The following is a 54,497-nucleotide window of genomic DNA, read 5'->3' on the forward strand; positions in this document are numbered from 1 at the left end:
GGGCTTGTGGATGGCGGGCGTGGACCCGTGGACTTTTCCATGGCCGGGCTGGGTCACCGCTTTCATTTTTTTCCGCGTGTTCGATATCTGGAAGCCCGGCCCTGTGGGTTGGGCCGACCGGCGTCATGACGCCTTGGGCGTGATGATGGATGACGTGATCGCAGGGGCAATGGCAGCCTGCGTCGTGGCGGGTGCTGCGGCGATTGCGCATATGGGGTTGGGTCTATGAGCGTAGCAGAGCGCATCGTCCAACGGGCGACGGAGTTGGGGTTGAAAGTGACCACGGGAGAGAGCTGCACTGGAGGCCTTGTGGCCGCAGCGATCACGGATGTCGCGGGATCCTCGGCCATCTTCGGGCGCGGCGTGATCACCTATTCCAACGCGGCAAAGATTGCGCTGTTGGGGGTCTCGGCGGCAACGTTGGAGACCCATGGCGCCGTCAGCGAAGAGGTCGCGGGCGAGATGGCCCAAGGTGCGCGGGCCACGGCGGCGGCGGATATCGCGGTCTCGATCACCGGGATCGCGGGACCTGGCGGGTCGGAGTTCAAACCAGAAGGTCGGGTCTGTTTCGGCATCGCGGATGCGGCAGGCGTGCATACCGAGACGGTAGAGTTCGGGGCTTTGGGGCGGGCCAATGTCCGTGCCGCGGCACGGGATCATGCGCTGGCGCTGGTGGCGGCGCGCCTCTAAAGTGCTACATTATCTGGCTTAATCGCGTAAATAGCGCCTAATAATTAGTCATTATATGAATTGCCTATGAAATAGGCGCTCAATCTATCGCTCTGCTCTTTTTTCAGCAGCTCATTTACCGTCTAGCACATCGCATTGATGAATGACTGCGAAGGACACCCCCCATGAACGGAGCTGATACAGCCTGGATCATCGTCGCAACGGCGCTGGTCCTCTTGATGACCTTGCCGGGGCTTGCCCTGTTCTACGGAGGCCTTGTGCGTGCGCGCAATGTCCTGAGCGTGTTTATGCAATGTTACGCCATCGCCTGTCTGATGAGCGTACTGTGGCTGGTCATCGGGTACTCGATTGCCTTTGGCGGTGGCACAAGCGGGCTTTGGGGCGGACTGGACAAGATGTTTTTAAGCGGGGTCACCGCAGACAGCCTGTCCGGCACTTTGCCCGAGGTTCTGTTCTTTGCGTTCCAGATGACCTTTGCGATCATCACGCCGGCGCTTATTGTGGGCGCCTATGTGGAGCGGATCAATTTCGGCTTCGTGATGCTGTTTTCGGGGCTGTGGATGCTGATCTGCTATGCGCCCGTGGTGCATTGGATCTGGGGCGGCGGGATGCTGGCCGATGGCGGCATTTTCGGCGAAACAGGAGTGCGCGATTTTGCGGGGGGTATTGTGGTGCACGAAACCGCAGGGCTTGCGGCGCTGATCCTTGCGGTGATGCTGGGCGCGCGCAAAGACCCCAGCAAACCGCCCCATAATCCGGGCATGGTGATGATCGGCGCGGCGCTGCTTTGGGTTGGCTGGTTCGGCTTCAATGGCGGCTCGCAATTGGCCGCCGATGGTGGGGCTGCGATGGCGCTGACGGTGACGCATATCTCGGCAGCGACGGCGTCGCTATCCTGGGCTCTATGGGAGCGGATCAAGTTCGGCAAAGCCTCGCTCGTGGGCATGGTGACGGGCACGATTGCGGGTCTGGCCTCGATCACGCCAGCGTCCGGGTTTGTGGGCCCGGTGGAGGCGCTGGTGATCGGCGCGGTTGCAGGGATCCTATGTCAGGAAGCGGTTGTGCTGATCCGTAACGTATTGAAAATAGATGATACCTTGGATGTTTTCGCCGTGCATGGTGTCGGCGGCATTTTCGGCACGATCATGATTGCGGTCTTTGGCCAGGGCAGCTGGGCTGCACAATTGGGCGGGCTGGCAATTGTTGGGATTTACACAATCGTGGTGACGACCGTCTTGATTTTTGTGATCAAGCTGATCGTGCCGCTGCGGGTCAGCGCAGAGGACGAGACGACCGGTCTCGATCTGACTTCTCATGGCGAACGGGCCTACGATCTGACGTCCTAGACGCCGCGCAAGACGGCTCCGATCTGTGACGGGTCGGAGCCCTTCTCGATCATGTGCCAAAGAGCTTTGGCTTGCGGCTCTCCTAAAAGTGCGGCGGATTTTTTGGCAAGCTTATCGGAGAGCGCTGTGAGCGAGATCGGATGAGCAAGATCGTAAGAGACCTCGACCCGGTCTGATGCAGTTGTCACGAGCACGGTCGCGGCAGTTTCCGCCATTTCCGCGTCTGACGTGACGGTGACGCGCTTGGCCAGAGCCTGCAATGCTGGATCTGTGGCCACCTCGTCAGAAAAGCTCTCAAGCGCTGCTGTGGAGACGCCCGACAGCGCCATCGCGGCGGTGTGGGCGTAGCTGAATTTTACCTCAAGCCCACTGCGTGGGGATTTGATATCACAAACGCTGAGCCAGCGCGGATGTGTGGTGATTTCGATTTTCTGAATTTCACCGGTGATCTGCGGGGCGATCTGGGAGAGTGCCTCAAGCGCTGCATGGGTGCCATGGCAACAGGCGTGAAATTTGTGACTGATGCGGTCGAAATGCCAGATGCCGTCAGCCGCGAATGGCGCGGTTTCCAGGGTGCCATGATGGGTGGGGCCGAAACCTTGGCCGCTGGCCATGCCGTCCGCGGCAGCGGTCATGCCAAGGCGGGCCAGCTGGGCGCATTCGACCCCGTTGGAGGCTGCGATGCCTGCGTTATAGGGCTTACCCATCGCGCCAAACTGCGACTTGAGGCCAGAGGAGCGGGTTGCCACGAGGTTGAGCGCGGTTTCGATTTGCTCTTCCGTCAGGTTCATCAGCTTCGCAGCGGCCAGCGTTGCGCCGAATGCACCCGCGGTCGCGGTTTGGTGAAAGCCCACCTGATAGTGGCTGCGCCCCAGCCAGAGGCCCACGCGGATGGAGGCTTCGACACCGATCAGGGCTGCCGTCAGGAAATCAGCGCCTGACGCATTTTCGGTTTCGGCAACGGCAAGTGCTGCGGGCAGCACGGCGACACTGGGATGGCCGATATGGGCAAAATGCGTGTCGTCATAATCGAGCGCATGGCTGATCGTGCCGTTTGCCAACGCGGCGGCGCGCGGAGGCTGTGGCGTGGGGTCGCCAAAAAGGCTGGCGCGCCCCTGCCCGCCTTCTGCCAGCACCATCTGGCGGATGATCTTTGCGACGGGCTCCGATCGGCCTGCGCGGCCAACCGTCACCCAGTCTGCAAGCGATAGCTGCATGATTTGCAGGCTCGCCTCGGGCGGTGTTGCGGTTTGCGCGAACTGCGCGAGTTGGGCGGCAGGCGTCACGCGGAGGTGCCATACAAGGCGGCGGCGCGGCGTTCAAAGGCGCGCACGATGCGTTGCATCGCCTCATTGAACACCATGCCGATGATGCCCTGCAGGACGGCGTTCTTGAACTCGAAATCGACGAAGAACTTCACTTCGCAGCCGCCCTCTGCCTCGGCAAAATCCCAGGTGGATTTCATATAGCGGAACGGGCCGTCGATATATTCCGTGTCGATGCTTTTGCGGTCTGGATGTAGCGTGACGCGGCTGCCGAAGCGTTCGCGGAACACCTTGAAGGAGATCACCAGATCCGCCTCCATCACCTCGGAGGGGCCGTGCTGGGTGCGCGAGCGGATGCGCGCTGCGGCGCACCAGGGCAGAAATTCGGGGTATGAGGCCACGTCAGCCACCAGATCGTACATCTGTTGTGCGGTGTATGGCAGGTGGCGTGTTTCCGAATGGGTCGGCATCCGACGTCCTTTTCTCCCCGTGACAGTGGGGGGCCATATCGGTAAATCGGGGGCAGAAATCAAGGGGAAGCGCATGGAACAGCGGCCATATGTCATTGACGAGATGATCTCAGCCCAGCAGATCGCAGAGCGGATCGGGGATCTGGCTCGCGAGATCGAGGCCGAGTTTGCCGATACCGACAAGCTGGTTGTTGTGGGGCTGCTGCGCGGATCTTTCGTGTTCATCGCGGATATGGTGCGGGCGCTGGATTTGCCGATCGAGGTCGATTTTATCGAGGCATCGTCTTATGGCGACGGAATGGAGAGCACGCGCGAGGTCCGGATCTTGAAGGACTTGCGCGGCGCGATTGAAGGGCGCGATGTGCTGGTGGTCGAAGATCTGATCGATACCGGGTTTACCTTGCGCCACGTGCTGGGACTTTTGGGCGCGCGCAAGCCTGCGCGGTTGCGGTCCATTGTACTGCTGGACAAGCCGTCGCGCCGGGAAGTGAAGGTGGATGTGGATTGGGTTGGGTTCGAGATTCCGGATGCGTTTGTCGTGGGCTACGGGATTGATTACGCGCAGCGCAATCGCAACCTGCCTTATATTGGCGCGGTGCGGTTCACATGAACTTGCGCTGGTTCGTCCGGGCGTCGAAATGGGCGCGAAACCCGCCATCTGAGAAGATGGTGAAGCTGGTCTTTGGGATTATTCTGGCCGGGTTGGTGCTGGTCGGGATCGAGTATTTCATCGGCTGGCCGGACTGGCTGACAGTGAATGAGCCGGGGCGCATGTTGCGCTAGTGTTTTGCGAAGCAAAACACGTTGCCCGATAGGTGATTTGAAAAATCACCGAAAGGGTTATGGTTGCGTCGCGCCTTCGGCGCGTCGCGACGCTGGGGGTTTCACCCCCAGACCCCCAAGGTATTTAAGGACAAAAGACGTCTCAGGCGTTTTCGAGCTTGGCCATGCGTGCGTTGCGAAGTTTCGCGAAGTCATCTCCGGCATGGTAGCTGGAGCGCGTGAGCGGCGTGGCGGAGACCATCAGGAAGCCTTTGCCGAAGGCGGCTTTTTCGTAGGATTTGAATTCATCCGGTGTCACGAAGCGATCGACCGCGTGGTGTTTCGGGGTTGGCTGAAGGTATTGGCCGATGGTCAGGAAGTCGATATCGGCGGCGCGCATGTCGTCCATCACTTGCAGCACGCCTTGGCGGTCCTCGCCCAGGCCGACCATGATGCCGGATTTGGTGAACATGGACGGGTCCAGTTCCTTGACGCGCTGAAGCAGGCGCAGCGAGTGGAAATAGCGCGCGCCGGGACGCACCTCAGGGTAGAGGCCGGGCACCGTTTCGAGGTTGTGGTTGAAGACGTCCGGGCGGGCTTCAACCACCGTTTCGAGCACGCTGTCGGCGCATTTCAGAAAATCGGGTGTCAGGATTTCGATGGTCGTGTCCGGCGCGCGGTGGCGGATGGCGCGGATGGTCTGGGCGAAGTGATCGGCCCCGCCATCTTCCAGATCGTCGCGGTCCACTGAGGTGATGACCACGTGGTTCAGGTCCAGTTTTTGGACCGCATGGGCGACGCGCCCCGGCTCGAACGCATCAAGCGTATCGGGGCGACCCGTGGCGATGTTGCAGAACGAGCAGCCGCGCGTGCAGATGTCGCCCATAATCATCATCGTGGCGTGACCCTGGCTCCAGCATTCGCCAGCGTTGGGGCAGCCTGCTTCCTCGCAAACAGTGACCAGCTTATGCTCGCGCATGATGGCGTGGGTTTTCTTGTAGCCTTCGGAGGTCGGCGCTTTAACCCGGATCCAGTCGGGTTTGCTGGGCTGGGCCTTGTCCGCCTTATGGGCTTTTTCCGGGTGGCGTTGGGCCGGGATTTTCAGATCGCGCGTGCTCATGTGCTGCCTCTTGGGACCAGATCAAAAAGTTGTTTAACACTTAACTATCTGGGACGGAAATGTCCAAAGGCCACCACGTCGCAGGTTATCCGATCAGTTTCCCATAGTCCTGACGCTGGCCCAGATAGTGCTGAGAGAGGCGTTGCAACGCGATCCGCAAAACGATCTTGCCCGAGCGCGCGGACCAGCCCATTTGCTTTTCGGTCACCTCGAGCCCTTCGAGAAAGCAGCAACAGCGCAAGGCGATATCGGCAAGGCTAGGGCCAAGCTCGGTCAAGGCGGCGTGGACACGGGCGCGGGCGGCATCGGGGCCGACGCCTGCGCCTTTTGACGGGTCGGTTTCGGGCGCTTGGTTGAGAAACGCTTCCCAGTCGGCGGGAGCGTAGGGGCCAAGCTGGCCCAACTCGAAATCTTCGCGCAGACGTTCACCGGCCGTGACGAGATCTTCTGACAGAAAGACATTTCCATCCTTGTCGCGGCGGCGCGAGAGGCTGATGAGCGGGGATTCGACCGCACCGTAGCGGGCGCGGCGGTTGGAGGTGTCTTCGGTGGCTGCAGCCGGTGCAACGTCGTCTGCCTCTACCGCCAGCTCGCGCGCTGCTGCGCGGCCTGTTGGCGTGACTTCATAGCGCGAAATGCGGCCCGGTGCGTCGCAGGCGATCCAGTCTTTCAAGGCCATGGCTTCGGCGACCGAGCGGTCAATGACGGCTGTGCGCGTGCTGCTGCCGTCGGGACCATTGCGCACGACGACGGCCTTTTCCATATCCGCGGCAATCGCCAGAATCGCACCGGTTTCGCACAAGCGACGCAACGCACGGTGGGCATCGTTCAGCAACGGATCGGGTGCGGTGGTGGTTTCGGCAATCGGAGATTGTGTGGGCAACATTTGGCGACACTCCTTCTTGGGGGAAAGGGAAATCGCGCGCACGGTTTTAGATGCCAGACGCCGCAGCGCCTTGTCGACCAACGGATCATCCCTGCGCTGCTCGAAGCGGCGCACTTGTCGCATGATGGTGGATGCGTGAACGCCCCGCGAGCGGGCAAGCCCACGGATCGTTACCCCACCCTCAACATGTGTGAGATACAGTCTGGCCCCGTCCGGCACCCAAGCCGGCATTGGCGACAGAGCCTCCACGCTCTGATCGTCTGGCATTCTTAATCGTCCTTCCCTGCGAGCGACGTTCAAGCGCCACCCGATTTATAGGCACAACCTAAACGGGCATTTATTACCCAGAAGTTAAAATCGAGCAGCAAAACGATGATTGTTGCCAAAAGATAAACAAAGGCGGAAGCCGCCGAACGGTGCTTCTGGGGAAGACGCAACACCCGTTCAGGTTGTGTCATGGTGACCTCGCCAAAACCGAAGGGAACCTGCCATGACCGATATTCTTGCTCGTCTGGAATGCCTGCGCCGCCCGCGCCTTTTGATGTCTGCTGCGCGATTCGGGGTGCTGGAGTATCGCCGCACCCGTGATCTTGCGCGCATTCTGCAAAGCGAGCGGATGATCGGCCCGGTGGAGGCGTTAACCCATCTGATCGACATCGAAGGCACGCTGGAAGAGCAACGCGTGACCGATGACGGGCGCTATAACCTGACCCAGCATGTGCTGGTGATGATCGCGATCATGGGAGAGGCGCGGATGGTTCAAGCGGCCCGCGCGCCCCTGCCCTAAGCCCGGCCTTTAGACAAACGCGTCAGGCATGGAGGCTTTTTTGCTTTCGACATATTCGACGAGTTTGGCGTGGATGCCGGGGTCAAGCTGAGGTTGCTGATAGTCGTTCAGCAGCTTCTGGACCCGGAGCGTGGCCAGCGCCTGGGTGTCGCGCGCGCCTTCTTCATCCCATGTCTCGAACGGCTTGTAATCCAGCAAATCGGTGCGCCAGAAGGCCTCTTTGAAGTTGGCTTGGGTATGGGCGCAGCCAAGGTAATGCCCGCCTGGGCCGACCTCGCGGATCGCGTCCATCGCTTGCGCCTCTTCTGAGGTGTCCACGCCCGCGGCCATCTTCTGAAGCGTGCCAAGCTGGTCCGCGTCCATCACGAATTTCTCGTAAGAGGACACGAGGCCCCCTTCGAGCCAGCCACAGCTGTGCAGCATGAAGTTCACACCGCCCATGAGCGCTGCGTTATGGGTATGCGCGGTCTCATAGGCCGCTTGCGCATCAGGCAGTTTGGAGCCGCACAGCCCCCCGCCCGAGCGGAACGGCAGACCCATCCGGCGGGCCAATTGCCCTGCCCCGTAAAGGATCTGGCTGGCCTCGGGTGTGCCGAATGTAGGCGCGCCGGAGTTCATGTCGATCGAGGTCACGAAGGTGCCGAAGATGACAGGCGCGCCGGGGCGGATGATCTGGGAATAGGCAATGCCTGCCATTACCTCGGCCAGCACTTGAGTGAGCGTGCCCATGACGGACACAGGCGCCATGGCCCCGCCGACGATAAAGGGCGAAATGATGCAGGCCTGATTGTTGGCGGCGTAAACCTCCAACGCGCCCATCATCGTGGCGTCAAAGGTCATCGGCGAGTTGATGTTGATGAGTGAGGTCATCACGGTATTCTCTTGGACGAACTCTTTGCCGAAAAGAATCTCGCACATCTCAACACTGTCTTGGGCGCGCGATGGTTCGGTTACTGATCCCATGAAGGGCTTGTCGGACAGCGTCATATGGGCCAGCAGCATATCCAGATGGCGCTTGTTGACCGGCACATCCGTGGGCTCGCACACGGTGCCGCCGGAATGGTGAAGGTATTTCGACATGTAGCCGAGCTTCACGAAATTCTTGAAGTCATCCATCGTGGCGTAGCGACGACCGCCATCAGCATCGCGCACGAAAGGCGGGCCATAGACGGGGGCGGTCACAAGGGTGTTGCCGCCGATCTCCACGTTCCGCTCGGGGTTGCGGGCGTGTTGGGTGAATTTTGAAGGCGCGGTTTCGCACAGCTTGCGGGCAAGGCCTTTGGGGATGCGCACCCGCTCGCCGTTGACATGAGCGCCTGCGGCTTTCCAGCGCTCCAACGCTTCGGGGTTTTCGACGAAAGCGACGCCGACCTCTTCCAGCAGCACCTCGGCATTGGCTTCGATAATGCTCAGCGCCTCCTCCGAGAGAAGCTCGGTCAGGGGGATGTTGCGTTCGATGTATTTGGCCGTCTCGATCTTGACCGCCGTGCGTTCGGCCCGCCGGGCCGCCCCACCGCCCCCACGCGCGCGCCGTTTTGTCTGTGCTTCCGCCATGAGACCACCCTTTACTTCTCGCAAAGTCCGAAGATGTCTTCTTTGATACGCGGTTTGCACCGGCCCTCGCACCGCGATAACGGCGGTTCGGGGGGAAAAGCGACATCTGCCAGCGCGATCAGCGCTGAAAATGCATCCCAGTCATTGCGTGTCGGTGCGCACGAGGCTACCAGATGAGCCATGTCTGATACATCCCATGACCGCCTTCTGATTATCGACTTTGGCAGCCAGGTGACGCAGCTGATCGCGCGCCGCCTGCGCGAGCTGAATGTCTATTGCGAAATCCATCCCTACCAGAACGTCACCGACGCGTTTTTAGCCGAATTTGCCCCGAAAGCGGTCATTTTCTCGGGCGGTCCGGCGTCGGTTTTTGACGAAGGCGCGCCGCAGCCGCCCGCAAGCGTCTTCGACATGGGCGTGCCGATCCTGGGGATTTGTTATGGCCAGCAGGTGATGATGCATATGCTGGGCGGCAAGGTCGAACAGGGCCACGGCACCGCCGAGTTTGGCCGCGCCTATGTGACCCCGTCGGACGACCGGATCGATCTTCTGAACGGCTGGTTTTTGGAGGCAAAAGAACAGGTCTGGATGAGCCATGGCGACCATGTCAGCCAGATCGCGCCGGGGTTTGAGGTGTATGGCACCTCTCCCAACGCGCCGTTTGCGATCACGGCGGATGTCGCGAGGAATTTCTTTGCTGTGCAGTTCCACCCCGAAGTGCACCACACGCCCAACGGCAAGACGCTTTACGAAAATTTCGTGAAGCTGGCAGGCTTTACCGGCGACTGGACGATGGGTGCGTATCGCGAGGAAGCCATTCGCAAGATCCGCGAACAGGTGGGCGATGCGAAGGTCATCTGCGGGTTGTCGGGGGGTGTCGATAGCTCGGTCGCCGCCGTGCTGATCCATGAGGCGATTGGCGATCAGCTGACCTGCGTCTTTGTCGATCACGGTCTGCTGCGCCAGAACGAGGCCGACGAGGTCGTGACCATGTTCCGCGATCATTATAATATGCCGCTGATCCACGCAGATGAAAGCGATCTGTTTCTGGGTGAGTTGGAAGGCCAGTCCGATCCGGAGACCAAGCGCAAGATCATCGGCAAGCTCTTCATCGACGTGTTCCAGAAGCACGCAAACGAGGTGGGCGGCGCGAAATTTCTCGCTCAAGGGACGCTGTATCCAGACGTGATCGAAAGCGTCAGCTTTTCGGGTGGGCCGTCGGTCACGATCAAGAGCCACCATAATGTGGGCGGTTTGCCCGAGAAGATGGGTCTCAAGCTGGTGGAGCCGCTGCGCGAGCTTTTCAAAGACGAGGTGCGCGCCTTGGGTCGCGAGTTGGGCCTGCCGGACAGCTTTATTGGCCGCCACCCCTTCCCCGGCCCCGGTCTTGCGATCCGCTGCCCCGGGGATATCACGCGCGAGAAGCTGGATATTCTGCGCAAGGCGGACGCCGTCTATATCGACCAGATCCGCAAACACGGTCTTTATGATGATATTTGGCAGGCTTTCGTGGCGATCCTGCCGGTGCGCACGGTCGGCGTGATGGGCGATTTCCGCACCTATGATTATGCCTGCGCGCTGCGCGCTGTGACCTCTGTTGATGGGATGACGGCGGATTACTATCCGTTCAGCCATGAATTTCTGGGCGAAACCGCGACGCGGATCATCAATGAGGTCAAGGGCATCAACCGCGTGACCTATGACATCACCAGCAAACCGCCCGGCACCATCGAATGGGAGTAAGACGCGGTCACGCTCCGGTCCGACTTGCGGACCAGAGCGCCTTCGCTTCTACGGCCATCGGCTTCCCAGCCTGTTCCGCCATTCCGGGATATACGGCAATCCTTTCGCTTTTCTTAAATATCCTCGGCGAAGCCTCCGACCTTGGGATATTTTGCCTGCGGCGCGGATATTTTGAAAAAGCGAACTGGCCCGGCGCAATTTTAGATAAATCTGATCGAGGGCTGCATGTCTGACGTCATCAAGGCCGCGTTGTGGATGAGTGGCGCGATAGGGTCTTTTTCGGCAATGGCGATTGCAGGGCGCGCGGTCAGCTTTGAGCTCGATACGTTTGAGATCATGATGTTCCGGTCGTTCGTGGGCATCGTATTGGTCCTGAGCATTGCCGGGGCTGCAGGCACTCTGTGGCAGATCACACGGCGCAATCTGGGGCTGCAGGCGATCCGCAACCTGTGTCATTTTACCGGGCAGAACCTTTGGTTCTTTGCGCTCACCATGATCCCGTTGGCACAGCTTTTCGCGCTTGAATTCACCTCACCGCTTTGGGTGTTGTTGTTGTCGCCGCTCTTTCTGGGAGAGCGTCTGACCCGACCCAAGGTGCTGGCCGCTTTGGTCGGCTTTACCGGTGTTCTGATCGTTGTGCGCCCGGACTTCAACGCGCTCAATATCGGGGTGATCTGTGCGGCGGCCTCGGCGATTTTCTTTGCAGGCACAGCCATTGCGACGCGCAAGCTGACGCGGACCGAAACGATCACCTGCATCCTGTTTTATCTGACAGTGATGCAGGCGGTATTTGGTATCATCGCGGCGGGCTATGACGGTGATATCGCCCTGCCCTCTGCGGTATCTGTGCCATGGCTGATCCTGATTGGCTGCGCGGGGCTGCTGGCGCATTTTTGCCTGACGACCGCCTTGAGCCTTGCGCCCGCGAGTGTGGTTATGCCGATTGATTTCATCCGGTTGCCGGTTATCGCGGTAATCGGTGCGGCGTTCTATAGTGAGGCGATTGATCTTTGGATCTTCATCGGTGCAGCGCTCATTTTTGGGGCAAATTATGCCAATATCCGCCTCGAAAACCGGCGCGTAACAAGAATGTGACGCCGCGTCCCTGCTGATCTCATAACGTTGGGTAAGAATTGACCGGGCGAGTTTCCGCCGCCTAACGTCGAGACACCAATAAAGAAACGTGTCCAGGGATGAGGGATTCCGAAATGAAATATATTGCAAGCACGTCCGCCGCGCTGTTGCTGAGCACATCGCTCGCCTCTGCCGCCGGGCTTGACCGATCTGGTCAAAGCGTTGCTGCGATCTTTGCTGATGATAGCACTGTGTCGCTGAGCTTTGGCGTCGTTGAACCGAATGTTGTCGGCAAAGATGATGCGGGCAACTCGTATAATGTTGGCGAAAGCTATACACAGCTGGGGTTCAGCTACACTCAGGTTTTGAGCGAACAGGCGAGCGTTTCGTTGATCTTCGATCAGCCCTATGGGGCCAATGTGAATTACGAGGTTGATCCGTCGACATCCGCACTGGGCGGCACGCGCGCGGACCTGTCGAGTGAATCTCTTGGCATCGTGGGCAAGTTTCAGTTCAACGAGCGCTTCAGCGTCTTTGGTGGTGTCAAGGCCGAGCGTGTGCGCGCAGAGGTGGATCTGAACGGTACGGCCTACGCAGACTCGTTCATTACGGCAAACCGTGTTGCACCGACTGCCGCTTCCAATTTTAACGGGCGGCTCGGTGGCACCGGCCTTCCAAATCTGAGCACGGCAGATGCCGAAGCCATCATCGAGGGCGATGATGACGCGATCAGCAATTTCATCTCGACCTATGGTGCAGCGCTTGGCATCCAGGGCGCAGGTATCACGCCGGCGACCTTTGCAGCTCTGCCCGCCGCACAACAGCAGGCGATTATCCAGCAAGGTGGTCAAGGCGGTGTTGATGCGCTGCAAGGGGCCATCGGTACGGGTAAGAACAACTTCTTCAATGCGAGCGGTTACCAGTTTGAAATGGAAGACAGCACCAAGCCGGTCTTCCTTATCGGTGCCGCTTATGAAATCCCCGACATTGCCCTGCGCGTGGCTCTGACCTACCACTTTGAGACCGAACACACGGCAGATACCAAAGAGCAGGTGCTTGGACAGACGATCAAAGGTGAGGTTGACTATGTGACGCCTCAATCCGTCAATTTGGATTTCCAGACCGGGATCGCCGAAGACACGCTTCTGACCGCATCTTACCGCTGGACCGAGTTTTCGGCCGTGGATGTTGTGCCGGACTTTCTGCAGGCCGACCTTGTGAACCTTGAGGATGGTGAGCGCTATACAATCGGGATTGCGCGCCGTTTCAGCGACAGCTTCGCGGGTTCCGCGACATTCCTTTATGAGCCCGAGGGCGACGATCTCGTCTCTCCGCTTGGTCCCACAAATGGTCTGATGGGTCTCACGCTGGGGGGGCGCTACACCAAGGATAACGTAACATTGTCGGGTGGTATCAACTACTCGGTTCTGGGCGATGCGTCGGCGAATGTCGGTGGTGATGGCGTCGCCGATTTCGAGGGCAGCACCTCCTACGGTTTCGGGTTCAACGCAGCCTTTACGTTCTGATCCAAGCGATCAGTCGAGATTTGAAGCCTCGCCGTTTTCGGCGGGGCTTTTTCTTATGCGCAAGAAACAGATCGCCGGGGTGCCGGTGCTCCCCTAGAACGGCTCCATGACTGTGCAAAAATCCTTGTCCGCCCGTGCATGGGCGGAGCTGTTGCTTCTTTCTGCCATTTGGGGCGGGTCGTTCCTGTCGATCCGCATCGCGCTGGATGAGATCGGGTTTGTCACCAGCGTGGCGCACCGCGTCGGCTGGGCGGCGCTGTTGCTGTGGGTTGTGATCGCGCTGCGCGGCATTGCGGTGCCAAGGGATGCGAAGGTGTGGGGCGCGTTTCTGGTGATGGGGACGCTGAACAACGTCATTCCTTTTTCGCTGATGGCTTGGGGCCAGTTGCATATCGAGACCGGGCTGACCTCGATCTTCAACGCGGGGACAGCGATTTTCGGAGTTCTGGCCGCGGCGATCTTCTTTGCGGATGAACGGCTGACCCGTCGGCGCATGATGGGCGTCATGCTTGGGTTTTTCGGTGTGGCGACGGCGATCGGGCTGAACTCATTCACCAATTTCGACATTAGGTCCGTCGCGCAACTGGCTGTTATTGCGGGAACTATATCCTATGCCTTGGCGGGTGTCTGGGCGCGCAAACGGCTTTCGCATCTGCCACCACAATTGGCGGCGGCGGGGATGTTGACGGGCTCTGCTGTGATAATGATCCCGGCAGCCATGTGGATCGAAGGGCCGATCCGCTTTGATCTTGAGCTGCGGACGTGGGGCGCGATCGGGTATTATGCGATCTTCGCGACAGCGGGCGCTTATCTGCTCTATTACCGCGTGCTGGCAATGGCGGGCAGCGGCAATCTGATGCTGTGCACGCTGCTGATTGTGCCGTTCGCGATCACTCTTGGCGCGGTGGTGCGCCATGAGGCGTTGCCGGGGAATGCGTACATCGGGTTTGCGATCCTCGCGCTGGGGCTGAGTGTGCTTGACGGGCGACTGTGGCGCTGGCTTTTCAACAAACCCCTACCTCTTGATGGGTCTGCGCGCTAAACCCGTCTGAACAGGACGGTGAAAGACAGCGCGATGATTTACGAGACGGCTCAGGACTGGCAATCGGCCAAGCGAAAGAAGGTGCTTCTTTTCGCAATGTCCGGCCTTGGGAAAACCCATGTTTCCAATATGTTGCGCGACAGCGGTGATTGGTTTCACTACTCGGTCGATTATCGGATCGGCACGCGCTACATGGGCGAATACATCGTCGATAACTTCAAGCGCGAAGCGATGCGTCAGCCGCTTCTGCGCGAGCTCTTGATGAGCGACAGCCTTTATATCGCCTCCAACATTACCTTCGATAATCTTGCACCGCTGTCGACCTATCTGGGCAAGCCGGGTGATCCGGCCAAAGGCGGGCTGAGCTTTGCCGAATACACGCGCCGCCAGGCCCAGCATCTGGAGGCAGAGCGCGCCGCGATGATGGACACGGTGCGGTTCATTGACCGTGCCGAGGATCTTTATGGCTATGGGAATTTCGTGTGTGACACGAGCGGGTCGATCTGCGAGGTGGTTGATCCGAGCAATCCGAACGACCCTATCCTAAAAGCGCTGTCAGAAAATTTGCTGCTGGTCTGGATCAAAGGCACAGAAGATCATCGCGCCGAATTGGTGCGCCGCTTTGACAAAGCGCCCAAGCCGATCTATTACCGGCCCGAGTTTCTGGACGAGATATGGAACGCATATCTCAGCGATAACAATCTGGTAGAAGGCGAAGTTGATCCTGATGCCTTCATCCGCCACACCTATGCCGAAGTGATCGCGCACCGCCAGCCGCGCTATGCGGCGATGGCAGAATGGGGTGTCACCGTCACGGCCGAGGATGTCGCGAAAGCCACAACGCCCGAGGCCTTTGACGCCATGATCGCCGCCGCCCTTGAGGCGCGCTGATCCGCGGCCTATCTAAAGCCTCCCGCAAGCAACCGGACCTGATCCCATGCCCATCAAACTGCCCGCCACCCTACCCGCCTATGACGTGCTGACGCGCGAAGGTGTGATGGTGATGGACGAGGATGCCGCGGGCCGGCAGGATATCCGGCCTTTGCGTATCGGGCTCTTGAACCTGATGCCCAAGAAAATCCAGACGGAGAACCAGTTTGCCCGTCTGATTGGGGCCACGCCTTTGCAGATCGAACTGACGCTGATCCGCATGTCTGAGCATCAGACGAAGACCACCGCCGCCGAGCATATGGCCGAGTTCTACCGCCCCTTTCAGGAGGTGAAGGACCAGAAATTCGACGGGCTCATCATCACAGGTGCGCCCATTGAGCATCTCGACTTTGACAAGGTCACCTATTGGGAAGAGCTGCGGGAGGTTTTCGCCTGGACTCAAAGCAACGTGCATTCCACCTTCGGCGTCTGCTGGGGAGGCATGGCGATGATTAACCATTTCCACGGTGTGAAGAAGCACATGCTGGACGCCAAGGCGTTTGGTTGCTTCCGGCACCGCAATATTGATCCTGCCTCGCCTTATCTGCGTGGGTTCTCGGATGATTGCGTGATCCCGGTGAGCCGCTGGACCGAGATGAAGCAGGACGAGATTGACGCAGCCGACGGTTTGAAAACGCTGCTCAGCAGTGACGAGGTGGGCCCCGCGCTGGTGGAAGACCCCGCCCATCGCGCGCTCTATATCTTCAACCATTTTGAGTATGACAGCGACACGCTCAAGCAGGAATATGACCGCGACGTGGCCGACGGCACACCGATCAACGTACCGCTGAACTACTATCCGGACAACGATCCCGCGCGCAGTCCCCAGAACCGCTGGAGAAGTCACGCGCATCTTCTATATGGCAACTGGATCAACGAGATTTACCAGACGACCAACTATGACCTTTCGAAAATTGGCCACTAACCTTCTGACCCTCGCCGCTGTCACGGCTGTTCTGGCGGGCTGCGGTGCCATCGTCGGCAACCGGGCGGAGACGCGTGCCGCGCAGGCAGAGGCGGCCTACCCGCCCACTGGTCAGCTTCTGGACGTGAACGGCACCACCGTGCACGCCCATGTTGAAGGCACCGGCCCCGATTTGATCCTGATCCACGGCGCCAGCGGCAACACCCGCGACTGGACGTTTGAGTTTGTGGACCGCGTCAAGGATCGCTACCGCGTCATCGCCTTTGATCGCCCCGGTCTGGGGTGGACCGAACGCCTGCCCGGCTTTGAAGGCGCGACCAACACCAAGGCAGAGAGCCCGTCTGAGCAGGCTGCTTTGCTGAAAGCTGCCGCCGATCAGCTGGACGTGGAAAATCCGATCATCGTCGGTCACTCATTCGGCGGGGCTGTCACGCTGGCCTGGGCGATGGACTATCCTGATCACCCTGCCGGGCTTGTGTTGCTGGGCGCGGCATCCAACCCGTGGCCTGGTGATCTGGGCGCGCTTTACGGCATCAACTCCTCTCGTGTGGGCGGGGCAACGGTGGTTCCGCTCATCTCGGCCTTTGTGCCGACGTCACGGATTGACGATGTGCTGACCAGCATTTTCGAGCCGCAGACCGCGCCCGAAGGCTATGCCGAATATGTGGGGGCTGGCCTGACCTTGCGGCGCGAGTCCCTTAGGGCCAATGCGCAGCAGGTGAACTCCTTGCGTCCCCATATTGTCGAGATGTCGAAGCGCTATAACGAGATCGCAGTGCCCACAGAGATTGTGCATGGCACCGCCGACACGATTGTGCCTCTGAAGATCCACTCAGAGCCGCTTTCGCAGCAGATACCAGGCGCTGTGCTGACCCGGCTTGACGGGATCGGCCATATGCCCCAGCACGTCGCCGCCGCTGAAACCATTGCAGCGATTGACCGCGCGGCAGCCCGTGCCGGATTGCGCTAAGCGCCCGCACCCTCCATATATAGGAAAAGGGAGGAGCCTATGGAGCTTCCATTCGACGGGGCCATCAGCAGTTTTTATCGCGATACCGCGCCGGATGACGTGCGCGAGGCGATTGAAACCCGCAAGAAGGACAAGATCCTGAACCCGGACTTCCCTTATGGCCAGCGCATGGACAAGGACGCCTACGAGGATCATCTGGACGCGCTCCAGATCGAGCTCGTCAAGCTGCAACGCTGGGCGCGCGACACTGGTGCGCGGATCGCGATTGTTTTTGAAGGCCGGGACGCTGCGGGCAAAGGCGGCATGATCAAGCGGTTCCGCGAGCATCTGAACCCGCGCGGCGCGCGCGTTGTGGCGCTGTCAAAGCCCACCGACCGCGAGGCCACGCAATGGTATTTTCAGCGTTATATCGATCACCTGCCCGCGGGCGGTGAAATCGTTTTCTACGACCGCTCTTGGTATAATCGCGGGGTCGTCGAGAAGGTGTTTGGCTTTTGCACAGACCCTCAGCGCGAGGCTTTTTTTCGTCAGGTGATCCCCTTCGAAGAGATGCTGGCCCATGAAGGCATTCTTGTCTTCAAGCTCTGGCTCAACGTGGGTCGCGCAGAGCAACTGCGCCGGTTTCTGGACCGCGAGAGCGATCCGTTGAAGCAGTGGAAGCTGAGCTGGATCGACGTGGAAGGGCTTAAAAAGTGGGACGCGTATTCCTCGGCTATTGTCGAGACCTTCACCCGCACCCATAGCGATGCGGGCCCTTGGACGATCATCCGCTCTGACGACAAACGCCGCGCGCGGCTGGCCGCGATCCAGTCGGTGCTGTGCCAGATCGACTATGCGGGCAAGAACGCAAAAGCGCTTGGCGACCCCGATCCGAAAATTGCCGGTGGCCCCGATATCTGGGATGCCTAAGCGCGGCTACCATCACGGCAACCTGCGGGAAGCTCTGGTCGAGGCAGCGCTGCTGCTGATCGAGGAAAAAGGCCCCACGGGTTTTACCTTGTCAGAGGCCGCCAAGCGCGCGGGCGTGACCCCTGCGGCAGTCTACCGGCACTTTGAAGGCCGCGAAGACCTGATCGCCGAGGCCGCGCGGCAAGGCTATGAGATTTTCGCGGACCTGATGGAGTATGCCTATGAGAAAGGCCAGCCCTCGGCCCTGGCATCCTTTGAGGCGACTGGGCGGGCCTATCTGGCTTTTGCGAAGAAGTATCCGGGCCATTACGTGGCGATGTTTGAGAGCGGCATTTCGATCCAGCGGACGCCTGAGTTGAACGCGGTGGCGACACGCGCGCGGGCGGTGCTGGAAAAAGCGGCGACAGAATTGTCCATGCATATCCCGCCGGAAAAGCGCCCCCCACCACAGATGTTCTCGGCCCATATCTGGGCGTTGAGCCACGGCGTGGTTGAACTGTTCGCGCGCGGATCGCCGGGGACAAAAGCGCCGTTTCCGCCAGAGGATTTGCTGGAAAGCGGAATCGGGGTCTATTTGCGCGGCTTGGGATTGGTGCCGCCGGACAAGTGATTTGGGTATCTAGACCAAAGTGAAACTCAGGCAGAGAATAGCACCAAGGAGCGGGCGTCCCAGCTGACGCGGGCGGTATCCCCGACCTCTAGAACGGGGCGTCCGATCATGTTTTTCATAGAAATTGTAATGGGTTTCGGCGCGTCTTCAATGTCGACATCGTAATAGGTCATGTCCCCGTAATAGGCGCGGTCTTTGATCGTGGCTTGCGTGATCTGGCCGCGATCCGGCTCGCCCTCGAACAGGATCGACATCATTTCGGGGCGGATGCCGACCTCGGCCGCACCGGGCGTGATGCCGGACGGGGCCTGATCCTCGGCGATTGTCACTGCGCCAAGCCCGGCGACGTCCAGATCAATTGCTGCGGCATCCTTTACCGTGGCTGGCAGGAAGTTCATCACACCGATGAAGTCGCCTACTTTGCGGGTGACGGGGCGCTTGTAGAGCGTTTGCGGGTCGGCCAGTTGGGCGATTTCGCCTTCAAACATCACAGCGACGCGGTCCGACATGATCAGCGCTTCTTCCTGATCGTGGGTGACGAGGATGAAGGTGATGCCGACCTGCCGCTGCAGGCGGCGCAGTTCCGATTGCATCTGCTCGCGCAGTTTCTTGTCGAGGGCGGAGAGCGGCTCATCCAGCAACAAAACTTTGGGTTTGAGGATCAGCGCGCGGGCCAAAGCGACGCGCTGGCGCTGTCCGCCGGAAAGCGCGTGGGCCGCCCTGCCCCTAAAGCCTTTTAAGCCAACCATATCAAGTGCTTCTTCGACGCTCTTCATCTTCTCTTGTTTCGACATTTGCGCCTTGCGGAGACCGAAGCCGACGTTTTCAGCCACACTCAGATGCGGGAAGATCGCGTAGCTTTGAAACACCATATTCGTGGGGCGCGCGTTGGCGGGCACACCGTTCATATCGGCACCTGCGATATGAAGCGTGCCGTCTGAGGGGGCTTCAAACCCCGCAATGGTGCGCAAGAGCGTGGTCTTGCCGCAGCCGGAGGGCCCCAGGAGTGAGAAGAACTCGCCCTGGGCAATCTCCAGGTTGATGCCCCGCAGCGCGTGGTAGTCGCCATAGTATTTGTTGACGTTTTTTAGGTCGATCAGAGCGGTCACAGGAACCCTCCTTTGTCTTGCAGGCCTGCGCGGCGCAGACCCCGTCGGCGCATCATTTCGGCGAGGATCAGCAGCAGGATCGAGCCTGCGACGAGGATGGTTCCAAGGGCCATGACCACGGGGATGCGGGCGGGAAAACGCAGCTGACTCCATAGATAGACCGGCAGCGTGGGCTCAGTCCCGGTGAGGAAGAAGGCGATGATGAACTCGTCCAGCGAGATGGTGAAGGAGATCAGCAGGGCTGAGATGATCGCGGGGCTGACCAGCGGGAGCGTGACGAGGCGGAACGTGCTCCATGGGGTCTCGCCAAGGTCAATCGCGGCTTCTTCCATTGCGGGATCAAGGTTCTGGAAGGCGGAATTTAGGATTGCGATGCAGAACGGCGTGCAGATCAGGACGTGGCCCATGATGACTGTCCAAGCGCCAAGGCTCAGACCCAGTTGCAGCAAGATGACGAGGAGTGAGACGGCGACGATAATCTCGGGCAGGACCAGCGGCACCATGATGAAGCCCATGATCGGGCGCTTGAAGCGGAAGCTGTATTTGGCGGCGGCGCGGGCGGCACAGATGCCAAGCAGTGTCGACAGAATGGCTGTGATAACAGCGATGTAGAGGCTGTTCTTCACGCTGTCGATTAATGCCGGGATTTGAGGCAATTCGGTGAACCACTGGGTCGTGAAACCGGTCAGCGGAAACGCGATGATCGTGGCGTCGTTGAACGCGAAGATCGGCAGTAGCGCGATCGGGGCGTAAAGAAAGATCAAATACAGGATCGCGTATGTGCGCAGGGATTTCATCGCGACCCTCGCAGATAGCGGCGGTTCAGGGCGACGAAGAGAAGCGCGATGAGCGAGACTGAGAGCATGGCGATGACCGCCAGCGTCGCCCCCATCGGCGCGTTGTTCAGGCGCAGGAACTGCACTTGGATCATGTTGGCGATCATCAGCCCGTCGGGGCCGCCCACAAGGCGGGGCGTCACGTAGTCCCCGATGGTCGGGATGAAGACGATCAGGACGGCGGCGACGACGCCGGGCATAGCGAGTGGCAAGGTCACGCGGAAGAAGGTGGAGAGCTTGCTTTCGCCAAGGTCTTGCGAGGCCTCTAGCAGCGAGCGGTCGATTTTTTCCAATGCGACAAAGATTGGCAGGATCGCGAACGGGGCGAAGGCGTGGGCCAGCGTGATAACGACGGCATTGGCATTGTAGAGGATGAAAGTGAGCGGTTCGTCAATGATTCCAACGGTTTGCAGGCCGGAGTTCAACACGCCGTTGAAGCCCAGGATCACCTTCCACAGGAACACGCGGATCAGGTAGCTGGTCCAGAACGGGATCGTGATGAGAAACAGCCACAGCGACTTGCGCGATGGCGCGACATGGAACGAGATGAAATAGGCGATCGGGAACGCCAGCAGGACGGTGACAAGCGTCACCAGCCCCGCGATGCGGATCGAGCGAAACAGAAGCTCGCGGTAAAGCGGATCTGTCACCGCCTCGCGGTAATTGTTCAGGGTTGGCGTTGTGTCGAAGGTCTGGAAGTCCTGCGTCCAAAAGCTGATCAGAAGGATCGCGGCCAAGGGGACGGCGAGCATCGCGATGACATAGCCCAAAGGTGCGCTAATCAGCGCCAGTCCCTTTTTGTTTTCGGTATTCAGTATCGCCAACGGCGCGCCCATCCCCAACAATCACGCCAGCATGGGGCAAAAGCGGGGGCAATCTCAAGAGAGACCGCACCGGAGCGGCGCAAAAAACATCCCCCTGCCAAAGAAAAAGGCCGCACCCGAAAGTGCGGCCCTTTCCAAATTCGCATGTCGCCAGCTTAACGCTTGGAGAACTGGAAGCTCTTACGGGCTTTCGCCTTACCGTATTTCTTCCGCTCGACCACACGGCTGTCGCGGGTCAGGAAGCCGGCGGCTTTCAGAGCGCCACGCAAGCTGGGATCGTACAGTTGCAGCGCTTTGGAGATTCCGTGCTTGACCGCACCGGCCTGACCGGACAGACCGCCGCCTTTGACGGTGGCCATCACGTCGAACTGGTCCTCGACACCGGCGACGGTGAAGGGCTGGCGCAGGATCATCTGCAGCACGGGACGTGCAAAATAGACCTTCATCTCTTTGCCGTTCACAGTGACCTTGCCAGAGCCTGGCTTGATCCAGACACGGGCGACCGCATCCTTCCGCTTGCCAGTGGCGTAAGAGCGGCCCAGGTCGTCACGGACGGGCTCACGGTTGATGGAAACCTCTGCCACGGGGGCTTCGGTCCCTTCGGCGACGGCGTTCAGCTCGTCCAGCGATTTGATTTCGTCAGCCATCATGCGCTCCGGGTGTTTTTCTTGTTCATGGATTTGACGTCCACGGTTTCAGGGGACTGGGCTTCATGCGGGTGCTCGGCACCGGCATAGACGCGCAGGTTGGTCATGAGCTGGCGGCTTAGACGGTTGCCGGGCAGCATGCGCTGAACGGCCTTCATCACCACGCGCTCGGGGTGATCGCCTTCAAGGATCTGCTCGGCCGTGCGGGACTTGATACCGCCGGGGTGGCCGGTATGACGCCAGTAGGTTTTTTCGGAACGTTTCTTGCCAGTCAGCTGGATCTTGTCAGCATTGATGACAATCACGTTGTCGCCCATGTCCATGTTGGGCGTGAACGAGGCTTTGTGCTTGCCACGCAAGCGCATGGCGATAATCGAGGCGAGACGGCCCAGAACGATGCCTTCAGCGTCGATCAGGATCCATTTCTTGTCGATATCTGCCGGAGTTGCAGAAAAGGTTTTCATTTGGTTCACCTGAGTTGGGTGTGAGGAGGCGCAAACGCTGCGCCCCGCAAATTCGATTGCGCGGTTATATAGGGGCTGGATGTGCAGTCAAGCGGCGGTTCCTGTTTTTATATTAGCAAAAACAGTGTGTTATAAATAAGGTATATAAATACCCCAGTTTTATACTGTGATCTGGTCCGTCGGATTATCGAGCAAGCGGCGCAGGATCGCCATCGCCTCGTCAAAGCGTTCTATGGGCATTTGCGCGTTCACGGAAATGCGTACCGCGTGTGGGGCGGCTGTATCGCGCATGGCAAACTCATCTGCGGCCCGGATCAAGACACCTTGAGCCTCAGCAGCACGTAGGAAGGCAGGCGCGCGCCAACCGGGCGGCAAGGTCAGCCATAAAAACGGCACATCCGCGTGCCAGACGACATTGAACCGGCCCAGATGATTGATCGCGCGTTTGACATAGCGGCCAAGCTCTTCGCGGATCGCTTCGGTTACGGAACGGGTGCGCGGATCCTCCAGAAGGGAGTGCATCGCCTCAGCCATGGGCCGCGCGAGGGAAAAGAAGCCGTAATTGCCCACCCGGCGCAGATCGAGATTGCGGGTCTTCGGGGCAATCGCATAGCCGATCCGCAAGGCGGGTGTCATGGTTTTCGAGATCGACGAGATATACCAGCCCTGATCGGGCAATAGCGCGCGATAGCCCGGCCCTGTGGCCGCGCCCAGCCGGTAGCAATCGTCCTCCAGCACATCGATGCCGGTTTCGCGAATGACGGCGGCCAGCTCATGGCGCCGTTCAATCGGGGTGGTGATGCCGGTGGGATTATGCACTTCAAGCGTCGTGCACAGAAGTTGCGCATCATGCTGGCGGATCGCGTCGCGCAGCGCGTCCGGGCGCAGGCCGTGCTCATCCATCGGGACGCCCACGACCTCGGCGCGCAGAAGTTCTGCCGCGCGCCGGAACCCCGCGTAAGAGATATCCTCGACCAGAATCACAGGGCGCGGGCCGCGCAGCACGCATTGCATGACCATGCCGATGGCGTTTTGGCCGCCGTGGCTCCAGACGATATCCTCGTGGTGCACGGGGCCGACCTGCATGGGGTCAAACCAGTTCAAGAGCGCCCTGCGCGCAGGCTCGAAGTCTTCGCGTCGCGGATAGTTCAGTAGGGCGTTTGCGTCGATCTCGGTGGCGCGGTGCAGATGTTCGCGGATCAGACCCACCTGCCCCATATCGGGCAGTCTGGGAGAGAACAGGGTATAGGTGCCGTCGTTCTGCTGGGGTTGTACTTGCCGCGCCCAGTTCTGGTCGGCCTCGTGTGCCACAACTTGATCGGCCACGAAGGTGCCGCGGCCTACGACAGCCTGCAGCAGGCCTTCATCGGTCAGCATCGTATAGGCGCGCGCAACGGTGCCCGGTGTGATCTTGAGATCCCATGCCAGATCGCGGACGGGTGGCAGTTTTGCCCCGGTTTCCAGCGTGCCATCTGAGATCTGCGACCGGAGCGCTTCTGCCACCGCTTTATACTTCGGCAATTCAGCAAGATCCGGGCTGCTTATCGAAATTGTATCCATTACAATATATCCATAGACTGACACAAAGACTCTTTGTATCCATACATCATAGCAATTGTGCTAATATTGTGTCAATACAATTCGAGGAGACTTCCCATGACACATCTGACAACGCCGCACCTGAATGCCCGTCTGGCCTATCTGGCCGACAAGCCGCTCCCTGCCCCTGCGCAGTTTGCGCTCGCGATTGCCGTTGTCTTGGTGAAATGGGAAGAGCGCCGCCGTTCGCGCATTGCACTGAGCCAACTGGACGACCACCTTCTGGCCGATATCGGCCTGAAGCGGGAGGCCGCTATTCATGAAGCAGGTCTTCCGTTCTGGCGCCATTGATCCCTGAGGCCGCCAGAACCTCTTCCTGGCCGGGGGCAACCCCGGCCTTTTTTGTGCTCTGCGGATCGCATTAATGCGCGCCTTCTGACTATTTATTCGACACGATATGTTTCAAAAAGTGCTGCTTTTTTGAACAACCAGCTGCTCAAGCCGTGTTGAGATGCGTTTGGCTGTACTGTAACAGCCACGTAACACCGCATTCCAAATAATTCTTTTTATGACTGAAATACCCCTCCCCCCCAAATCGAAACGCGCCATCTGGCCAGCTCTTGTTGTTGCGGCTCTGGTGATTGGGCTGGCGTTTCTGGCGCTCGCGCTGGCTGAAAATGTGGGCACCAACGGCACGCGGGTGCTTAAAGATCCGGCGACGGCCTACAAATACCCGATCTTCGCGGGCTTCGTGTCGCATCTGGGGGTCTTTGTGTTGATCGCGGCCTCTGCGGCAACGGGGTTTGCGTCAAGCCTGCGCCCGGCGCATGCCAAGCGATTGGCGGCGGTGGCGATCCTGTCGCTGCTGCTGGCCTTTGACGATATGTATCTGTTCCACGAACGCGTGGGCCCGTGGCTTTTGGGGACTTCGGAAGAGGTTGTGATGCTGGTCTATGCCATCTTCGCGCTGACCATCGCCTTTCAGTTCCGCAAAAGCCTGTTCGCACGCGAGCAGATCCCTCTTGTGCTGGCTGGCGTGGCGCTTGTGATCTCAATGGTGATCGACATGGATGGCGGTTCAGGTCGGTCGATTGTGTTGGTTGAGGATTTGAGCAAACTGACAGGATATGGCCTCTGGTCCGGGTTCTGGCTGACCTTTGCACGCGCCGATCTGCAAGCGTCCTAACGCTCTGGCGGGATCGAATAGGTGAGCGACGCGCGCGCCACCAGGTTATCGCTGCCTTCGCTGTAAATTCGTACATCGGTGACAGCCAAGGCACGGCCCAATTTCAGCAGCTCGGCTTTGGCGATCAGGTCCACGCCCGCTTCTGGCTTGCGCATGAAATCAATCGCACAGTTTGTCGTCACCGCCAGGGCTTTAGGACCGATCATCGCGAGGATGGCCAGATACGCGCTGACATCGGCCAACGCAAACATCGAAGGGCCAGAGACCGTGCCGCCCGGGCGCAAGTGACGCTCGGCTGTGACAAGGCGCACCGTGATGGTGTTCTCGGCAACCTCCTCTATCGCGAAGTCGCCAGAGACCTGTGGAAAGGCCTCGATCAGAAATGCGTCCAGCGCGGCTTTGTCCATCTTCACGCCCATCTCTTCCCTCCCCGCGTTTTGCCGCCTAGGATTGGCGCGAAACGCTGGGGAGGACAAGATGGCGATTTTGGAACGCGAGGACCGCGGGGCGGTGGCGCATCTGTTGATGAACACGCCTGAAACGCTGAACGCGCTATCGGATGATATGATTTCAGCCCTCGACAGCGCATTTGAGGCGCTTGAGGGCGACAGAACTATTCGTGCTGTGACATTGTCAGGCGCGGGCAAGGCGTTCTGCGCGGGCCATAACCTGCGGGAGATGTCGGCAGCGCGACAAGCCGAGGATAAAGGAGCCGCGGCGTTCGGTGATCTTTTCGACCGGTGTTCCGCGATGATGCTGCGCATTCAGCGCATGCCGCAGCCGGTGATTGCGCAGGTGCACGGTATTGCTGCGGCGGCGGGGTGTCAGTTGGTGGCGGCGTGTGATCTGGCCGTGGCGGCGGAAGATACGCGCTTTGGGGTCAACGGGGTCAATATCGGGCTGTTTTGTTCAACGCCGATGGTGGCGCTGTCGCGCAACATCCCGCGCAAACAGGCGTTCGAGATGCTGACCACGGGCGATTTCATCAATGCCGCGCGCGCGGTTGATTTGGGGCTGATCAACCGCGCCGTGCCCCATGATACTCTGGCGCTTGAGGCCGAGGGGTTGGCCGACCAGATCGCAGGCAAGCTGGGGGTGGCTGTCCGCATCGGCAAGCGCGCGTTTTACGATCAGCTGCAGATGCCGATAGATCAGGCCTATGCGTTCACCCGCGATGTGATGGTTGAAAACCTCGCCGATGAGGACACCGCCGAGGGGATCGAAGCCTTTATCGCCAAACGCGCTCCGAACTGGGATCAGAGCTGATAAAGCGCGCCGAACTTCGCGTCGAGATAGCTGAGCAGCGGATCTTCCGACGGCGCGCTGCCTGTCGCATGGGCAATCGTCTCGCGCGGGGTGCGCAGACCGCCATGCTGTTGCAGGTTCTCGCGCAGCCAAGCGGTGGCGGTGGATGTATCGCCTCGCGCCAGATCGGCATCAAGCGTCGGCACAGCGGTCCGAAGGCTTTCATAGAGACAGCCCGCATAGACATTGCCCAAGGTGTAGGTCGCGAAATACCCAAAGAGGCCGACAGACCAATGCACATCCTGCAGACAGCCGTTGGAAGGCTTGTCGACCGCGTAACCAAAGTCGGTTCTGAAACGGGTATTCCACGCCTCTTCGAGATCAGGGATTTTTAGATCTCCCGAGATCAGTTGACGCTCCAGATCGAAGCGCAGCAGGACGTGCAGGTTATATTGCACCTCATCCGCTTCGGTCCGGATATAGCCCGCATGGATGCGGTTGACGGCGGCATAGAAAGCCTCCTCATCCTTGATGCCGAAATCACCGAAAGCGTCGCGCATTTTATTGTAAAGATATCCGGTGAACGCACGGCTACGGCCCAACTGGTTCTCGTAAATACGGCTTTGGCTTTCATGCACACCCATCGATGCGCCCTGCCCGATCGGGGTCAGCGCATAGGCATCATCCACGCCTTGCTCATAGGCCGCGTGGCCAACCTCGTGAATCGTGGAATAAAAGCAATTGAACGGGTCCAACGGGTTGGTGCGCGTGGTAATCCGCACATCCTGCCCCGAGCCGCTTGAGAAGGGATGCACCGCCTTGTCGATGCGGCCCGTCGCCAAATCATAGCCGAAATCGAGCGCCAACTGCTGAGAGATCGCAAGCTGTGCGGCCTCGTCAAATTCGCCCTGCACCGGCGCAGGCGCGGGTTTGTCGAGGATCGCTGCGCGCAAGGCGGTCAGACGCGGGCGCAACGCGCCGAACATCTGGTCAAGCTCGGCGGCGGTCGTGCCGGGCTCGTAATCCTGCAAAAGCGCGTCATAGGCATCGCCGCCATCGGCCAGCGCGGCCCCTTCTTCCTGGCGCAGGGCAACAACGCGTTCGAGCGTCGGGACGAAGGCTTTGAAATCCTCGTTCTTGCGCGCTTCCGCCCATTCGCCTTGGGATCTTGAGGTGACACGGGCAATTTCGGCCGCGAGCTTTGCGGGAACCTTGGCGTTGCGCTTAAAACTCCGGGTGATCTCGCGGATCTGTGCGGCGGCCACGGGATCGAGTTTGCCCGTATCAATCGCACCCAGCCAGTCGCCGATCTGCGGATCCGTGCGGCGCGCGTGAAGCACAGCTTCCAATGCGGCCATTTCTTCGCCGCGTTGATGGGCCGCCCCGCGGGGCATCATCGTTTCCTGATCCCAGCCCAAACGGCCAGCGATTTGCCCCAGCGCTTCTGTTTCGCGTTGGAAGGCCATCAGGGTATCATATGCAGTCATTTCAGACGGGTCCTCTCACGGATTGGGCCAGTGGGTAATGGGACAGGAACCGCGCGCGCAGGATCAGCACCCACAGCACAACCGCGCCGAATTGGTGGACAATCGCGATCTGCCAGGGCGCGGAATAGATCACCGTCACGATGCCGATCACCATTTGCACGATCAGCATGGCGAAGACAGCATTGAAGGCAAAGCGCGTCCCGGCATTGGCGGATTTGCGCCCGCGCAGCCAGACGATGATCCCGAAGACAAACAGCAGATACCCCGCCATCCGGTGCATGAATTGCACAAGGCCATCATCCTCGAAGAAGTTGCGCCACAGGGGCTGCAACTCAAACGGCTCCGGCGGCAGGAAGCCACCGGCCATCAGCGGCCAATCCGGGTAGGCGCGGCCCGCGTCGATGCCAGCGACAAGCGCGCCGATGAGTATTTGGACAAAGGTGAAATGCATGAGCCCGGTTGAGAGCGAGAAAAGTTTCGCTTCCTTGCCGCGCCGGGCCTGCATCAGGTCGGCTTCGGTCCGGCCCAGTTGGAACACATACCACGCGAGAAATCCGAGGATGACGAAGGCCAGACCGAGATGGGTGGCCAGACGATAGGAGGCGACATCCAGCATCCCTTCGCGCAGCCCGCTGGAAACCATCCACCAGCCGATGGCCCCTTGTAGCCCGCCCAGACCGCCCAAAAGCAGGAGCTTGCCGGTCCAACCAGTTGGGATGCGTTTGGTGAGCCAGAAAAAGAGGAAGGGCAGCGCCCAGACAAGGCCGATGAAGCGGCCCAATTGGCGATGACCCCATTCCCACCAATAGATCACCTTGAACTCGGACAGGGACATACCGGCGTTTTGCAACTGATATTCGGGGATCGCGCGGTAAAGCTCGAACTCTGCCTGCCAGTCAGCGGCGTTCATGGGGGGTAGCGCCCCGGTCAGCGGTTTCCATTCGGTGATGGACAGCCCTGAATCCGTCAGCCGGGTCAGACCGCCCACGGCGATCATCACGACGACCAGCGCGAAAAGCACCATCAGCCAGATGCGGATCGCCCCGCGCGCGCCTTTATGGGCGCGGTCAATGACGCCTGTCACGGGGGCGGCAGGGGCTGTTTGCGCCTCGCCCACCTCTTCGAAAATATTGCGCTTTTTGCTCATAAACGCCTCATATGCCTTTACTTAGCTACGTAGAGATCGTGCGGGTCCGTTCAAGTCAATCACCCCGCTCCTTCCAGCGCACCATTTGACGCATCACCCCGTGGAGCATCTGAACATCCGCGCGTGTCAGCGCCATGCGGGACCACAGATTGCGCAGGTTGCGCTTCATGCCGTCGGCCTTGATCTCGGGAAAAAAGAAGCCCGCGCGGTCGAGGGCCTTTTCGTAATGCTCCGCCAGTTTTTCGACCTCGATCTGTTCGGCCCAATCGGCCTTGCCCATCTCGACGGTCTCATGGGTGACGGCTTCGGTCTGACGACGCCACTCATAGCCCGTCAGCAACACGCATTGCGCCAGGTTCAGAGACGGGAAATCGGGGTTCACCGGCACCGAAATGATGGCATTCGCTTTGGCGATATCTTCATTCTCCAGCCCTGCGCGTTCCGGGCCAAAGAGCACCGCAACCTTCTCGCCACTGGCGATCTTTTCGGCGGCCAGCTCCATCGCGCGCTCGGGGCTGAAGACGGGCTTGGTCATGCCGCGTTGCCGTGCGGTCGTGGCAAAAACGTAGGAACAATCGGCGACCGCGCCTGCGGTATCCGCAAAGAGCCCTGCCTCGTCCAGAAGACGCCCTGCCCCCGACGCCATCGCCACGGCTTTGCTGTTCGGCCAGCCGTCACGCGGGGCCACGACCCGCATCCGGTCTAGCCCGAAATTCCACATCGCACGCGCCGCGCCGCCGATATTCTCGCCCATCTGTGGGCGTACCAACACAAAAGCGGGTTGCGGTTTGAAAGGATCATTCTCACTCATGGCGGCGGTCTAAGCCGCCGCCGCGCAAAGCACAATCCTTTGCGCGACGCCTCTCTTGTGGTGGCACGGCGCGCGGGGTAAGAGCCTGATCCAACAGCAAGACCCGGAAAGACGCGCATGAGCAGTGAAGACATCCCCCAGATTTACCTCATCACGCCACCAGAGTTCGAGCTGTCGGATTTCCCCAACCAGCTGGCGCGCTGTCTGGATACGGTGCCCGTCGCCTGCTTGCGCCTTGCCATGGCCAGCCGGGACGAGGACCGGATCGCGCGTGCCGCTGATGCGCTGCGTGAGGTGGCCCATGCCCGCGACGTCGCATTGGTGATCGACAGTCATGTGCTGCTGGTGGAGCGGTTGGGGCTGGACGGTGTGCATCTGACCGATGGGGCGCGCTCAGTTCGCAAGACGCGCAAGGATCTGGGTGCGGATGCGATCATTGGTAGTTTCTGTGGCGCGTCGCGTCATGACGGGATGAGCGCAGGCGAAGCCGGGGCCGATTATGTTGCGTTTGGCCCGGTTGGCACAACGCCTTTGGGGGACGGCACCGTAGCAGAGCCTGATCTCTTCCAGTGGTGGTCCGAGATGATTGAAGTGCCGGTGGTGGCCGAAGGCGCATTGACCGACGGGTTGATCCGCACCGTGGCACCTTTCACGGATTTCTTCGGGATCGGGGAAGAGATCTGGCGCCACGACGATCCAGCCGCCGCCCTCAAAGCCTTTGCGACCGAGATGGGTTAAGCAGGAAAGAGGTTTCAGAAAACTCTTTTCAAACCTCTTGAGAAGAGATTTGCGCCAAGCCACCCCGCACGGCGTCCTCCATTGCGCGGGCCAAGGCCTTTCGGTCGTCAAATGCCGCGACGGCCACAGGTGCGTGATAGATAATCTCCACCGCGCCGGGCCGTTTTGCGGCGAGCGTTTTCAGCAAATGCGGCGCGAACCCCATATCGCCCCACCAGCCGTAGAAATCCGCACGCGCGCCATCGGGGGCCGTGTAATTCACCGTTACCGGCTGGATATGCATAGCCTCGCGCAAGCCATCATCAAAGAATGCAGCAAAGAGCGTGGGCTTGAACTGCAGCACGCGCTGCCCGTCGCTGGAGGTGCCCTCGGGGAAGAACAGCAGTTTGTGCCCGGCGCGGAGCCGTGCGGCAAAGATCAGCTTTTGGCGCGCTGCATCCTGTCTTTCGCGGCGAATAAAGACAGTGCCGGTCGCGCGGGCCAGCCAACCGATGCCGATCCATCCCGCCACTTCGGCCTTGGCGACAAAGTAAATTCTTTTGGGCGCGTTCAGCGCAAAGATGTCCAGCCACGAGCCATGGTTGGCCACAATCGCCCCGCGCTGCTGCATGATCTCGCCCTGCACGCGGTGCTGCATCCCCATGATGATAAAGGCACTGCGGCAGACAAACTGGGTGATATAGGGCGTCACCGGGCGCTTTAGGCCAAAGATAGGACGCTCTATCAGGCGGATCAGCAGCAGCAGCGCCAGACAGCCGAATGTCACAATGGCCAAAGGTAAACCGCGTGCGATGATGCGCAGCCAATCCCCTATCGTTGGCTCAAACGGAGGGGGCTCCGTCTCACCTTGCCAAGTGGGTGTCATGCGCGCCGCCCGGTCGAGATGCGCGCTTGTTTGGCATTCATGCGCGCCGTGTCCATCACAAGGCACACATCGGTCGTATTGAACGCATGGTCCACAAACGCCCCCTCGCCCACAAAGCCCCCCAGCCGCAGATAGGCTTTGATCAGCGCAGGCGTCTGCACCATGGCCGCGCGCCGGTCGATATCGCTTTCCGGGATCAGGTCCATGTTTTGGAAATGCGCAGGCTGGGCGCGCACGCGCAGCTCGGGTGGTGCCAGATGACGGTGATGCAGGAAGGCCAGCGCTTGCTTGAGAGGTGCGATATCCGTGCCATGAAACGACGCCACTCCGAAAAGAACGTCGATCCGGTGGCGGTCCACATAATCGGCCAAACCGCCCCAAAGATGCATCATCGCCATACTGCCACGATAGGGTTCCGCAAGGCAGGATCGGCCCAGTTCCAACAGATTGCGACCAGAGGCTTTGAGCACCGACAAATCATACTCATCCTCGGAGTAGAATTGCCCTGCCGCCGTGGCCTGATCGGCCCTCAAAAGCCGGTAGACGCCCACCACACCGCCTTCATCCGGTGCGGCGCGATCAATCAGCAAAAGATGGTCGTAGAACGGATCGAAGCGATCTCTCTCAAGACCCGCGTCGTGATCAACCAGCGCCCCGTCGCCGCCCAGTTCTTCCACGAAAACCCGATAGCGTAAGCGTTGGGCATGGCGCAGATCGGCCTCACTGGCCGCCAGACGCACCTGAAATTCCGGGGTATGAGCACGCATCCAGACCATTCCGACAAACCGTGACCGGGTTCTATGGTGCGGGTGGAGGCTTGGCAATCCCGAGACCCCACCGCCATGTTAACGAAAAGAAAACACACGTTTAGGTTGAATTTTGGCGGTCTATCCGGTAAACACCATCTCAAGGTCGACAACCGTGGCGTCAATCACGACCTTCCCTTCCTCGCGGAAGTTAACCGTAACTTTACCATCTATGTTGGACTGTACCTGACCAAGACCCCATTCAGGCTTTTCAGGATGCTTCACCAACATGCCCGGTTCCAATAGGCTGCTCATGTCCGACATGACGACTTCTCCTGTTTCGCAGACCACTGACACTCTGGCTTTGCTGGGATTGCTTGGCTCTCGTATCTGTCATGACCTTATCAGCCCTTTGGGCGCAATCGGAAACGGAATCGAGCTTTTGGCAATGTCGGGGGCCAGTACGGGTCCTGAAACAGCGCTGATCGAAGACAGTGTGCGCAATGCAAATGCCCGCATCCGCTTTTTTCGGATCGCTTTTGGGGCAGCCCAGCCCGGCCAGTTTCTGTCGCGGCGCGATGTTCTTTCGGTGATCGACGATATTTCGAAGGGCGCGCGGGTCACATTCGACTGGACGGTCGAGGGGGATGTCCCGCGCTGCGAGGCGCGTTTGGCGTTTCTGATTATGCAATGTTTCGAGACGGTAATGCCGTTTGGCGGCACCGTCCGCATCATCAACCATCCCGGTGGATGGAGCGTGATCGGTGCGTCTGACCGGTTCCGCGAAGAACCCCATCTCTGGGCGCTGGCCGAGCACAAGAGCGAAGATCTAAGCGACCTGAAAGCCGCTGATCTGCATTTCGCGCTTGCGCCACTTGTGGCGCAGGAGCTGGAGCGCAGGCTTGAGGTGACCCGCAAGCCCGACGAGATCAGCGTGCGCTTTTAAGCGCGCACCGTTCCGTCACCGACAACGATATATTTGAAGCTTGTCAGTTGCTCGGCCCCGACGGGTCCGCGCGCATGCATCTTGCCGGTGGCGATCCCGATCTCTGCGCCCATGCCGAACTCACCCCCATCGGCGAACTGTGTGGACGCGTTGCGCATCAGGATCGCGCTGTCGAGGCGGGTAAAGAACCGCTCTGCCACCGCGTCATCCTCGGTCAGCACACAATCGGTGTGGCTCGAGCCATAATTGCGGATATGCGCAATCGCTTCGTCAACATTATCAACGACTTTTGCGGCGATCTTCATATCGAGATATTCCGTCCCCCAATCGTCTTCGGTCGCGGGGATCGAGCCGTTCAGCCCTTCCGCGCGCACTTCAACGCCCGCCTCTTTCAGGTCCTCGACAATCTGTTGACCAAGCGTGTCCGCAACATCGCGATGGATCAGCAGACACTCGGCAGAGCCACAAATCCCGGTGCGCCGGGTTTTGGCGTTCAGCACAACCTTGCGCGCCTTTTCAGGGTCAGCCTTCGCATCCACGAAGATATGGCAAATGCCTTCGAGATGCGCAAAAACCGGCACCCGCGCTTCGCGCTGCACGAGGCCCACAAGCCCCTTGCCGCCCCGCGGGACAATCACGTCGATATAGTCCGTCATCCGCAGCATCTCGGCCACGGCCTCCCGGTCGCGTGTCGGCACACGCAGCACCGCATCTTCGGGAAGACCCGCATCGCGCAAACCTTCAACAAGGCAAGCATGGATCGCGCCAGAGCTGTGAAAGCTCTCCGATCCGCCGCGCAGAATGACGGCGTTCCCCGCTTTCAGACAAAGCGCACCTGCATCAGCGGTGACATTCGGACGGCTCTCATAAATCACGCCGATCACGCCAAGGGGGGTGCGGACGCGTTTGATGTGCAGCCCCGTGGGTCGGTCCCATTCGGTCATGGTTTCGCCCACAGGATCGTCTTGCGCAGCCACAGCGCGCAAACTGTCGACGATGCCCTGAATGCGCGCCTCGTCCAGCAGAAGCCGATCAAGCATGGCCGCTGTCAGCCCTTTTTCGCGCCCGTAATCCATGTCCTTGGCATTGGCTTCGATGATCGCATCCCGCTGCGCCCAGACCGCATCGGCGGCGGCAGTCAAAGCGGCCGCTTTCTGCGCGGCTGGGGCAAAGGCCAGCTCTGCGGAGGCCGCTTTCGCGCGCGCGCCCAGATCAGCCATCATGTTGGCGACATTATCCATATCTTTCATCGCTCAGCCTTTCGCTTCAGCCCAAAACCATATCATCGCGGTGGATCAGAACAGCGCGACCTGAATAGCCCAGAATGGCCTCAAAGTCACTTGTGTGCCGCCCTTTGATCAAAGCCGCCTCTTCGGAGGTATAGCGGCTTAGTCCTTGCCCCAAAGGCGCGCCATCGGGGGTCAAGATCGCTACAGGGTCGCCGCGGCCAAAGGCCCCGTCAACAGCGCTGACCCCGGCGGGCAAAAGGCTTTTGCCCCCGCTCAAGGCGGTCACGGCGCCTGCATCCAGCGTGATCCGACCCTTGGGCTTCATTGCCGCAATCCAGTGCTTGCGCGCCTGCGCCGGGTCATCTTTCGCGGTGAACCATGTGGCCGCTGCGCCTTTTTCAAGTGCCTTTAAGGGCCGCATCACGAAGCCATCCGTGATCGCCATCGCGCAGCCCGCTTGAGTGGCCATCTTGGCCGCCAGAAGCTTGGTTTTCATGCCGCCCTTGGACAGGCCCGAGCCTGCATCGCCCGCCATCGCTTCAATCTCTGGCGTGATCTCGGCAATGGTGTCGTAGCGCTTTGCGGCCGCGTCTTCTACCGGGTTTGCGGAGTAAAACCCGTCCACATCAGAGAGCAAAATCAACTGATCCGCACCGATTGTGACGGCGACCTGAGCGGCCAGCCGGTCATTGTCGCCATAGCGGATTTCGTCGGTGGCGATGGTGTCGTTCTCGTTCACGATGGGGACGACGCCAAGGGTTAACAACTGTTCCAACGTCGCGCGGGAGTTGAGATAGCGGCGGCGGTTGGCCGAATCCTCAAGCGTCACCAACACCTGCGCCGTGGTCAGATCATGGGGGGCCAACGCCTCTTCATAGGCGCGTGCGAGGCGGATTTGCCCGACGGCGGCAGCAGCCTGCGATTGTTCCAGGGCAAGTGTATCTGCGGGCAATTCAAGCACCCCACGTCCCAGCGCGATTGAGCCGGATGACACGATCACAACATCCGTGCCGCGCGCCTTGATCGCCTCGACATCCAGCGCCAAGGCATGGAGCCATTCGGCGCGCAAGGCACCGCTATCGCGGTCGACCAGCAAGGCCGAACCGATCTTGATGACCAGTCGTTTTGCGTCGCTCAGGGTTGCCACGGTTCCGGCTCCCCGCCCTCTTCGGCCCGTCGCCGCAGGCGGTCACTGTCAATCTGAGAGCGCAACGCGCGCAGCACATCCGTGGTGCCTTCACGGGCGACGCCGGACATCAAGAGCACCCGTTTCCCAACTGCAGCTTCCAACGCCTCTTTCGCCTCAAGCCGTTCATCTTCGTCCAGCGCGTCGATCTTGTTGAGCACCGTCACACGCGGTTTGTCAGCCAGATCGCCGCCATAGGCTTCCAGTTCCCCAATGATGATGTGGTAATCCTCGGCAATCGTCTCGGACGTCCCATCAACCAGATGCAGCAAGACAGCACATCTTTCCACATGTCCAAGAAAGCGATCGCCAAGGCCGCGCCCTTCGGACGCGCCTGCGATCAGGCCGGGAATGTCGGCAATGACGAACTCCACCTCGTCCACACCGACGATCCCAAGGTTGGGATGCAGTGTGGTAAATGGATAATCCGCGATTTTTGGGCGGGCATTTGATGTGGCGGCCAGAAAGGTGGACTTGCCTGCATTGGGCAATCCCAGAAGGCCCACATCCGCGATCAGTTTCAGGCGCAGCCAGAGCGTGCGTTCGACCCCTTCAAGCCCCGGATTGGCGCGCCGCGGCGCTTGATTGGTGGAGCTTTTGAAATGCAGATTGCCGAAGCCGCCATTGCCGCCCTTGGCAAGCAACACACGCTGACCCACTTCGGTCAGATCAGCGATCACCGTATCCTGGTCCTCGTCGAGGATTTCGGTGCCGACCGGCACGCGCAACACCTTGTCGTCGCCATCCTTGCCCGTGCGCTGGTTGCCCATGCCGGGCTGGCCGTTCTTGGCGAAGAAATGCTGTTGGTACCGGAAGTCGATCAGCGTGTTCAGACCTTCGACCGCTTCGGCCCACACATCACCACCACGGCCACCATCGCCGCCGTTTGGGCCGCCATATTCGATGTATTTCTCGCGCCGGAAGGACACGCAGCCGCCACCACCGCCCCCAGAGCGGATATAGACCTTGCAGAGATCGAGAAACTTCATGTCGTGGCCTTCAAATTAGGATTAGCGAGGCGATAAACGGAAACCGGTGCGGGCTCAAGCCGTGCGGCAGAGGTCGCACTGCCCTCGCCGGTCTTCTCAAAGCCCACCTTGGTGAGCACCCGCATCGAGGCCGGGTTGTCGTGAAACACATCCGCACCCAAAGATGTTGGCTCAAACCGCTGAAAAACCGCTTCAACAAACGCCTGCACCGCCTCGCTTGCAAAGCCCTGCCCGCCTTCGGCCAGATCGAAAAAATAGAAGATATCCGGCTGGCCTTTGACGTGGCCGTAGTCAGGGCGACCAACGCCAATCGTGCCGATCAGCGCGCCGGTGTCTTTGCGACAGACGCCCAGCCGAAAGCCAAGCTGCCCTTGCCAGCGCCAATCGTGCAGAAAGCGCTCCACCACATCGACAGGCCACGGCACCGTGGCGCGAAAGATCATGCGGGCCACGTCCGGATGGCCACCGATTTCGGCAACGCGCGGGGCATCGTCGGCAGACATCGGGCGCAGGATCAGACGCTCTGTCTCCAGATGCGGCAGCAGGAGGGCGCGCTGCGCCATCCAATCGGAGCGCGTCAGTTCCATTGCACGGATGACGACGTCTTTTCCGTGCGATGCCGAGGGCCGCAACTCGTCCTGCGTATAGCGAAAGCCGAGTTTACCCAGCACGCGGCCTGAGCGGGCATTCTCGGGCGCGTGGCCGGACGGCAGCACATCGACATCAGGGGCCGCAAAATAGCGGTCAATGACGGCGCGCGAGGCTTCGCTCGCGATCCCTTGCCCCCAGGCCTTGCGCGCCACCCAATAGCCCAGCTCACCCTTGCAGGCACACATGCCCACGACGTTGCCGTCCATTTCGATCATCCAGACGAGCCCGACGTTGTTCTTGTTGCGGTCAATGAACTCTTCCGCGTCAGACAAGCCATAAGGCCACGGCGCACGGCCCAGCCACCGGGTGACCTCCCAGTCACCGAGAGCCTCGGCGATTGCTTCCGCGTCGCTTTCCCGAGGAAGACGCAGGAGCAGCCGATCTGTTTTTAAAATGGCGAAATCCTGCATCTTTCCAGATCCTTATTTCATCTTCTTCAAGTAAGTCCAGGTATCGACCTTGGCCTGTCGGGCCACACTAAACGCTTCCGCATCGCCCAGATATTCGAACCCGCAATTGGTCAGCACACGGGCAGAACCGGGGTTGTCCTGAAAGACCGACCCGAACATGGTGTCGACGCCCTGCGGGTTCGCCTCCACCATCGCGCGGACAGCGTCCGAGGCCAGCCCCGTGTTCCAGAACGCAGGCGCCACCCAATAGCCAATCTCCGACTGGTTGCGGTCCATCGGCTTCAGACCGATCAGTCCCAGCACCTCGGCAGAGCCTTGCGCCGCACCATCCATGACCCAGACGTCCTCGTCGCGCTCGTCCGTCAACGATGCTGCGATAAACTGTTCCGTCGCACCGGGGGGAAGCGGGTGCGGGATCGTCGTGGTCATCCGCGCAACGCGTTCGTCGCTTGCATACATCTCGATCAGACCTTGATCGCTGCGCCGCAACGGGCGCAGCACAAACCGATCGGATGCGATGATCCCCGTTGTGTCGATCTTTTCCATGTTCATGGTGTCCCTCCTCCGAACAGCACGAATAAAACGCTTGCGACGGTCAGAACCGCCAGTGAAATCATCAAGCCCCGCTCGGCCGACGTGCCGGCGACGGTGCGCGCGATCCGGTCGCCTGCAAAGCTCCAGATCGGGTGCAGCACGACCTGACAGGCCAGAAGACAGATGGCGATGATCGCCGTGGCTTCCAAGGGCGGCGTGCTAGGGGCCGTGAAGCTGGTAAAGCCCGCCGTGATCATCGCCCAAGCCTTGGGGTTGAGCGGATGCACGATCAGCCCTGCGGCAAAGCCCGGCGCATTGTCTGGTCCCGCCCCGGTTTCAAGCCGCATGTTGGCAACGCGCCACGCGAGCCAGATGATGTAAGCGGCAGAAGCCCATTTGAGCGCCTCAAACAGCCAAGGCACCGCCTCGGCCAGTTCCATCAGGCCAAAGCCGATGGGCCAAATAATCAATTGCTTGCCCAACGCCACCCCTGCCACGAAGGGCAAAGCGGCCCGAAAGCCAAACCGCGCGCCTGTGGCCAGCAAGGCCATGTTGGCCGGACCGGGCGTGCCCACCTGAGAGGCGGCAAAGGTCAAAAAGCTGGCGACGGCGACGCTCATGATCGCTCCTGAAAACGAAAAAGGGGACCGGTTTGCACCGATCCCCCAGAATTTTTAGCTCTATACGGTTCGGCTTATTCAGCGGCCTCCGCCACTGGGAGAACCGAAATAAAGGTGCGGCCCTTGAGGCCTTTGTGGAACTTCACAGCGCCATCGACAGTCGCGAAGATCGTGTGATCCTTGCCCATGCCAACGCCTTCGCCCGGCCACATTTTCGTGCCACGCTGACGCATGATGATGTTGCCGGGAACGACAGATTCGCCACCGAATTTCTTCACACCAAGGCGACGACCGGCAGAGTCGCGGCCGTTGCGGGATGAACCACCTGCTTTTTTATGTGCCATTCGTCTCTCTCCTTAGCCTTTTGCCAGCTCTTTGGCCTGTTCGATCCAGCCTTCACGCTCGATCCGGCCCTTGAACGACAGTTTCTCGTCCATGGCTGCGACGTCTTCGTCATTCCACGCAGCGATCTGCGCAAATGTCGTCACACCCGCTGCGTGCAGCTTCTTCTCAAGCGCGGGCCCGACACCGGACAATTGCTTGAGATCGTCGCCACCTTCAGCCTTTGCAGCCGCTTTCTTGGGCGCGGCCTTCTTGGCTTCAGCCTTCGGCGCGGCCTCTTTCTTCGGAGCCGCCTTCTTGGCAGGCTTTTCCGCAACCGCAGCGGCGGCCACAAAACCAGCCCCACCCACAGCCGCTTTCACGCCCGACTTGCCCGCACCCTTTTCAAGGATGTCCGTCACGCGGATCAGCGTCAGCTTCTGACGGTGACCTTTGGTGCGCTTGGAGCTGTGCTTCCGGCGGCGTTTGACGAAGTTGATGACCTTGTCGCCTTTGATCTGGTCGATCACTTCGGCCTGCACGCCTGCATCGTCGACCATCGGCGTGCCGATCGTGCCACCAACCATCAGAATTTCGTTGAACTGGACTTTTTCACCAGCATCGGCTGCAAGTTTCTCAACACGCAGAACGTCACCCGCCTGCACCTTGTATTGCTTGCCACCGGTCTTGAGGACCGCAAACATCGCGTCTTTCCTTCGTCTCTCGCGTCCTGTGGCCCCTTGCGGCGTTCTCGGGGCTTAAGGCCCCACCTCGGACAGCGCGCCCGTGAGGGCGTCATTAAAATAGGTTCCGAACAGGCGGAGGCCTGCCGGAATGCGCGCTTATCGTCACGTCGCGGTTGTAAGTCAAGCCCAAAGAAGGCCTCTTTCGCCCATGAAATGGCCCCTTCTTTCTTTGATAGGCATCTGCGCGCTGACCGCCTGCTCTCTTGAGCCGCGCCACGTCCCAAATCCGCGGCTTTTGCCGGGGCAAGCGCTGCAAACCTCAGCGCAGAATGCCGTCTATAATCGGCGGCGCGGCGCGGTGGAGTTCTTTGTCAAAGACAACCATCCGCGCCTCATGGCCGAGATTGAGCGTGGCGGCGGTCCCTATCTGGACGAAGCGATGGCGATGGCGAAAGTGCCGCCCGCGTCTCGCGAAGCGCTGAAACTCGATCTCCGCGGGGATCGCAGGCTTTACGCCACCAGCCCGGATGCGCTTGTGGTCACGCTGATGGTCTACGGCTCTTAAAGCTCCTGCCCACCCATATAGATTGACGCCGCCAAACCCAGCGCGCGGCTGATTTCGGTGAACATTTCGTTGAACCCCTCGAACAAGGCGCGGTTCAACGCGCTGCCCTCGTCGGTTTCCGACAAGGCGATGTAGGCTTCGATCTGGTCATCGCTCAGCGGCTGATAGGCCATCAGCAGATAGGATTGGATCCATTCCTCCGTCTCGTCGCGAATCTCGGGCTCTTGGTTCCAGACATCCCGGATGATCTGGTCTTGCGTCATCTCGAAGGGAAACGCGCCGCCATCAGCCAACCCGGTATAGAACGCATAGTTCGAGTTGAGCGCGCCCACGACATTTGATTCCACAAGATCATTCGTGTCGATATAGCTGCGGATCAGATCAAGCCGTGGATCACCGGCCTCTTGGGCGGCCTCAAGCTGGGTGATGCTGGCCTCCTCGACGCTCTCATCCAAAAGCGCTTCCCGCGCGCTGATTTCCAGCGCGATGATTTCGGCCCCGGTCTCGGATTCAAAGAACGCGATCAGGGGGGCCGTATCCGTGCCCTCCATCGCCGCATTGAAACCGCGTTTGAGCGTTTCGCTCATCTTGTCGGTGTCATAAATGTCGTTGATGGTCCGTTCCCAATCCGGCCCCCCGGCCCCGTTCAGGAAATCAGTCGACATCTCGGCCCCATAGGACAGCCCCTCTTCGCGCATGATCTCGATGATGCGCTCCATACCCATCGCGTCATAAAGCGCCTCCATATCGGCGCGTGCCGCTCCGGGCAGCAACAGCACCATGGCAAGGCATATCTGGATCAGGCGGGTCATCGGGCTCTCCTTCGTGTCTTTGCAAAGCTAGCGCCGATTGCGCGCCGGGCCAATGCGCAAACAGCGCGGTCGCCAATCTGTGACAGCGTCGCGAGGACGGCGCGCAAAAACCAGTTGCGCCGCGCGGCCATGGGCAGTAAACGGCGCGCCACAGACCCTTCGCGGAGAGGTGCCGGAGTGGTCGAACGGGGCGGTCTCGAAAACCGTTGTGGGTGCAAGCCCACCCAGGGTTCGAATCCCTGTCTCTCCGCCACGGGCCTTTGTGGGCGTCCGGCCCGGCAAAGCGCAGTCATTTCTACATCTTATCATACGCATAACCGCAAGACAGCGCGGGCTCTAAGCCGTTGATACATCAACGCTTTTGACGTGATCTTTTCGGGATCAGCATTTTCTTGCCGCATATAGCGGCACCCTATCGCGCCACCAGCAGTTGTGGTAACGGTTGGCCACGTGGCTTAACCTCGCTTTAAGACAGGTAAGCCAAACTGAACGCATCTAGCAGAGAGGCATGGCGCGCAATCGCCCTGACAGGCGTCCCGGATATCCTCGGCTCTTTAGAGCGCACCCTGGCATGTAAAAGCCATGGGTTCGCCTTCATGATGCCACAGACCTTCAGGACGCTCTCTGCACGACATTGGCTATCGGGAGCTGTCATGCCCACGTTCTTTCGCGCGTTTTGTGTCGCCCTTGTTGCGATGATCTGGAGCGTTCCGCAGATCGCCTCTGCGGAGACATTCCTGACCCCGCGTATGATGACAGCATCCCCGGAAGGATCGGCGGGGCTTTGCACCCGCTATGGCTGGGCCTGCGCAATCGGACAGGTGCAAGGTCAGATCGGCGCGGACGGGCTGCGCATCGCGACGCAAATCAACGCTCAGGTCAATGCAGAGGTGCGCGAAATCTCTGATCAATCGCAATACCGGCAGGCGGAGGTCTGGACGCTGCCCACCGCACGCGGCGGCGATTGCGAAGACTTCGCCCTTCTGAAGAAAAAGCGCCTGATCGAGCGCGGCTTTCCCGCCAATCAGCTTCTGATCGCCACGGTGCTGGATCGCACGCATGCGCCTCACGCGGTGCTTGTGGTGCGCACAACCGGGGGCGACTATGTGCTTGATAACCTGACAGACCGCGTCAAACCGTGGCGCGAGACGGGATATACGTTTTTGAAAATGCAAAGCCCCGATGCCCCCCATCTGTGGCAAGCTGTTCTGGCCGGCGGCATCGCGCAAAGCTAACGCCGCCTGCTCTGTCAGACTTGGTTACCCACTCTTGTCTTGGGTCTGCCTTTTAAGGCGCTTAGTCTTCTGCCTCCTCATTTGACCCGTCATTGCCATCGCCGGAACCTTCGCCGTCAGAGCCGCGGCCTTCGCCACCGGAGCCGCCATCGCCTTCACCGCCGTCTCCATCAGAGCCACGGTCCCCGCCGTCGCCTTCGCTGCCAGAGTCGCCTCCGTCGCCGCCCTCACCCTCAGAACCACCTTCTCCGTCGGAACCGCCGTCACCGTCACCACCGGACTCGCCTTCGCCGCCGCCATCTCCGTCGGAACCGCCGTCACCTTCGCCGCCCTCACCGCCGCCGGTGTCTTCGCCCTCATCATCAGGGCTGTCCTCACCATCAGGTTCGTCATCTTCGCCACCTGAACCACCGGTCCCACCTGGCTCACTTGAGCCGCCGCCTGGAGAACCATCGGTTCCGCCCGATCCCCCTTCGGGACCTGCCGCGGTTTGCACACCACCGGAAGAGAGATTGTCATCGGGTTCTCGAAAGCCGTTCCCGTCATCCGCGGACCCGGTCTGCCCGATTGAGGCAGTCGGTGCGTCGGTCAGGATCAATGCCTGTTGCGGGCAGACCTCCAATACCTTCGCCAGCAAGTCGGGAAAGTCGTCCCGCGCGCGCAGCCGGTTTATGACCGGCCCTGGAATATCCGCTGCAAGGCAGAGGTTATAACTTGCCGCCGCCGCAGAATTTGTTTGAATAAAGCCAGCAGCCACAAATCCGCTGGAGAGTAAAAGTAATTTTCTTGAAAATTTGAGTTTCATATTCGACCCCGTTTTTGGGCGGGGCACTGTCAGGTCGAGACCCGACAAGGCCCACCAGATAAAAACCTGATCTTAGTCTGAAAAGCGCAATATCTCTGCTCAGATGATTGACTAGTTTTTAGGCACTAAACTTTTCGCATCCATTTTGTCGCAGTGCCCAAAGGGACTTCAGAGCCGCTTTTTAGCAAGGCAACAAGATGGGTGTTGCGCACAAAAACGCGCTCAACCCGAGCCTCTGTTTCGGTAAGGGACACCGCATAAATGGCGTGGCGTGTTTCGTGAACGCGGCCTGCCGCAAGCGACAGCGCAGTTGGCACTCCATGGGCCGAAATCGCGTTGTCAGTCGATGCTGCGCGATGGCCCGCAGCACCCGCAGTGCAGCCATCTTCAACCCCAAGAACGCCCCGATGCCGTCCATTCCAAGGGGCATAGTCACGGCCGCCATTGGAGTACCATAGCATCGTGACGGGCAGACAGCGCGGGTCTTTGACGATGACGATGAGGTCACGTTCGGCCCGTCGCGCAATCGCTGTCCAACCGAACGCCGCGCCTGGAGCCTCGATCAGCGTGATGAAGTCTTCGTTAGCCGCCTGTGTCGGATAGCGTGTCAAATCAACCGGTCCTGTGGCGCCGGGAAAATGATGCAAATCCTTGCCCTGCGCAGGATAATTTAGCCAGTTCCGACCCGCCTCCAACGGGGCGTCCGGCGTCATCGCCGCTGCCTTGGGTGAAAAGCTGAGCCGACCACCATCGTCCATGTGGATCATGGGATGATGCGCGACAGGCAGCGCCCCGTTCCCGCCTACGATGCGATGTGTTTGCACCAGCGCGCCGCCGTTGAGCGCCACGCGTTTGTCCACCTGCGCGCCCATAACAGTCTTGCTCAGACGCATCACAACCTCTGTTGCGGAGTGGCGCACCACCTCCCACGCGCTGTTTGCCGTCAGCCCGTGGATCGGTGCCTCTATCAGGTCGCTCTTGCCAAACGGCGCGCAAAAGAAATCGCCTTGCAAACGCCGCTCGACCAAGGGGATCGTTTCATCTGATTGGACGGCTGGTTCATCAAGCCACGGCGCGCGGTGAAGGGGCGCAAGGCCATTCAAGCGCAGATCGCAGATATGGCCAGTGTCCAAAGCGACACCGACACTATCGCTTTGCCCCGCAAGCCTGAGTGTCACCCTCGAAAACCCTGCGCGACTACGAACTTTTCGGAACTGTTGGACCGCGAAGCTGGTGGTTTCACATTAGCTACTTTGGTGAATTTCTGTTTCAGGAGCTTCTGTAAATCGCCCTCTGCCCCACCGGCCAGCACCTTGGCCACAAAGGTTCCGCCTGGATCCAGAACGTCGAAGGCAAAGTAAGCCGCCGCCTCACATAAGGCCATGATCCGCAGGTGATCGGTCTGTTTATGTCCGGAACTGGCCGCCGCCATGTCCGACATCACAACATCCGCCTGCCCGCCCAGCCAGGTTTTTACCTTGTCGTCGGCCTCGTCTTCCAGAAAGTCCAGCACATGCAGTTCGGCGCCAGCGATGGCTTCGACCTCTTGCAGGTCGATGCCCAGCACGGTGCCAACGGCCTTGCCTGACTTCTCGCCCAACGCGTTCACGCGTTTGACGGCCACCTGACACCAGCCCCCCGGTGCGCAGCCCAGATCGACGACCCGCGCCCCCGGCACCAGAAAGCGGAATTTATCGTCCAGTTCCAATATCTTGAACGCCGCCCGCCCGCGATAGCCTTCGGCCTGCGCGCGCTTGACATAGGGGTCGTTCAACTGCCGTTCCAACCACAGGGTCGAGCTTAGCTTGCGCCCCCGCGCTGATTTCACCTTCACGCGCAAATCGCGCTGCCCGCGCCCGCTTGTCTTTTTTGCCATCAGCCCGGCCTTTCTTCCAAAACGCCGTCCGCGCTCATTTGTGCATATAGTAGCCCTTCGCGCAGACCGCGATCCGCGACCGACAGCCGGTCTGTCGGCCAGGATCGCAACAGCGCTTGCAGGATTGCCGCCCCCGACATGATCAGCGCCTGCCGGTCGCGCCCGATGCGCGGGTCATTGCGGCGCCCAACGGGCCCCAGTGCCAGATAGTCGTGAATGACTCGGTGAATTTGATCCGAATCCATCCGCAACCCATCCACCTTGGACCGGTCATAGCGCTTGAGCCCCAGATGTGATGCCGCCACGGTCGTGACCGTCCCGCTGGTGCCGATAATCTGAAACCCCTCGCGCGCCTGCTCTTCCGCGTAAGGCGCGAAATCGGCTAGGTTTTCTTCGAAAAAACAACTCATCAGCGCAAAGCGGCCCGCGTCATCTTCCACATCATGGAACTGATCGCGCAAGGTGGCGACGCCCAAGGGCACAGAAATCCAGTCCACGACTGATGCGTTGCCATCACCCGCATCACCGCGCCGCAACCCTTCGGTGACTTGCATGATTGCCTGCGCCCGGTGCTTCTTCTTGACCCGGCGCAGATCAATCCAGACCAGTTCCGTCGAACCCCCGCCGATGTCCACAACCAGCAATTGTTCGGTCTTTTTCGACACAAGTGGCGCGCAGGAAATCACGGCCAACCGCGCCTCTTCCTCGGGCGCGATTATCTCAAGCTCCAGCCCGGTTTCGCGCCGCACCTGCGCGATGAACTCGCGCGCATTGATCGCCCGGCGACAGGCCTCCGTCGCCACCAGTCGCATCTTCCTGACGCGGTGTTGCTTGAGCTTGTGCTTACAGATCCGCAGCGCCTGAACCGTGCGCTGCATGGACGCCCGCGACAACCGCCCGGACGCCTCAAGCCCCGCCCCCAACTGGACGGTCTTTGAAAAACTATCGACCACTTTGATCTGCTCGCCATCGGGACGCGCGATCAACATGCGGCAACTATTTGTGCCCAGATCAAGCGCTGCATAAAGCGGCGGCCTGTCCGGCGTAGAAGATGCGGTGCCTTCAACCGGTTTCGGGAGAGCGCCCGCACCTAAGGGACGCTTGGGCGCCATCATCACGCCCTCCATTTCGAGTTGCCCTTAACCTATGACGTCCCCGTGATGCGCGCAAGGATGCTCATAAAGACCATGAATCGATTTCCGATGCGGGCCGGTGGCGTGATGTCGCGCAGTGGCTTACATCAAATGCGTCGCTGACAAGACGCGCTTTGTCGAAATTGAGCCGCGCCCATCGTCCGCGACCCCGTAGAAAGGCTCCAACAGGGAGAGTGCAATGCCAGACGTCACCGTTGTCTATTGGCGCGATATTCCGGCGCAGGTTATCGTCGGGAAAGGACGCCGTGGGGCGAAAAAGCCGCTTGAAGAGCGGTTTGAGCAAGCCATTGACCGCGCCGCCATGAAGACCGGCGCGGCTGGCACGGACGACTATCTGGCCGAATGGCGTAAGGCGACCCCCTATTCCGTCGACGGCGACCCCGAGGCGGTTCTGGACGCAGAGGTCGCTCGCCTGCAGACCGAGTATGACCAAGAGCGGATCAAGGCTTTGATCGCAAATAATGGCTGGGCATAAGCTGACAAATCTATGGGAGGCCGCGATGGGTCTGTTGAATTTCAAGCGCAAGGATGACGTCAAAACCGTGAACCCACAGGTCGAGGCGTTCCTGAAAGATTACTCGATCGAGGTGATGCCGCGCACCGCCGAGAAGGTCGAGAATTTCCGCGATCTGCTGCCCGAAGGCACCCGCGTTTACATCGCCCATATCGAAGGCACCCCGATTGACGACATGGTCGCGACCGCCGCGCGGCTGGCCAAAGACGGCTACAAGGTGATGCCCCACTTCCCGGCCCGCATCATCAAGGATCAGACGGTTCTGGCCGACTGGATCGCACGCTATCAAGGCGAGGCAAACGTCGATGAGGCGCTCCTGCTGGCCGGTGGCGTGGCAGAGCCCCACGGCGCTTTCGACAGCTCCATGCAGCTGCTTGAGACCGGCCTTTTCGACAAGGCAGGCTTCAAACGCCTCCATGTCGCCGGACATCCCGAGGGCAACAAGGACATCGACCCCGACGGCTCCATGAAGAACGTGGACGACGCCCTGCGTTGGAAGCAGAAATTTTCCGAGACAACGGATGCCGAAATGGCGCTCGCCACCCAGTTCTGCTTTGAAGCCAAGCCCGTGATTGCCTGGGCCGACGCCCTGCGCGACGCAGGCATCGACCTGCCGATTCATATCGGCGTTGCTGGCCCCGCCAAGCTACAAACGCTCATCAAGTTCTCCATCGCCTGCGGTGTCGGTGCCTCCCTTCGCGTCCTGCAGAAGCGCGCCAAGGATGTGACCAAGCTGGTGCTGCCATTCGAGCCGACCGAGTTCATCGCTGATCTGGCCGCCCACAAGGCCGCCAACCCCGATTTCAACATCACCTATGTGCATTTCTTCCCGCTGGGCGGGATCAAGACGAATGCCAATTGGGCGATTGAACATGGCGGCGCCTCCGCCGTCCCCGCCTCTCAGGTCTAAGGATTAAGAATGACCCGCACCGTACTGGAATCTAAATCGAAAACCGTTGTCATCGGCTTTGATGAGCCGTTCTGCGTGATCGGTGAACGGATCAATCCGACAGGCCGCAAATTGCTGGCCGCTCAGCTTGAGGCTGGCGATTTCTCGACCGTCGAGAAAGACGCGCTGGAACAGGTCGTCTGCGGTGCGCAGGTCCTCGATATCAACGCGGGCGTTGTCTATAACTCGAACCCCAACCCCAACGAGACCGAGCCGCCTTTGATGGGCAAGATCGTCGATCTCGTTCAGGGCCTCGTCGATATCCCGCTTTGCATAGATAGCTCCGTTCCCGGCGCTTTGGAGAAGGGTCTGGAACTGGCCAATGGCCGCCCCCTGCTGAACTCGGTCACGGGCGAGGAAGAGCGGCTGGAAGAAATCCTGCCCCTTGTAAAGAAGTACAACGTCCCCGTCGTCGCGATTTCCAACGATGACACGGGCATTTCCGAAGACCCCGACGTCCGCTTTGCCGTTGCCAAGAAGATCGTCGAACGTGCCGCCGATTTTGGCATCCCCGCCCATGATATCGTCGTCGATCCGCTTGTCATGCCAGTAGGTGCGATGGGCACGGCGGGTGTGCAAGTCTTTGAACTTGTGCGCAAACTCCGCGAAGAGCTGGGCGTAAACACGACCTGCGGCGCGTCCAATATCAGCTTTGGCCTGCCCAATCGACATGGCATCAACAACGCGTTCCTCGCCATGGCTTCCGCGGCCGGCATGACCTCTGCGATCATGAACCCCGTCGCGATGCCCAAGACCAAGAAGATGGTCAGCGACCGGCTGGACGAGCTTAAAGCGCTGGGGGCCACGGCCCCGGATGATATCGACATGACCGCCATCGCACCGCTCCTCGGCATGGCCCCCGCACAAGATATCGTGACAGAGCGCCTTGCCCGCCTCTCCGATCTGGGCATCATTGTCCCCGAGGGCGTCGAGCTGGGCAAGCTCGCCCCGCTCTTGGGTCTGTCACCCAAAGTTGGCGTCGCCTCCGAAGAGGTTATCTCGATCCGCGCCGCCGATTTCCTGCTGGATCACGACCCCTCGGGCGGCAACTGGATCAAACTGAACAAGACCAGCGCACCCGCCGGTGGACGGGGTGGTCGTGAAGGTGGGCGCAGAAGCCGCCGCGCGTAAGCTACAGTAAGAACGCTTTGGAAGGCCATGTAAAACGGTGATAAAATGAAAGCTGACCCTCTCGTTATCTTCACGCCTTCGGGCAAACGGGGTCACTTTCCTGTTGGCACACCGATCCTCACCGCTGCGCGCCAGTTGGGCGTCGATCTTGATAGCGTCTGCGGTGGTCGTGGCATCTGTTCCAAATGCCAGATCACACCCTCCTATGGCGAGTTTCCAAAGCACGGCGTCACTGTTGAAGAGGACGCGCTGTCCGACTGGAACGCGGTCGAGCAGCGCTATGACGACAAACGCGGCCTGAAAAAGGGCCGCCGCCTTGGCTGTCAGGCCACTGTCCAGAACGATATCGTCATCGACGTGCCACCCGAAAGCCAGGTGCACAAACAGGTCGTCCGCAAAGCCGCGACTGCCCGCGCCATCACGATGGAGCCCGCCACGCGCCTCTACTATGTCGAGGTGCCCGAACCCGACATGCATATCCCCACCGGAGATTTCGAGCGACTTCAAGATGCGCTTGCAACTCATTGGGATATAGACGGAATTACCGCTGATCTGACCCTGTTGCGCAAGCTGCAACCCGCCTTGCGCAAAGGCCAATGGGCTATCACTGTTGCGCTGCATAAAGGCCACCAAGACGACAAACATCGCGTCCTAGATGTCTGGCCCGGCTTCTTCGAAGGACCGCTCTACGGTCTCGCGATTGACCTCGGCTCCACCACCGTTGCCGCTCATCTGTGTGACCTAACCGACGGCACCGTGAAGGCGTCCAGCGGCATCATGAACCCGCAAATCCGCTTTGGCGAAGACCTCATGAGCCGCGTCAGCTACGCCATGATGAACCCCGGCGGCGATGTCGAAATGACCTCTGCCGTGCGCGACGCCATCAACGAGCTGACCATGGCCATCGCCGATGAAGCGCAGATCGACGCGGCCCACATCGTTGAAACGGTCTTCGTCTGCAACCCGGTCATGCACCACCTGCTGCTGGGTATCGACCCGGTCGAGCTGGGCCAGGCCCCCTTCGCGCTCGCCACGTCCTCCTCTGTCAGCCTGGACGCCAAGGAACTGGACCTCAGCGCCATGAACGACCGCGCCCGCGTCTTCATAATGCCGTGCATCGCAGGCCATGTAGGGGCTGATGCCGCAGCCGTCGCTCTCAGTGAAGAACCTCAGAATTCCAAAGACTTGGTGCTCATAGTTGATGTTGGTACCAATGCTGAAATCCTGCTCGGCAACACCGACAAGGTTCTCGCTTGCAGCTCGCCCACCGGCCCGGCGTTTGAGGGCGCGCAGATCTCCTCCGGCCAGCGCGCCGCCCCCGGCGCCATTGAAAAAATCGAGATTGACCCCGTCACCAAAGACCCCCGCTTCAGAGTCATTGGTTGCGATCTATGGTCCACCGAAGACGGCTTCACCGAGGCCACAGCGACCACCGGCATCACCGGCATTTGCGGCTCCGGCATCATCGACGCCGTGGCCGAGATGCGCATGGCGGGCCTGCTCGACCCGTCCGGCCTGATCGGTGGCCCCGATCAAACCGGCACTGCCCGTTCGATCCCCGAGGGCCGAACCCATGCCTATGTCGTCCATGACGGCACAACTGATGGCGGCCCTCTGATCACTGTCACCCAAGGCGATATTCGCGCAATTCAGCTCGCGAAATCAGCGCTTTACGCAGGCGCACGCCTGCTCATGGATGAGATGGAGGTCGACACAGTTGATCGTATCGTCCTTGCAGGTGCCTTCGGCGCACATATCTCCAGCAAGCACGCGATGGTCCTCGGCATGATCCCCGACGCGCCGCTGGACAAAGTTTCAAGTGCGGGCAACGCCGCTGGCACCGGGGCGCGCATCGCGCTTTGCAATACGTCCGCGCGCACGCATATCGAAACGCTGGTCAAGCAGATCGACAAGGTCGAAACCGCCATCGAGCCGAAATTCCAAGAGCATTTCGTCGCTGCCAACGCGATCCCTCATGCAACCGATCCATTCCCGGAACTGGCCAAGATCACGTCCCTGCCAGATGTCAGTTTCAACACCAATTCCGGCGATCAAGCTGGGGGTCGCCGCCGCCGCAGACGCGCTTGACGGCCCCGCGCGGGCGGTCTAGTCAAACATTCCGGCGCGGGTATGGTGAAAAGGTATCACGCGAGCTTCCCAAGCTTAAGTTACGGGTTCGATTCCCGTTACCCGCTCCAAAAGTTTCACCCTTGGATTTGGATATTTGAGAAAAGCGAAGCGTTAATGCCGCGCCCTGACTTCGCTTTTTGAAAATATCCCCGCGCGGAGCGCAAAATAATCAAAAAGAATGCGCCGCAGGCGCTCAATATAGTCCGGCTGAGCGGGCGCGAAGCTGGATCAACGCAAGCACCGTATCAATTGTCGGGGTCGGCGTATTTGTCAGATGGCCAAGTTCTTGCACGGATGCCACCAGCGCGTCGATTTCCATCGGGCGACCTTGGTCCAGATCCTGCCACATGGACGTGCGATGTGCGCCAACCGCGGCCCCCCCATCGATCCGGCGATCGACATCGATGGGAAACTTTACGCCCAGTGTCTCGGCAATTTCCTGAGCCTCAACCATCATGCCGCGGGCGACCGCACGTGTGCCTGGATCGGTGCAAAGCACATCAAGCGTTGCATGGGTCAGTGCCGAGATCGGATTGAACGACAGGTTCCCCCACAGCTTTACCCAGATCTCGTCACGGATACGGGGGCGGACCGGCGCTTTCAGTCCCGCCGCCGACAACGCTTTGGACAACGCCATCGCGCGCTCGGATTTCGAGCCGTCAGGCTCGCCCAATGAGAAGCGGTTGCCTTCGATATGTTTGATGACACCGGGTTCGATCACTTCGGCGGCCGGATAAACGACGCAGCCCAGCACATTATCAGGGCCAAAGCCGTTCCATTGTGCATCGCCCGGATCGACCGAGGCCAGACGTGTGGCCTCCAGATCCCCGCCAAGTTTGTGAAAATACCACCACGGCACGCCGTTCACACCGCTGACAATGGTCGTATTCGGCCCGATCAGCGGCTGCATCTTTTCGACGACAGGCGGCACCGAATGGGCCTTGAGCGTCACGATGATATAGTCCTGCGGTCCCAACTCGGACGGGTCATCCGAAGCCGTGACCTGAACCGTGGTCTCGCCGCTCTCTTCTATCAGCCGCAGCCCATTGGCTTGCATCGCTGCCAAATGCGGGCCGCGCGCGACCAGCGACACATCCGCCCCTGCATCCGCCAGTTTCACGCCCATATAACCGCCGATGGCCCCGGCGCCGAATACACAGATTTTCATCGCTCAGCCCTTATGCCGCCTGCACAAGGCCAAGTTTTTCAGCCATGCCAATCCGCTGCATCTTGCCAGTTGCGCCTTTCGGGATTTCATCCAAAATCAGCACCTTACGCGGCACTTTGAAGTCCGCGACACGTTCGGCAGCAAAAGCGCGAATGTCTTTCTCTGTCGCAGCCTGACCATCCCGCAGCACCACCGCTGCTGCGACCTCTTCGCCCAGTTTCGGATGCGGCAAGGCGAACGTCACGCATTGGGCAATTGCCGGGTGATCCATCAGAACCTCATCGACCTCAAGCGGGCTGATCTTTTCGCCACCACGGTTGATGATCTCTTTCAGGCGCCCCGTCAGACGCAGATACCCTTCCTCGTCAAAGGCGCCTTGGTCGCCGGTGCGGAACCAGCGATGGCCGTCAGCCTGAAAGAACGATTTCGCGTTGGCGTCCGGATTGTTCTCGTAACCGGGCGTGACGTTCGGGCCAGAGATCACGATTTCGCCCACGCCGTCGACCAGACGGTCATCGGTCTCATGGGCGGTGCGCACCATCGGCCCTGCCTCGACCCCAACCGATCCGGGCTTTTGCGCGCGCGGTGGCAGCGGGTTTGAGGCCATTTGATGGGCCGCTTCGGTCATCCCGTAGCCTTCGATGACCGGCGCGCCAAAGGTCTCTTGCAGGGCCGTCATCACTTGCGGTGGCAGCGAGGCCGAGGACGAGCGCAAGAAGCGCAGATTCGTCGCCTCAATCACATCCGCGTTGCGACTTGCGCGGCTGAGGATCGCTTGATGCATCGTCGGCACGGCGGTGTACCATGTCGGCTCTGCATCCTTCATCCAGCCGAAAAAGCGCAATGCGTCAAATCCCGGGGCGCACCAGATGGACGCACCTGCCGCGAGCGACGCAGATACCGCCGCCAGCAGCCCGTGGATGTGAAAGAGCGGCATCACATTCAGGCAGCGATCATCCGCGTTCAGCGCCAGCGAGTCGCAGATATGCCCGGCGGAGGCTGCAATGTTGGATTGCAAAAGCGGCACGATCTTGGGGCGCGATGTCGTCCCCGATGTGTGCAGGATCAATGCGACGTCTTCCTCGGTCGGCGCGTCTGTCGCAGCCCTTGCTCCCCCCGGCACATCTGCGGTCAACGTGAACTGCCCCGCAGCCGCGTTTGCCCCCGATTGCGCGCGCAGCACGGCCAGACCTTTGGCATTGGCCGCCGCCAAGGCGGGGCCGTCATAGCCTTCTGCCAGAACAATCGCTTTCGCGCCAAGATCTTCTAGGTAAAATTCATACTCGTCCTGACGGTAAGCCGGGTTCAACGGAGCCGTTGTCGCTGCTTGGGCAATCGTGACAAAGGCAGTCGCCATTTCGGGACCATTGGGAAGCACAATCGCCACCCGGTCCCCGCGCCCGATCCCAAAGCCGTGCAACTGCGCGGCCACATCCTCGGCCAAGATACGTAACGCACCATAAGTCAACCAATCCCGGTTCGGCGCCCCGATGGCGGGGGCCTCTTTCGGATGATCTGCAAGCAAGGTTTTGAGTGTCGTCATGTCGTCTGTTCCTTCCTGCGCACCCTACTGGGCGGGCGCGACCCCGTCTTTAGGTGATTTCCTCAGATACTTAGCCAGCGGCAGCAAGAAGAAAAGCACGGCCAGCGCGATGAATGTCCCCGACAGCGGGCGCTCGACAAAGGCCAGCACGTTACCTTGCTCGGCAATCAGCGTCTGGCGAAAGCTCTTTTCCATCAGCGGTCCCAGCACCAGCGCCAGCACAAGCGGGGCCAGTGGATAATCCGCCTTGCGCAGCAGATAGCCTGCGATGCCGAAGCCAGCGATCAGCCACACGTCATGCATCTTCTGGCTGGGGGCGAACCCGCCGACGATGCACAACACCAGCACGATGGCGCACAAAACCGTAAACGGCATCCGCAGCGCCCAGACGAAAAGCGGGATCAGCGCGAGGTTAATGAGGACCGCCGCGAAGTTCGCCGTGTAAAGCGATGAAATCAGCCCCCACACGAAATCCGGCTGCTCGATGAACAGCATCGGTCCGGGCACCAGTCCCCACATCACCATGCCCCCCAACAGCAGTGCCGTGGTGGGCGATCCGGGGATACCAAGCGTCAGCATGGGCAAGAGAGATCCGGTCGAGGCGGCGTTATTCGCTGTCTCTGGGGCCGCGACCCCTTCGATGTTGCCCTTACCGAAGCTATCGGGCTTTTTCGAGGTCGAGCGCGCGATGCCATAGGCCATCAGCGACGCAGGCGTGGCCCCAGCCGCCGGCAACATTCCCACGAAGAAGCCCAGAAACGAGCCGACGCTCATCGTCCGCCACAGCCGG

Annotated in this window: 60 protein-coding genes, 2 tRNA genes and 1 pseudogene (2 of these 63 running past the window's edge); 28 read left to right on the forward strand and 35 right to left on the reverse strand. The window is 60.1% G+C overall.

Going from position 1 to position 54,497, the window contains the following annotated elements:
* From KUW67_RS02725 to KUW67_RS02735, 3 genes are all read left to right on the forward strand, one after another.
* Positions 1-229, forward strand: partial view of a phosphatidylglycerophosphatase A gene (locus KUW67_RS02725; protein WP_224823725.1) — the end only. Its footprint begins 266 nt before the window's first position; only the last 229 of its 495 coding nucleotides appear in the window; its start codon lies beyond the left edge, outside the window; the stop codon is at positions 227-229.
* Positions 226-690, forward strand: coding sequence for a CinA family protein (locus KUW67_RS02730; protein ID WP_224823726.1), 465 nt, complete (start codon positions 226-228; stop codon positions 688-690). The genes KUW67_RS02725 and KUW67_RS02730 overlap by 4 nt, the downstream gene beginning before the upstream one ends.
* Positions 691-854: 164 nt before the next feature.
* Positions 855-2,036, forward strand: coding sequence for an ammonium transporter (locus KUW67_RS02735; protein ID WP_224823727.1), 1,182 nt, complete (start codon positions 855-857; stop codon positions 2,034-2,036).
* On the opposite strand, the gene KUW67_RS18465 is transcribed toward KUW67_RS02735, so the two are convergent.
* Positions 2,033-3,322 (reverse strand): MmgE/PrpD family protein, encoded by a 1,290-nt coding sequence (locus KUW67_RS18465; protein WP_224823728.1) that lies wholly within the window; start codon positions 3,320-3,322, stop codon positions 2,033-2,035. The genes KUW67_RS02735 and KUW67_RS18465 overlap by 4 nt on opposite strands.
* Positions 3,319-3,771: a type II toxin-antitoxin system RatA family toxin gene (locus KUW67_RS02745; RefSeq protein WP_224823729.1), complete on the reverse strand. Its 453-nt coding sequence runs from the start codon at positions 3,769-3,771 to the stop codon at positions 3,319-3,321. Before KUW67_RS02745 ends, KUW67_RS18465 begins: the two co-directional genes overlap by 4 nt.
* Positions 3,772-3,844: 73 nt before the next feature.
* Here KUW67_RS02745 and hpt point away from each other — a divergent pair, with 73 nt between their 5' ends.
* Both hpt and KUW67_RS02755 read left to right on the forward strand, forming a co-directional pair.
* On the forward strand, positions 3,845-4,381 hold the full coding sequence (gene hpt / locus KUW67_RS02750) for a hypoxanthine phosphoribosyltransferase (protein ID WP_224823730.1): 537 nt from the start codon (positions 3,845-3,847) through the stop codon (positions 4,379-4,381).
* Entirely contained in the window at positions 4,378-4,554 is a 177-nt protein-coding gene (locus KUW67_RS02755) for a hypothetical protein (RefSeq protein ID WP_224823731.1), read from the forward strand. The genes hpt and KUW67_RS02755 overlap by 4 nt, the downstream gene beginning before the upstream one ends.
* Positions 4,555-4,696: 142 nt before the next feature.
* Here the strand turns inward: KUW67_RS02755 and lipA are convergent, their stop codons facing one another.
* The 3 genes from lipA to KUW67_RS02770 form a co-directional block, all read right to left on the reverse strand.
* Positions 4,697-5,653, reverse strand: a complete 957-nt coding sequence (lipA, locus tag KUW67_RS02760) for a lipoyl synthase (protein ID WP_224823732.1) — start codon at positions 5,651-5,653, stop codon at positions 4,697-4,699.
* Positions 5,654-5,738: 85 nt separating this feature from the next.
* Positions 5,739-6,806: a DUF6456 domain-containing protein gene (locus KUW67_RS02765; RefSeq protein WP_224823733.1), complete on the reverse strand. Its 1,068-nt coding sequence runs from the start codon at positions 6,804-6,806 to the stop codon at positions 5,739-5,741.
* Positions 6,807-6,835: 29 nt separating this feature from the next.
* Positions 6,836-6,997 (reverse strand): hypothetical protein, encoded by a 162-nt coding sequence (locus KUW67_RS02770; protein ID WP_224823734.1) that lies wholly within the window; start codon positions 6,995-6,997, stop codon positions 6,836-6,838.
* A gap of 32 nt (positions 6,998-7,029) precedes the next feature.
* Here KUW67_RS02770 and KUW67_RS02775 point away from each other — a divergent pair, with 32 nt between their 5' ends.
* Positions 7,030-7,326 carry a DUF6477 family protein gene (locus tag KUW67_RS02775; RefSeq protein ID WP_224823735.1) on the forward strand — a complete coding sequence of 99 codons (297 nt, stop codon included), beginning with the start codon at positions 7,030-7,032 and terminating at the stop codon, positions 7,324-7,326.
* A gap of 9 nt (positions 7,327-7,335) precedes the next feature.
* On the opposite strand, the gene KUW67_RS02780 is transcribed toward KUW67_RS02775, so the two are convergent.
* On the reverse strand, positions 7,336-8,880 hold the full coding sequence (locus KUW67_RS02780; RefSeq protein ID WP_224823736.1) for a trimethylamine methyltransferase family protein: 1,545 nt from the start codon (positions 8,878-8,880) through the stop codon (positions 7,336-7,338).
* 180 nt (positions 8,881-9,060) lie between these two features.
* On the opposite strand from KUW67_RS02780, the gene guaA reads away from it, so the two are divergent.
* The 9 genes from guaA to KUW67_RS02825 all read left to right on the forward strand — a co-directional run bounded on the left by guaA (position 9,061) and on the right by KUW67_RS02825 (position 18,609).
* Complete coding sequence (guaA, locus tag KUW67_RS02785) at positions 9,061-10,623, forward strand: glutamine-hydrolyzing GMP synthase (protein WP_224823737.1); 1,563 nt, start codon at positions 9,061-9,063, stop codon at positions 10,621-10,623.
* A 225-nt stretch (positions 10,624-10,848) separates the two neighbouring features.
* Complete coding sequence (locus KUW67_RS02790) at positions 10,849-11,718, forward strand: DMT family transporter (RefSeq protein WP_224823738.1); 870 nt, start codon at positions 10,849-10,851, stop codon at positions 11,716-11,718.
* Between the two features lie 113 nt (positions 11,719-11,831).
* On the forward strand, positions 11,832-13,223 hold the full coding sequence (locus tag KUW67_RS02795; protein WP_224823739.1) for a hypothetical protein: 1,392 nt from the start codon (positions 11,832-11,834) through the stop codon (positions 13,221-13,223).
* Positions 13,224-13,329: 106 nt separating this feature from the next.
* Positions 13,330-14,265 (forward strand): DMT family transporter, encoded by a 936-nt coding sequence (locus tag KUW67_RS02800; RefSeq protein ID WP_224823740.1) that lies wholly within the window; start codon positions 13,330-13,332, stop codon positions 14,263-14,265.
* A gap of 33 nt (positions 14,266-14,298) precedes the next feature.
* Complete coding sequence (locus tag KUW67_RS02805; protein WP_224823741.1) at positions 14,299-15,156, forward strand: ATPase; 858 nt, start codon at positions 14,299-14,301, stop codon at positions 15,154-15,156.
* Positions 15,157-15,202: 46 nt separating this feature from the next.
* Complete coding sequence (metA, locus tag KUW67_RS02810; protein ID WP_224823742.1) at positions 15,203-16,120, forward strand: homoserine O-succinyltransferase; 918 nt, start codon at positions 15,203-15,205, stop codon at positions 16,118-16,120.
* Entirely contained in the window at positions 16,095-17,090 is a 996-nt protein-coding gene (locus KUW67_RS02815; protein WP_224823743.1) for an alpha/beta fold hydrolase, read from the forward strand. Before metA ends, KUW67_RS02815 begins: the two co-directional genes overlap by 26 nt.
* A 39-nt stretch (positions 17,091-17,129) precedes the next feature.
* Positions 17,130-17,999 (forward strand): polyphosphate kinase 2, encoded by an 870-nt coding sequence (ppk2, locus tag KUW67_RS02820; protein WP_224823744.1) that lies wholly within the window; start codon positions 17,130-17,132, stop codon positions 17,997-17,999.
* On the forward strand, positions 17,992-18,609 hold the full coding sequence (locus tag KUW67_RS02825) for a TetR/AcrR family transcriptional regulator (RefSeq protein WP_224823745.1): 618 nt from the start codon (positions 17,992-17,994) through the stop codon (positions 18,607-18,609). The genes ppk2 and KUW67_RS02825 overlap by 8 nt, the downstream gene beginning before the upstream one ends.
* Positions 18,610-18,635: 26 nt before the next feature.
* On the opposite strand, the gene KUW67_RS02830 is transcribed toward KUW67_RS02825, so the two are convergent.
* The 6 genes from KUW67_RS02830 to KUW67_RS02855 form a co-directional block, all read right to left on the reverse strand.
* Positions 18,636-19,718: an ABC transporter ATP-binding protein gene (locus tag KUW67_RS02830; RefSeq protein ID WP_224823746.1), complete on the reverse strand. Its 1,083-nt coding sequence runs from the start codon at positions 19,716-19,718 to the stop codon at positions 18,636-18,638.
* Positions 19,715-20,515 carry an ABC transporter permease gene (locus KUW67_RS02835; protein ID WP_224823747.1) on the reverse strand — a complete coding sequence of 267 codons (801 nt, stop codon included), beginning with the start codon at positions 20,513-20,515 and terminating at the stop codon, positions 19,715-19,717. The genes KUW67_RS02830 and KUW67_RS02835 overlap by 4 nt, the downstream gene beginning before the upstream one ends.
* Entirely contained in the window at positions 20,512-21,390 is an 879-nt protein-coding gene (locus KUW67_RS02840; RefSeq protein ID WP_370634874.1) for an ABC transporter permease, read from the reverse strand. The genes KUW67_RS02835 and KUW67_RS02840 overlap by 4 nt, the downstream gene beginning before the upstream one ends.
* A 143-nt stretch (positions 21,391-21,533) precedes the next feature.
* Positions 21,534-22,025, reverse strand: a complete 492-nt coding sequence (gene rpsI / locus KUW67_RS02845) for a 30S ribosomal protein S9 (protein ID WP_224823749.1) — start codon at positions 22,023-22,025, stop codon at positions 21,534-21,536.
* Positions 22,025-22,489, reverse strand: coding sequence for a 50S ribosomal protein L13 (gene rplM, locus KUW67_RS02850; RefSeq protein ID WP_224823750.1), 465 nt, complete (start codon positions 22,487-22,489; stop codon positions 22,025-22,027). Before rplM ends, rpsI begins: the two co-directional genes overlap by 1 nt.
* A gap of 159 nt (positions 22,490-22,648) precedes the next feature.
* Positions 22,649-24,049: a PLP-dependent aminotransferase family protein gene (locus KUW67_RS02855; protein WP_224823751.1), complete on the reverse strand. Its 1,401-nt coding sequence runs from the start codon at positions 24,047-24,049 to the stop codon at positions 22,649-22,651.
* Positions 24,050-24,145: 96 nt separating this feature from the next.
* Between KUW67_RS02855 and KUW67_RS02860 the strand changes: the two genes are divergently transcribed.
* Both KUW67_RS02860 and KUW67_RS02865 read left to right on the forward strand, forming a co-directional pair.
* On the forward strand, positions 24,146-24,379 hold the full coding sequence (locus KUW67_RS02860; RefSeq protein ID WP_224823752.1) for a DUF1127 domain-containing protein: 234 nt from the start codon (positions 24,146-24,148) through the stop codon (positions 24,377-24,379).
* 217 nt (positions 24,380-24,596) lie between these two features.
* Positions 24,597-25,214, forward strand: coding sequence for a hypothetical protein (locus KUW67_RS02865; protein ID WP_224823753.1), 618 nt, complete (start codon positions 24,597-24,599; stop codon positions 25,212-25,214).
* On the opposite strand, the gene KUW67_RS02870 is transcribed toward KUW67_RS02865, so the two are convergent.
* The gene (locus tag KUW67_RS02870; RefSeq protein WP_224823754.1) at positions 25,211-25,633 is read right to left on the reverse strand and encodes a PaaI family thioesterase; all 423 of its coding nucleotides are present in this window, start codon (positions 25,631-25,633) and stop codon (positions 25,211-25,213) included. The genes KUW67_RS02865 and KUW67_RS02870 overlap by 4 nt on opposite strands.
* A gap of 58 nt (positions 25,634-25,691) precedes the next feature.
* On the opposite strand from KUW67_RS02870, the gene KUW67_RS02875 reads away from it, so the two are divergent.
* Complete coding sequence (locus KUW67_RS02875; protein WP_224823755.1) at positions 25,692-26,480, forward strand: enoyl-CoA hydratase; 789 nt, start codon at positions 25,692-25,694, stop codon at positions 26,478-26,480.
* On the opposite strand, the gene KUW67_RS02880 is transcribed toward KUW67_RS02875, so the two are convergent.
* From KUW67_RS02880 to KUW67_RS02890, 3 genes are read right to left on the reverse strand one after another with little or no spacing between them, the layout of a single operon-like run.
* Complete coding sequence (locus KUW67_RS02880; RefSeq protein ID WP_224823756.1) at positions 26,471-27,946, reverse strand: carboxypeptidase M32; 1,476 nt, start codon at positions 27,944-27,946, stop codon at positions 26,471-26,473. The two genes, KUW67_RS02875 and KUW67_RS02880, sit on opposite strands and share 10 nt — an antisense overlap.
* Position 27,947: 1 nt before the next feature.
* On the reverse strand, positions 27,948-29,093 hold the full coding sequence (gene ctaA, locus KUW67_RS02885; RefSeq protein WP_224823757.1) for a heme A synthase: 1,146 nt from the start codon (positions 29,091-29,093) through the stop codon (positions 27,948-27,950).
* A 55-nt stretch (positions 29,094-29,148) separates the two neighbouring features.
* A complete protein-coding gene (locus tag KUW67_RS02890) occupies positions 29,149-29,904 on the reverse strand; it encodes an RNA methyltransferase (RefSeq protein WP_224823758.1) in 756 nt (251 codons plus the stop codon).
* 117 nt (positions 29,905-30,021) lie between these two features.
* On the opposite strand from KUW67_RS02890, the gene KUW67_RS02895 reads away from it, so the two are divergent.
* Positions 30,022-30,642: a thiamine phosphate synthase gene (locus KUW67_RS02895; protein WP_224823759.1), complete on the forward strand. Its 621-nt coding sequence runs from the start codon at positions 30,022-30,024 to the stop codon at positions 30,640-30,642.
* 28 nt (positions 30,643-30,670) lie between these two features.
* On the opposite strand, the gene KUW67_RS02900 is transcribed toward KUW67_RS02895, so the two are convergent.
* The 3 genes from KUW67_RS02900 to KUW67_RS02910 all read right to left on the reverse strand — a co-directional run bounded on the left by KUW67_RS02900 (position 30,671) and on the right by KUW67_RS02910 (position 32,577).
* On the reverse strand, positions 30,671-31,507 hold the full coding sequence (locus tag KUW67_RS02900) for a 1-acyl-sn-glycerol-3-phosphate acyltransferase (protein WP_224823760.1): 837 nt from the start codon (positions 31,505-31,507) through the stop codon (positions 30,671-30,673).
* A complete protein-coding gene (locus KUW67_RS02905) occupies positions 31,504-32,274 on the reverse strand; it encodes a GNAT family N-acetyltransferase (protein WP_224823761.1) in 771 nt (256 codons plus the stop codon). The genes KUW67_RS02900 and KUW67_RS02905 overlap by 4 nt, the downstream gene beginning before the upstream one ends.
* Before the next feature lie 120 nt (positions 32,275-32,394).
* Entirely contained in the window at positions 32,395-32,577 is a 183-nt protein-coding gene (locus tag KUW67_RS02910; protein WP_224823762.1) for a DUF3553 domain-containing protein, read from the reverse strand.
* Here KUW67_RS02910 and KUW67_RS02915 point away from each other — a divergent pair.
* A complete protein-coding gene (locus KUW67_RS02915) occupies positions 32,576-33,199 on the forward strand; it encodes a histidine phosphotransferase family protein (protein WP_224823763.1) in 624 nt (207 codons plus the stop codon). The two genes, KUW67_RS02910 and KUW67_RS02915, sit on opposite strands and share 2 nt — an antisense overlap.
* Here the strand turns inward: KUW67_RS02915 and KUW67_RS02920 are convergent.
* From KUW67_RS02920 to KUW67_RS02955, 8 genes are all read right to left on the reverse strand, one after another.
* Positions 33,196-34,449 (reverse strand): glutamate-5-semialdehyde dehydrogenase, encoded by a 1,254-nt coding sequence (locus tag KUW67_RS02920; RefSeq protein ID WP_224823764.1) that lies wholly within the window; start codon positions 34,447-34,449, stop codon positions 33,196-33,198. The genes KUW67_RS02915 and KUW67_RS02920 overlap by 4 nt on opposite strands.
* Before the next feature lie 16 nt (positions 34,450-34,465).
* Complete coding sequence (proB, locus tag KUW67_RS02925; RefSeq protein WP_224823765.1) at positions 34,466-35,575, reverse strand: glutamate 5-kinase; 1,110 nt, start codon at positions 35,573-35,575, stop codon at positions 34,466-34,468.
* Entirely contained in the window at positions 35,563-36,603 is a 1,041-nt protein-coding gene (obgE, locus tag KUW67_RS02930; RefSeq protein ID WP_224823766.1) for a GTPase ObgE, read from the reverse strand. The genes proB and obgE overlap by 13 nt, the downstream gene beginning before the upstream one ends.
* Positions 36,600-37,664 carry a GNAT family N-acetyltransferase gene (locus tag KUW67_RS02935; RefSeq protein WP_224823767.1) on the reverse strand — a complete coding sequence of 355 codons (1,065 nt, stop codon included), beginning with the start codon at positions 37,662-37,664 and terminating at the stop codon, positions 36,600-36,602. Before KUW67_RS02935 ends, obgE begins: the two co-directional genes overlap by 4 nt.
* Positions 37,665-37,676: 12 nt before the next feature.
* Complete coding sequence (locus tag KUW67_RS02940) at positions 37,677-38,216, reverse strand: GNAT family N-acetyltransferase (RefSeq protein WP_224823768.1); 540 nt, start codon at positions 38,214-38,216, stop codon at positions 37,677-37,679.
* Positions 38,213-38,818, reverse strand: coding sequence for a LysE family translocator (locus KUW67_RS02945; RefSeq protein ID WP_224823769.1), 606 nt, complete (start codon positions 38,816-38,818; stop codon positions 38,213-38,215). Before KUW67_RS02945 ends, KUW67_RS02940 begins: the two co-directional genes overlap by 4 nt.
* 74 nt (positions 38,819-38,892) lie before the next feature.
* A complete protein-coding gene (gene rpmA / locus KUW67_RS02950) occupies positions 38,893-39,162 on the reverse strand; it encodes a 50S ribosomal protein L27 (protein ID WP_224823770.1) in 270 nt (89 codons plus the stop codon).
* 12 nt (positions 39,163-39,174) lie between these two features.
* Complete coding sequence (locus KUW67_RS02955) at positions 39,175-39,843, reverse strand: 50S ribosomal protein L21 (protein ID WP_224823771.1); 669 nt, start codon at positions 39,841-39,843, stop codon at positions 39,175-39,177.
* Positions 39,844-40,033: 190 nt separating this feature from the next.
* On the opposite strand from KUW67_RS02955, the gene KUW67_RS02960 reads away from it, so the two are divergent.
* Positions 40,034-40,390, forward strand: a complete 357-nt coding sequence (locus tag KUW67_RS02960) for a hypothetical protein (RefSeq protein ID WP_224823772.1) — start codon at positions 40,034-40,036, stop codon at positions 40,388-40,390.
* Here KUW67_RS02960 and KUW67_RS02965 read toward each other — a convergent pair.
* Positions 40,387-41,202, reverse strand: coding sequence for a hypothetical protein (locus KUW67_RS02965; RefSeq protein WP_224823773.1), 816 nt, complete (start codon positions 41,200-41,202; stop codon positions 40,387-40,389). The genes KUW67_RS02960 and KUW67_RS02965 overlap by 4 nt on opposite strands.
* 163 nt (positions 41,203-41,365) lie before the next feature.
* Between KUW67_RS02965 and KUW67_RS02970 the strand changes: the two genes are divergently transcribed.
* Both KUW67_RS02970 and KUW67_RS02975 read left to right on the forward strand, forming a co-directional pair.
* Positions 41,366-41,455: transfer RNA gene (locus KUW67_RS02970), tRNA-Ser, on the forward strand.
* Between the two features lie 400 nt (positions 41,456-41,855).
* Positions 41,856-42,437, forward strand: coding sequence for a transglutaminase-like cysteine peptidase (locus KUW67_RS02975; RefSeq protein ID WP_224823774.1), 582 nt, complete (start codon positions 41,856-41,858; stop codon positions 42,435-42,437).
* A gap of 61 nt (positions 42,438-42,498) precedes the next feature.
* Here KUW67_RS02975 and KUW67_RS02980 read toward each other — a convergent pair whose 3' ends face one another.
* The 4 genes from KUW67_RS02980 to KUW67_RS02995 form a co-directional block, all read right to left on the reverse strand.
* Positions 42,499-43,242 (reverse strand): hypothetical protein, encoded by a 744-nt coding sequence (locus KUW67_RS02980; RefSeq protein WP_224823775.1) that lies wholly within the window; start codon positions 43,240-43,242, stop codon positions 42,499-42,501.
* Positions 43,243-43,367: 125 nt separating this feature from the next.
* Positions 43,368-44,420: a hypothetical protein gene (locus tag KUW67_RS02985; RefSeq protein WP_224823776.1), complete on the reverse strand. Its 1,053-nt coding sequence runs from the start codon at positions 44,418-44,420 to the stop codon at positions 43,368-43,370.
* Positions 44,417-45,118 carry an RlmE family RNA methyltransferase gene (locus KUW67_RS02990; RefSeq protein ID WP_224823777.1) on the reverse strand — a complete coding sequence of 234 codons (702 nt, stop codon included), beginning with the start codon at positions 45,116-45,118 and terminating at the stop codon, positions 44,417-44,419. Before KUW67_RS02990 ends, KUW67_RS02985 begins: the two co-directional genes overlap by 4 nt.
* Positions 45,118-46,230 (reverse strand): Ppx/GppA phosphatase family protein, encoded by a 1,113-nt coding sequence (locus KUW67_RS02995; protein WP_224823815.1) that lies wholly within the window; start codon positions 46,228-46,230, stop codon positions 45,118-45,120. The genes KUW67_RS02990 and KUW67_RS02995 overlap by 1 nt, the downstream gene beginning before the upstream one ends.
* A gap of 220 nt (positions 46,231-46,450) precedes the next feature.
* Here KUW67_RS02995 and KUW67_RS03000 point away from each other — a divergent pair, with 220 nt between their 5' ends.
* The 5 genes and pseudogenes from KUW67_RS03000 to KUW67_RS03020 all read left to right on the forward strand — a co-directional run bounded on the left by KUW67_RS03000 (position 46,451) and on the right by KUW67_RS03020 (position 51,064).
* Positions 46,451-46,747, forward strand: coding sequence for a virulence factor (locus KUW67_RS03000; protein WP_224823778.1), 297 nt, complete (start codon positions 46,451-46,453; stop codon positions 46,745-46,747).
* 25 nt (positions 46,748-46,772) lie between these two features.
* On the forward strand, positions 46,773-47,696 hold the full coding sequence (locus tag KUW67_RS03005) for a methylenetetrahydrofolate reductase (RefSeq protein WP_224823779.1): 924 nt from the start codon (positions 46,773-46,775) through the stop codon (positions 47,694-47,696).
* Between the two features lie 9 nt (positions 47,697-47,705).
* Positions 47,706-48,749 (forward strand): annotated as a pseudogene (locus KUW67_RS03010) (dihydropteroate synthase); the annotation flags it as partial.
* A 162-nt stretch (positions 48,750-48,911) separates the two neighbouring features.
* Complete coding sequence (locus tag KUW67_RS03015; protein ID WP_224823781.1) at positions 48,912-50,954, forward strand: ASKHA domain-containing protein; 2,043 nt, start codon at positions 48,912-48,914, stop codon at positions 50,952-50,954.
* A 36-nt stretch (positions 50,955-50,990) separates the two neighbouring features.
* Positions 50,991-51,064, forward strand: a tRNA-Gly gene (locus tag KUW67_RS03020).
* 125 nt (positions 51,065-51,189) lie between these two features.
* Here the strand turns inward: KUW67_RS03020 and KUW67_RS03025 are convergent.
* The 3 genes in view from KUW67_RS03025 to KUW67_RS03035 are tightly spaced (at most 24 nt apart) and all read right to left on the reverse strand, a layout consistent with a single transcriptional unit that may run on beyond the window.
* Positions 51,190-52,164 (reverse strand): 2-dehydropantoate 2-reductase, encoded by a 975-nt coding sequence (locus KUW67_RS03025; protein WP_224823782.1) that lies wholly within the window; start codon positions 52,162-52,164, stop codon positions 51,190-51,192.
* Between the two features lie 10 nt (positions 52,165-52,174).
* Entirely contained in the window at positions 52,175-53,707 is a 1,533-nt protein-coding gene (locus tag KUW67_RS03030) for an acyl--CoA ligase (RefSeq protein WP_224823783.1), read from the reverse strand.
* Positions 53,708-53,731: 24 nt separating this feature from the next.
* Positions 53,732-54,497, reverse strand: the 3' portion of a protein-coding gene (locus tag KUW67_RS03035) for a tripartite tricarboxylate transporter permease (RefSeq protein WP_224823784.1). Its footprint extends 752 nt past the window's final position; only the last 766 of its 1,518 coding nucleotides appear in the window; the start codon falls outside the window, past its right edge — the gene reads right to left on this strand; it ends in the stop codon at positions 53,732-53,734.

The sequence above is a fragment of the Cognatishimia sp. MH4019 genome (assembly GCF_020177595.1).
Classification (GTDB): domain Bacteria; phylum Pseudomonadota; class Alphaproteobacteria; order Rhodobacterales; family Rhodobacteraceae; genus JAHTBL01.

Coding starts and splice junctions, on each gene's coding strand:
- KUW67_RS02730 (WP_224823726.1), top strand. CDS start 226: ATGAGCGTAGCAGAGCGCATCGTCCAACGGGCGACGGAGTTGGGGTTG.
- KUW67_RS02735 (WP_224823727.1), top strand. CDS start 855: ATGAACGGAGCTGATACAGCCTGGATCATCGTCGCAACGGCGCTGGTC.
- KUW67_RS02745 (WP_224823729.1), bottom strand. CDS start 3,771: ATGCCGACCCATTCGGAAACACGCCACCTGCCATACACCGCACAACAG.
- hpt (WP_224823730.1), top strand. CDS start 3,845: ATGGAACAGCGGCCATATGTCATTGACGAGATGATCTCAGCCCAGCAG.
- KUW67_RS02755 (WP_224823731.1), top strand. CDS start 4,378: ATGAACTTGCGCTGGTTCGTCCGGGCGTCGAAATGGGCGCGAAACCCG.
- lipA (WP_224823732.1), bottom strand. CDS start 5,653: ATGAGCACGCGCGATCTGAAAATCCCGGCCCAACGCCACCCGGAAAAA.
- KUW67_RS02765 (WP_224823733.1), bottom strand. CDS start 6,806: ATGCCAGACGATCAGAGCGTGGAGGCTCTGTCGCCAATGCCGGCTTGG.
- KUW67_RS02770 (WP_224823734.1), bottom strand. CDS start 6,997: ATGACACAACCTGAACGGGTGTTGCGTCTTCCCCAGAAGCACCGTTCG.
- KUW67_RS02775 (WP_224823735.1), top strand. CDS start 7,030: ATGACCGATATTCTTGCTCGTCTGGAATGCCTGCGCCGCCCGCGCCTT.
- KUW67_RS02780 (WP_224823736.1), bottom strand. CDS start 8,880: ATGGCGGAAGCACAGACAAAACGGCGCGCGCGTGGGGGCGGTGGGGCG.
- guaA (WP_224823737.1), top strand. CDS start 9,061: ATGTCTGATACATCCCATGACCGCCTTCTGATTATCGACTTTGGCAGC.
- KUW67_RS02790 (WP_224823738.1), top strand. CDS start 10,849: ATGTCTGACGTCATCAAGGCCGCGTTGTGGATGAGTGGCGCGATAGGG.
- KUW67_RS02795 (WP_224823739.1), top strand. CDS start 11,832: ATGAAATATATTGCAAGCACGTCCGCCGCGCTGTTGCTGAGCACATCG.
- KUW67_RS02800 (WP_224823740.1), top strand. CDS start 13,330: ATGACTGTGCAAAAATCCTTGTCCGCCCGTGCATGGGCGGAGCTGTTG.
- KUW67_RS02805 (WP_224823741.1), top strand. CDS start 14,299: ATGATTTACGAGACGGCTCAGGACTGGCAATCGGCCAAGCGAAAGAAG.
- metA (WP_224823742.1), top strand. CDS start 15,203: ATGCCCATCAAACTGCCCGCCACCCTACCCGCCTATGACGTGCTGACG.
- KUW67_RS02815 (WP_224823743.1), top strand. CDS start 16,095: ATGACCTTTCGAAAATTGGCCACTAACCTTCTGACCCTCGCCGCTGTC.
- ppk2 (WP_224823744.1), top strand. CDS start 17,130: ATGGAGCTTCCATTCGACGGGGCCATCAGCAGTTTTTATCGCGATACC.
- KUW67_RS02825 (WP_224823745.1), top strand. CDS start 17,992: ATGCCTAAGCGCGGCTACCATCACGGCAACCTGCGGGAAGCTCTGGTC.
- KUW67_RS02835 (WP_224823747.1), bottom strand. CDS start 20,515: ATGAAATCCCTGCGCACATACGCGATCCTGTATTTGATCTTTCTTTAC.
- KUW67_RS02840 (WP_370634874.1), bottom strand. CDS start 21,390: ATGGGCGCGCCGTTGGCGATACTGAATACCGAAAACAAAAAGGGACTG.
- rpsI (WP_224823749.1), bottom strand. CDS start 22,025: ATGGCTGACGAAATCAAATCGCTGGACGAGCTGAACGCCGTCGCCGAA.
- rplM (WP_224823750.1), bottom strand. CDS start 22,489: ATGAAAACCTTTTCTGCAACTCCGGCAGATATCGACAAGAAATGGATC.
- KUW67_RS02855 (WP_224823751.1), bottom strand. CDS start 24,049: ATGGATACAATTTCGATAAGCAGCCCGGATCTTGCTGAATTGCCGAAG.
- KUW67_RS02860 (WP_224823752.1), top strand. CDS start 24,146: ATGACACATCTGACAACGCCGCACCTGAATGCCCGTCTGGCCTATCTG.
- KUW67_RS02865 (WP_224823753.1), top strand. CDS start 24,597: ATGACTGAAATACCCCTCCCCCCCAAATCGAAACGCGCCATCTGGCCA.
- KUW67_RS02870 (WP_224823754.1), bottom strand. CDS start 25,633: ATGGGCGTGAAGATGGACAAAGCCGCGCTGGACGCATTTCTGATCGAG.
- KUW67_RS02875 (WP_224823755.1), top strand. CDS start 25,692: ATGGCGATTTTGGAACGCGAGGACCGCGGGGCGGTGGCGCATCTGTTG.
- KUW67_RS02880 (WP_224823756.1), bottom strand. CDS start 27,946: ATGACTGCATATGATACCCTGATGGCCTTCCAACGCGAAACAGAAGCG.
- ctaA (WP_224823757.1), bottom strand. CDS start 29,093: ATGAGCAAAAAGCGCAATATTTTCGAAGAGGTGGGCGAGGCGCAAACA.
- KUW67_RS02890 (WP_224823758.1), bottom strand. CDS start 29,904: ATGAGTGAGAATGATCCTTTCAAACCGCAACCCGCTTTTGTGTTGGTA.
- KUW67_RS02895 (WP_224823759.1), top strand. CDS start 30,022: ATGAGCAGTGAAGACATCCCCCAGATTTACCTCATCACGCCACCAGAG.
- KUW67_RS02900 (WP_224823760.1), bottom strand. CDS start 31,507: ATGACACCCACTTGGCAAGGTGAGACGGAGCCCCCTCCGTTTGAGCCA.
- KUW67_RS02905 (WP_224823761.1), bottom strand. CDS start 32,274: ATGCGTGCTCATACCCCGGAATTTCAGGTGCGTCTGGCGGCCAGTGAG.
- KUW67_RS02915 (WP_224823763.1), top strand. CDS start 32,576: ATGACGACTTCTCCTGTTTCGCAGACCACTGACACTCTGGCTTTGCTG.
- KUW67_RS02910 (WP_224823762.1), bottom strand. CDS start 32,577: ATGTCGGACATGAGCAGCCTATTGGAACCGGGCATGTTGGTGAAGCAT.
- KUW67_RS02920 (WP_224823764.1), bottom strand. CDS start 34,449: ATGAAAGATATGGATAATGTCGCCAACATGATGGCTGATCTGGGCGCG.
- obgE (WP_224823766.1), bottom strand. CDS start 36,603: ATGAAGTTTCTCGATCTCTGCAAGGTCTATATCCGCTCTGGGGGCGGT.
- KUW67_RS02935 (WP_224823767.1), bottom strand. CDS start 37,664: ATGCAGGATTTCGCCATTTTAAAAACAGATCGGCTGCTCCTGCGTCTT.
- KUW67_RS02940 (WP_224823768.1), bottom strand. CDS start 38,216: ATGAACATGGAAAAGATCGACACAACGGGGATCATCGCATCCGATCGG.
- KUW67_RS02945 (WP_224823769.1), bottom strand. CDS start 38,818: ATGAGCGTCGCCGTCGCCAGCTTTTTGACCTTTGCCGCCTCTCAGGTG.
- rpmA (WP_224823770.1), bottom strand. CDS start 39,162: ATGGCACATAAAAAAGCAGGTGGTTCATCCCGCAACGGCCGCGACTCT.
- KUW67_RS02955 (WP_224823771.1), bottom strand. CDS start 39,843: ATGTTTGCGGTCCTCAAGACCGGTGGCAAGCAATACAAGGTGCAGGCG.
- KUW67_RS02960 (WP_224823772.1), top strand. CDS start 40,034: ATGAAATGGCCCCTTCTTTCTTTGATAGGCATCTGCGCGCTGACCGCC.
- KUW67_RS02965 (WP_224823773.1), bottom strand. CDS start 41,202: ATGACCCGCCTGATCCAGATATGCCTTGCCATGGTGCTGTTGCTGCCC.
- KUW67_RS02975 (WP_224823774.1), top strand. CDS start 41,856: ATGCCCACGTTCTTTCGCGCGTTTTGTGTCGCCCTTGTTGCGATGATC.
- KUW67_RS02980 (WP_224823775.1), bottom strand. CDS start 43,242: ATGAAACTCAAATTTTCAAGAAAATTACTTTTACTCTCCAGCGGATTT.
- KUW67_RS02990 (WP_224823777.1), bottom strand. CDS start 45,118: ATGGCAAAAAAGACAAGCGGGCGCGGGCAGCGCGATTTGCGCGTGAAG.
- KUW67_RS02995 (WP_224823815.1), bottom strand. CDS start 46,230: ATGGCGCCCAAGCGTCCCTTAGGTGCGGGCGCTCTCCCGAAACCGGTT.
- KUW67_RS03000 (WP_224823778.1), top strand. CDS start 46,451: ATGCCAGACGTCACCGTTGTCTATTGGCGCGATATTCCGGCGCAGGTT.
- KUW67_RS03005 (WP_224823779.1), top strand. CDS start 46,773: ATGGGTCTGTTGAATTTCAAGCGCAAGGATGACGTCAAAACCGTGAAC.
- KUW67_RS03015 (WP_224823781.1), top strand. CDS start 48,912: ATGAAAGCTGACCCTCTCGTTATCTTCACGCCTTCGGGCAAACGGGGT.
- KUW67_RS03025 (WP_224823782.1), bottom strand. CDS start 52,164: ATGAAAATCTGTGTATTCGGCGCCGGGGCCATCGGCGGTTATATGGGC.
- KUW67_RS03030 (WP_224823783.1), bottom strand. CDS start 53,707: ATGACGACACTCAAAACCTTGCTTGCAGATCATCCGAAAGAGGCCCCC.